Raw genomic sequence first — 57,671 nt, forward strand, 5'->3', positions numbered from 1 at the left:
AGCATCGATACTGAAAGAGATCGCCGGTGATGTAGAGCGTTTTGTCGACAAACCGACCGAATCCAGTAAAAGTGAAATCAGCGACAACATTTCCACCGTTACTCAGTTGCGCGCACAGTTGCTCGCGCTGTCTGTCCCGGATATCCAGGCGGTGCTGGCGACGCAGAAAACGGATTTGGCGCAACTCAGGCAGGCCTTTACTGACTATCTGTCAGCCGTGGCGGTAGAAACAACCGCGTCGAAACAACTGAACATCACCGCCGGAAAACTGAATACGTCCGTTGCGGAGCTTTTTAACTACCAGGCTTCCGAATCCGCAAATGCATTACACAAAGCGGAAACGCAGATTGCGATTGTCGCCGCGATTTGTGTGCTGCTTAGTCTGCTGATCGCCTGGCGAATAACTCTTTCCATTACGGTTCCGTTGAAAGAAACGCTCAGCGTAGCCAAACGCATAGCGGAAGGCGACTTGACCGCCTCGCTGTCCACGGCTCGTCGTGATGAACTGGGGCAATTGATGCAGGCCGTCAGCCTGATGAACGACAGCCTGCAAAACATAATTACCCATGTACGCGACGGCGTGAACAGCGTGGCTCGCGCTTCTTCAGAGATCGCTGCCGGCAATATGGATCTGTCTTCCCGGACCGAGCAACAGTCTGCCGCCGTGGTGCAAACTGCGGCCAGCATGGAAGAGTTAACCTCCACCGTGAAACAGAATGCGGAAAACGCGCATCACGCCAGCCAACTCGCTACAGAGGCTTCTGCCAATGCCGGACGCGGCGGTGAGATCATCCGAAGCGTTGTCACCACCATGCAAGGCATTACGACCAGTTCAGGTAAGATTGGCGAAATTATCAGTGTCATTAACGGTATTTCCTTCCAGACGAATATTCTGGCCCTGAACGCTGCCGTAGAGGCGGCCCGTGCCGGCGAACAAGGGCGTGGTTTTGCCGTTGTCGCTGGCGAAGTCAGAAACCTGGCGCAGCGCAGCGCTGTTGCGGCTAAGGAAATTGAGACGCTGATCCGCGATTCACTGAATCGCGTCAATGAAGGTTCGACCCTGGTGGATCAGGCGGGAACGACAATGGACGAGATCGTGCTGTCGGTGACCCAGGTTAAAGATATTATGAGCGAAATCGCGGCAGCCTCGGATGAGCAGAATCGTGGCATATCGCAGATCGCCCAGGCGATGACAGAGATGGACACCACGACGCAACAAAACGCCGCGCTGGTTGAAGAGTCCTCAGCCGCTGCCAGCTCACTGGAATCGCAGGCAGAAGCGTTGGAAAAAACGGTTGCTGTATTCCGGGTACCCAGTAATAAGAAAAGTGTGGTGGCCAGTCAGGCTATATCGTCCGCGGCACCTAAAGTCGTGGTGTCTGCACGCCAGTCCAGCGTAACTGAAGCCAACTGGGAAACGTTCTGATAACGGAAACAGTGACGCCGGCAAGTTGCCGGCGTCACTGTGGTTGGCTGAAAAGAGCGGTGCAACACGTATCCTGAACTGATTTTGTTGCCCTGCTTATAACGACGCCGGTTCCGGTCTGGTCATTTCAGTCGGTTTTGTGCGGCTTAATACACATACAGAGTAATCCTGCCAGCACCAACATGACGCCGACCATCGCGCCTGTATGAAAAGGCTCAGCGAACAGCGGCAGACTGATTGCCATCAACCAGACCAGTACATAGCTGATACTCAGCAACGGATAGGCCCGGCTGAGCGGCAGATGGCGCAGTGCCAGAAACCAGCTCACCATCGAACAGGCGTAAGCAGTCAGTCCGCCACACAGAATCAGCAGCGGCAGCCAGTTCACGGGATGCTGGATCAACACGGCCTGTAAACTGGGCAACTGAAGCATCGCCCAGCGCAGCATTAACTGAGCGAGTGTCACCAGCAAAACGCTGCATAAGGCCAGCAAATAACCCTTCATGCGTAGCTCCCTATCAGGGCGACGCCTGCGACAATCAGTACCGTGCCAGCCCATTGCAGAGGCGACATTTTTTCACGCCAGATAAACCGTGCGGCCAGGGCAACCAGAATAAAGTTAATACTCAGCATCGGGTAGGCCAGGCTTACCGGCAAACGCTGCAGCACCAGCAACCAGGCCACCATCCCCAGCGCTAACATTATAAGACTGGCCAGCAGCCAGCCGGCCAGGTTAGCCCTGTTTGTTTGCCGTGCCGCCTGTTTCTGACAGAGCTGACCTGCGCAGGTGAGTAAACTGGTCAGCAGCACCAATAATAAACTCACGATCAGTTAGCCGCATTGTATTGCAGTAACAGCATCCGACCGTTGCGATAGACCGCATCCGCTGGCGGTAAATCCGTGGGTGTCGCTTCACCGCGTTCCAGCATCATGATCAACGAGACATTGCCCTGCTTACGGTGCGCCTGAAGCCATTGCGGGAAATCCTCGCTGCTGACATAGGCAGACTGGGCATCGGGATAGCTAAGACCATACTGCAGCTCGCCCTTTTGACTGTAGGCAATGATATCACTGCGTTTCAGCGTCCAGGCGATGGCTGACGACACGCCGGAATTATCACTTAAGATATAGCGGCTGTTCGCCAGGCTGTTTTCAATACTGCGGATGAAGACCTGGGGTTGCTTGGTATTCTCAACGCTTTCCGGAATTGCCGAACCGACACAGAGCGCCAGCGCCAAAGGGCAAAGCGCGGCGGCCAGCCAGTTGCGTTGTGGCGATTTCAGGCTGAAAGCCCCCGCGACAGCCCAGCCCGCAAACGCGATCACGGCCATAATGAGTGCAACCAGCTGATGTGCGCCATAGAGCGGACGATGGCTTAATCCCCAGGGTGCCAGCACGACCAGCAACGTAACCACACAGATCGCGCCAAACAGGATATTGATCCAGGCGTTGACTTTAAAGACGCGCGTGTTCTCACCCACTTTACGCCAGGCATAGTCAGCCATCAGCAGCGCCAGCGGCGCAAAGCAAGGCAGGATATACGTCGGCAGTTTCCCTTTCGCAATGCTGAAAAACACCAAGGGGATCACGACCCAGCTCAACAGATAAACACCACCTGAGGACTGCTGGCGTTGGGTCCAGCCTGAACGCAGTGCGCCCGGTAACAACGCCAGCCAGGGCAGCGCGCCGGCAATCAGCACTGGCAGGTAGTACCAGAAAGGTGCCTTATGCTGTGCGTTGTCTTCGGCAAAACGTTGGATATGCTCAACCCAGAAAAAGTAATGCCAGAAATCAGGTTGTTGCTGCTGAATGGCAATCGCCCAGGGTGCACTGATGGCTGCCGCACTGACAATCGCCAGTGGGCCATAAATAACCAGTTCCCGAAAACGCTGGTTCCAGATCGCCCATGGAAGGATCGCCAGTACAGGAACCGCCAGGGCAAGGAAACCTTTGGTCATAAAGCCCATGCCGCAGGCTAAGCCCAAAATCAGATAACGGAGGATACGTTGCCGCACATTTTGCGCTTCGCTGGCGAACCAGTAGCTGCACATCGCCGCAACCATCCATAACGTCAGCATCGGATCCAGCACGGCATAAGTACCAATACCGTAGACCAGAAGTGAGGTCATAAAGATAACGCTGGCCGTGAGAGCAACGGTACGGCGAGCAAACAGGCGACAACCCAGCCAGTAAATCAGGATGGCGCTCATCAGGGTTGAAAAGACCGAACCAATCCTGACGGCGAAGTTATTGTGACCAAAAATGGCCTGTCCAACAGTATTGAACCAGTAGCCGGCGATGGGTTTTTCGAAATAACGCAGACCGAAGAAGTGCGGCGTAATCCAGTTGCCGTTTTGCAGCATTTCACGGCTGATTTCGGCATAACGCGTTTCATCAGGCTGCCAGAGATTGCGGAACTCCAGAGGAAGTAAATAATAAAGAACGAAAAGTGAAACCAGTAGTACCGTCTTTTTGGTGGCAGTCATGGTGCTTACCTTGTTAAATTCTCACAACCCAACCAGCCTTCCCGGCCAGCAATGTGCCCACGAACAACCTTGCCGGCAGGCAATGTATCGAGGTCGTCAGGCAAGAGGTCGCTCAGCGGGCAAAATTGTATTCCCTGCTCGCGGGCACGCTGTAACAACGTATCGAACGCATTGAGTTGACTGATACCTTCGACTTCAGCATGGATGGTATACACCGGGGTGCCCTGATCGGCGTGGATCTGTTCCAGGATGTAATCGTTGAACCGTTCAGCACTCAGCGTGGGACCGACCACTTCGTCCCAGGTGGGTAACGTCACGGGGATCTGTACCGTACCCGGCTCGCCATTTCTCAACAGTGGGCGAAAAGGCGCGGTACCGCGGCAATCGCTGTTGTACGCAAAACCAAATGTTTGCTTGGCCTGAATAACACGACCATCCGCGCGCCAGCCCGCCACGGCGGAACAGGTGACAGGTTTGCCGATAATGGCCTCCAGCGCATCCCGTCCTTTCGCAATCTGCTGAATAAGCTGTTCTTCATTCCAGACGCCTGCCCACGTTTGCCAGGCGAAGTGATCCCAGGCGTGCAGGCCAACTTCATGGTAATCGGCCGTCATGCGGATAATATCGCGCATCCCTGCCCCAATCTGTTTTCCTGGCCAGGCGGTCCCGGCTAACAGGATATCCCAGCCATAAAGCGATGCTGCGCGTGAGCGCAGCATTTTCCACAGAAAGCGCGGCTTCATCAGACGCCATAAATGGCGTCCCATGTTGTCAGGCCCGACACTGAAGAAAAAGGATGACTGGACATCGTGTTTTTTGAAGACCTCAATCAGCGCGGGCACGCCAAGTTTTGTCCCGCGCCAGGTATCGACATCGACACGTAGACCGACTTTCCTCATGCCTTATCGTCCTGAAGCTCAACGGTGCGCAGGAAGAAGTCGAGAGTGTTATCGATGGTCGTATTCATTTGCACTTCAGGTGTCCAGCCCAGCAGGCGTTTTGCATTACGGATCGAAGGCTTACGGTGCTCAACATCCTGATAGCCCTTGCCATAATAGCTGCTGCTTTCCACTTCACGGAAACCGGCAAACGGCGGGAAGCTGGCACGCAACGGGTGACGCTCAAAGCTCTCCAGCAGACGTTCTGCCAGCTCTTTGATACTCGCTTCGTTGTCTGGATTACCGATGTTAATGATCTGCCCGTCGCAGTTATTGTTTTTGTTTTCAATAATTCTGAACAGGGCTTCAACACCATCACTGATATCTGTAAAGCAGCGCTTCTGACGGCCACCATCAAACAGCTTGATAGGCGAACCTTCCACCAGGTTTAAAATCAACTGGGTAATGGCACGCGAACTTCCGATGCGCGCGGCATTGAGGTTGTCCAGGCGCGGACCCATCCAGTTAAACGGACGGAACAGGGTGAAGCGCAGCCCTTCTTTTTCACCGTAAGCCCAGATAACCCGGTCTAACAGCTGCTTGGAAACCGAGTAGATCCAGCGCTGTTTGTTAATCGGACCGACGACCAGGTTCGAGTGGTCTTCATCAAAGTTGCTGTCGGTACACATCCCATACACTTCGGACGTTGACGGGAAAATGATACGTTTGCCGTACTTCACACAGTCGCGAACAATTTTGAGGTTTTCTTCAAAATCCAGCTCAAAGACACGCAGCGGGTTGCGGGTATACTCAATCGGCGTGGCGATAGCGACCAACGGCAGAATGACGTCACATTTTTTAATGTGGTATTCGATCCACTCTGAGTGGATGCTGATATCGCCTTCAACAAACTGGAAGCGCGGATGACCAACAAAGCGGCTGATCGCGTCGGAACCAATATCCAGGCCAAACACTTCGAAGTTGTCGTCCTGCAGCAGGCGCTCGGTCAGATGGTTACCAATAAAGCCGTTAACACCCAGGATCAACACGCGGGTGCGACGCTTCACGGCGGCCACAGCCTGAGAATACAGCAGTGCGCCATTTACCATGCCCAGATGTTGCGCCAGCTGAACACCGTTCATGTAAACGCTGTTCGGGGTTTGCCCCGTCTGGATTTCCAGCGCGCCTTCACCACAAGCCACGACAAACGGATCGGCTGACAGCACGGTTCCCGGACGAGCGTTGTGCGCGGTCGTTAAAACTTTGGCTTTCCAGACCACAAACTTTGTGGTGCCGGCAAACGCAAACGCGCCCGGCCATGGATCGGTAACGGCACGGACCAGATTATTGATTTGCTTAGCAGGCAGGCTCCAGTTGATGCGACCATCTTCTGGTGTTCTGCGACCCACAACCGTGGCTTCCGCTTCGTTTTGCGGCTTGGCGACGATATTGCCCTGTTTCATCGCGGGCAAGGTGCTTTCCAGCAGCTCACTGGCACAGTCAACCAGTTTGCGGTGCAGGGTTAACGCGTTGTCTTCTTCAGCAATGGCGATGCGCTGTTGCGCGATGATTTCACCCGCATCGGCTTTTTTCACCATGCGGTGTAAGGTCACACCGGTTTCCGTTTCGCCATTCACCAGCGCCCAGTTTAATGGCGCACGACCGCGGTATTTTGGCAGCAGTGAACCGTGCAGGTTAAAAGCGCCCTGCTTCGCGCAGTTCAGAATGTCGTCACACAACAGGTTGCGGTAGTAGAAGGCGAAAATAACATCAGGTTCTGCTGATTTAATGCGATCGATCCACAGCGGATGGTTAACCTCATCCGGAGCATAAACCGGGATTGAATTTTCAGCCGCAATTCGCGCCACTGAGCCAAAAAAGTGATTTTCTGACGCCGTGTCGGCATGGGTGTAGATGGCGCTGATAGTGAAGCCTGCTTTCAACAGCGCATTGATGCCCGCACAACCCATGTCGTGATAAGCGAAGACGATAGTTTTCATTACTCGGTTTCCTGTACAGAACGGTCTTTCTGAGGATTGATAACACGTTGAATAAAATAGCGTGGACGGGCACGTACATCGTTGTAGATACGACCAATGTATTCACCCAGCAGTCCCATGCCGATAAATTGCGCGCCGATAAAGATAAACAGGACGGCAAACAACATAAAAACACCATCGCCAGCCCAGGCTGCGCCCAGAAACAGCCGCAGCAGAATCAGGATCACGGAGAACGCAAAACCTGCAATCGCAATCAGACTGCCCAGTACACTCAGCATGCGTAGTGGTGTGGTTGTGAGACAGGTGACAAGGTCGTACATCAGGTTAATCAGGCGCATAAAGCTGTACTTCGAACTGCCGTGTTCACGTTCTGCGTGAGTAACCGGAAGTTCAATCGTACGACGCGCAAAGGTGTTAGCCAGGATCGGGATAAACGTGCTGCGCTCATGGCAGTTAAGCATGGCATCGATAATGTGACGGCGATAAGCCCGCAGCATACAACCGTAATCCCCCATCGATTTACCGGTCACACGTTGGATCATCTGGTTGATGGTGCGTGATGCCTGACGACGGAACCAGCTGTCCTGACGATTCTGGCGTACCGTGCCGACAACGTCATAGCCTTCCTGAGCGGCGGCCACCAGACGGGGAATTTCTTCGGGTGGGTTTTGCAAATCGGCATCCAGCGTGATGATGAGATCGCCGCTGACATTGCTGAATCCCGCCATAATCGCGGAGTGCTGACCATAGTTACGGTTGAGCAAAACGGCGACAATATGACTGCCGGGCAGTGAGGCTGCATCGGCGATCATCGTCGCGGACGCATCCTGGCTGCCGTCGTCGACCAGCAGAATTTCATAGTCCAGGTTCAGGCTCTTACAGGCATCATCGGTACGCTGAATCAATGCCGGTAAGCTTTCCTGCTCATTGTAAACCGGGATGACTACCGATACTTTTTCAATCTTTTTATCGTCGAACATTTAAACCCCAGCCAGTCCACGTAGTGCGCTGATAACGCGTTCAACGTCATCGTCAGTCATGTCGGGAAACAACGGAATGGAACAAATACGCTCGCTGTTCCACTCAGTGGCAGGCAGCGATAAATGCGGATAATGCTCACGGTAATATTTGTGCGTATGCGCTGCACGGAAATGCAGCCCCGTGCCGATGTCCTGCTCTTTCAGCGCCTGCATCAGTGCATCACGGGTCATACCGCACGCCTGCTCATCAACGCGAATAATGAAGAGATGCCAGGCGTGCTGATGCTGCCAGGCGGGCGGAACAAGAGGCTTAAACGGCGTATCTTTAAGGGCATCGAGGTAACGTTGCGCTATCGCCGCGCGACGCTGATTGATTTCGGGGAGCTTCTCCAGCTGAACCAGCGCAATGGCCGCGCTGATATCCGGCAGATTGTATTTAAAGCCCGGCATAATCACTTCTGCCTGCGGCTGACGACCGTGTGTTTGACGATCAAACGCGTCGACGCCCAGACCATGAAACTTCAGGCTGCGAATGCGATCGGCCAGAGCCGCGTCGTCGGTGACGACCAGGCCACCTTCTGCGCAGGTCATGTTTTTGATGGCATGGAAGGAAAAAATAGCATTTCCCTGGCCACCCACGTGTTTACCTTTGTAGTAGGTACCGGCCGCATGCGCGGCATCTTCAATGACCGGAATGCCATGGCGTTGGCCGATAGCATAGATCGCGTCCATATCCGCAGGCGCACCCGCATAATGGACAGGGATAATCGCCCTGGTTTTCGGCGTAATCGCCGCTTCGATAGCTTCAGGGGTCACCATCAGATTATCGATATCCACATCGATCATCACCGGCATCGCACCAAGTAACGTGATGATATTTAATGTAGAAACCCAGGTCAGGGAAGGTGTGATGACTTCATCACCGGCTTTGATGCCCAACGCCATTAACATGACGTGCATACCGGCAGTAGCAGACGTGACGGCAATAGCGTGTTGATTGCCGGTTAACTGGCAAAATGCGCGCTCAAGTTCAGCACACTTCGGCCCGGTCGTAATCCAGCCAGACGCAAAGACCTCACGCACTGCAGACAATTCAGTCTCGCCTAAAGAAGGACGAGAAAACGGAAGAAACGCCATTAAGTAATGTCCTTAAACTGTTTTGCCTTTTTTCCAGAAGAAAGAGGATAAGTTTGAAATATGAAAACAGCCAAAATGTAATCTTATGCTCATTTTTTTCCGTTAAAATCCGCGAAAAGAGGCAAAGTACACTGACCTCTGATCGTGAAGTCAAATATTAGAAAAATATTCACTTCATAACGATGCCAAATGATACGCTCGTAACCTTAACCAAACATTAAACGCTTCATTCAATTCACAAATTGACACGATCTTTATTAGGTTTACCAGATTAATCACATTAAATAAACAGATATGTTTGACAGTTTCATGAAGAGATTACCGCACATTCTGCAAATGCTGCCAGGCGGTATCTACATTGTTGACAGATAGCATTTTCTAAGGGAAAGTCGGAGTTTTGATACACGCGTTGCACTCATAATGTGACGGTGATCACTTTTCTAACTTTTAGATTTTTTTCTTATGAACAAGGAATTAGGCGTCACTACATCGTCAGTTGAACCTGCTGATTCTGGCTTCTGGAATTCGATGGTGCCGGAACTGACTGTCACTGATTTTGCCAGATCCTTTGCGTTTTATGTCGATGAACTGGGGTTTACTTTGAGAATAAGACGCATTCATTCAGACTTCGCTTATCTCTGTTATGGTGAAGCGCAATTAATGATTTAACAGCAGCATGACGCGGGCTGGCACACCGCAGAGATGCAGTATCCTTTGGGACGCGGTATTAACTTCCAGACAGAAGTCTCCAATATTCAGCAGCTTCACACGCGCCTGGTGAAAACGGGCACGCCCTTGTTCCGACCACTTAGCGAAAACGCCTACTCTACGGGTGAGAAATATGAACGCCAGCAGGAGTTACTGGTTCAGGATCCAGATGGCTACCTGCTGCGTTTTTGTCAGGTCTTAGACTGAAAAAACATTACAGCGCGACCACCTCGCTGACCTGATGGTGAAAGACATAGGGATCGGAGATCAACCCAAACTGTTCGTCATCCGCATAGGTAACTGCCACCGGGTAATCCTCGCCAGCAAACGCTTTCACTGCCGCCAGATCCCGCCAGTATGTGGCCAGAAAGAAATGCTGCCACTCTCCCTGTGCAACCTGATGAATAAAAGCGCCTGTGTTACCGGGTACCGATTCTGCATGCTGCACGCCCGTCTTCTGTAGATGCGTAAAAAATGCCTCTGCGTGCTGCTGAGGGACACAACCATGCCAGGTTCTGACAATCATCGTTTTCTCCTTTTAATGACGTAATGTCATGGTAACACGCTGTTTTTATAAAAAATTAAGACTGGCAGTGAAAAATAATGTTGTCGGCTGGCACAAATCCGAATTTGTTCTACATTTAGTGGCCCGACCAGGGGAACGACATTCATCACAGCAAAAAACAAAAACGGTAAAAATTATGGAATTGAGCAAGTTTGAGGTCAGAACGGGCCTGTGGCCACACATGCATTTCACGGATATTGAATACGATCACCGTGGCGGAAGTTACGAAATTTATGCCACCGATGTGACCAATCAAACCAAGAGTAAACTGTTTATCTGTCGTACCACGGATGAACAACAGGCGAAGCAACTGGCGGAGCAATTTAAAATCTGGCTGCCCAAAGTTAACAGCAGAAAGCGTAAAGCGACGGCGAAATCCGCACTTACCGGTTATGATCGCGTCGCGTGCCATAAAGGGTAAATACGGATTCATGCTGGCCGCCCCGTAGCAGATGAAGGCTGCTGTGGGGCGGCCTTGCACAGAAGCGATAAATCACGCGACCGATCAGGTTTGCGCCAGACATTACGCGGCGGCGTTATTAAACCGGGCGGTTTTTCATCGTATCAGTCGGACAGCCTTGTATGAACGTCACCTGGCCTGCCCGTAACCACTTCCTGCCCGGCACCATGCCAGTCTTGCCTGAGCAAAACGCTCACCATAAAAGTGACAGTGTCATTTTTTCTGCCCAGCGCTAACGCATCGGCATCGCAGACATTCCCCACACTGAGCAACCCCCGTAATGCCTTAAACGTAAACGTCTGACTCCGCCTGGTCAGCCGTTTGATAACAACATGAAAAAGCGTCTGATGTCCGTTCATTATTTCTGATCGAGCCCTTTTTCATCACGTTTTTTTATTAGGCGTATTGTTTTTCTCTCTGGCATCCTGCGCATTCCCTTCTCTTCCTCCAGCCGACATTAAACTGACCATGTCTTGCCGATTTTTTCAGGTTATTATCGTTTTGCTTAATCACATTAAATGCAGACGACACGGCTGACATGCCAATAGAGCGGTGCGGGCACATACGGGAAATGAGGGAGAAAAAGTCAAAGTGGCCCCAATGAAGTCTAAACGTGTACTGATTATCGAAGATGATGCCGATGCAGCCGGCGTACTTGAAGCCTATCTTAAACGTGAAGGCTACACGGTGATGATTGCTGGCGATGGAATGACAGGACTTGACCACGCGCAACGGTGGCAGCCCGATCTCATTCTGCTTGATGTGATGCTGCCCGTCATGAACGGCACGGAAGTTCTGGCGGCCCTTCGACGCAGGGGAAATACACCAGTGATTATGGTGACAGCGATGGGAGATGCCCCCGACAGGATCGGCGCATTACGCTATGGTGCAGATGATTATGTGGTGAAACCCTACCATCCTGGCGAGGTCGTCGCACGTGTTCAGGCCGTTTTACGTCGCACCCAACAAAGTACCGTCCCCGACAGCACATTGTGTTGGGCGGGCCTGGAAGTCGACACTGAATCGCTGACAGCGGTAGTAAAAAATGAACAGGGCATTCAGCGGCTCGATCTGACCCCAACGGAGTTTTCGATTCTGGTGACGTTGATGCGCGCCCCAACCCGCCCGTTTAGTCGCTTATTCTTGCTTGAACACTGCCTGCCTGAAAGTGATGCGCTTGAGCGCGTGGTTGATACCCATGTTTATAACCTGCGACGCAAACTGGAAGCCGCAGGCATGTCAGATATCTTACCTGCGGTTCGCAGCGTGGGTTACAGGTTCAGACAACCATGAAACTAAAAACGCACGACTCAATGTGGCGCTGGATCTGCATCCGTATTTTGATAATCGGTCTGGGAAGCGTCATCCTTATCGCGTTTTGCATGTGGCTGCGTTTCGCGCTGCAAATGCTCTGGGTTTACTCTCGCATGCCTGCGGACGTCTGGGCGGAGTTTTCCCGCATACGGTTACACCCGGAGCAGGCACCGGCTCGCTTTCATCAGATTGTCGATCAGTGGTGGGGCGTCGGCTTTTCCGACCCGTCAATCGCCTCGGCTGACTGGCTGACGGTCGCCGTGCTGGTCGCCGTGGTGATTCCGTTCTTTATTGTAATGGGGCTGCGCTTCGCCCGACCGCTGGCGAAACAGTTTAGTCAGCTGGCGAATGCGGCACGCGATGTGGCACAGGGGAAATTCGGCACATCGGTCGGTCAGGTCGACGGCGCGCCACAGGAATTAGTGCGGTTTACGGAAGACTTTAATCTGATGACCCAGCAGTTAGCCCGTTACGAACGCGAACTTAAAGCTTCGCAGGTTGCCATTGCTCATGAACTACGATCGCCACTCACCGCAGCCATTGGCCGCTTACAAGGCATTGTCGACGGCGTATTTGCGCCGGAACCTCAGCAGTTCTCCATGATCATGAAGCAGCTGACGCAGCTGAGCCGCCTGACGGATGAACTGCACTTATTATCGTTAGCGGAAGCTGGCCAGCTTACGCTCAGCCTGAGCCGGTTTAACCTTACCGAACTGTTACGCGAACGTACGGCGTGGCTAGCGCCTCAGGCTGAAGCCGAACAGATGGTGATTGAGGTGCAGTCACCCGGCCAACTCTCTTTCACTGGCGATGTCTCCCGGCTGGGCCAGGTGGTAACCATCTTAACGGAAAATGCACTGCGCTATGCCGCAGAGGGGAAACGGTTTTATGTGACCGCTCATACCTCGCCCGCCGCTGTCACACTGCAGTTTCGTGACTATGGGCCGGGCGTGGATCCTCAGTTTCTGCCTGTCATTTTCGACCGTTTCACCCGGGCAGAATCGTCACGCGCACGGCATTCCGGCGGAAGCGGTCTCGGCATGTCTATTGCGAAGGCTATCGTGGAGGCGCACGGTGGGGAGATATTTGCACGTTTGCCTGCGGACGGCGGACTGCAGATTACGATCGCTTTGCCTTTATCTGACGACGCGCGCTCAATCTGAGTGCGTGCTGGCCTGTACAGGCTTTTTTGTCTGCCTTGACCATTTCTTGATAATTCATCGAAGGTTTCTGGACATAACCCGCTTTAAATGAGCCTGTCTCATTTCAGGAATACGGTTATGACAGATTTTATTCCCGCTTTTGCCCGCCAGGCGCTGCGTCATCTGAGCTTTCCGGGTTATGTGTTACCGTCACTGTTTGTCGTGGCAGGCATGCTTATCCTGTCAGGCTGCCGGGAGGAAGCGCCGCCTGCGCGTGAAGCGCCTCGTCCCGTGCGGACAGTACTGGTTCCGCCCTTCTCCAGCGGTGGACTGATGACGCAGACGGGTGAAATTCGTGCCCATGAAGAAATTTCGCTGGCTTTCAGGCTGGATGGCCGCGTCATTACCCGCACCACGGACATTGGACAGCATGTGAATGCCGGTCAGGTTCTGGCGACCTTAGACAGTAATGCCGCTCAAAACCAGCTCAGCAGTGCCACTGCCGATCTGGCGAGTGCGCGCGCTTCAGAACATGTTGCCGCACTAACGCTGCGTCGTATGCAGCAGCTGATGCCCGGTGGGGCCATTTCCCGTTCGCAGTTAGACAGTGCAAAAGGTGACTGGCAGGCGGCCGTTTCACGGCGTCAGAGCAGTGAAGCCGCGCTTAAAAATGCCCAGGATAATCTCAACTGGACGCAGCTTACCGCGCCGCGCGCCGGTGTCATTACCGCCGTCAATGTCCAGCCGGGTCAGGTGGTAAGCGCCGCGCAGTCCGTAATGACGCTTGCCGCTGATGGCGATCGCGATGCTGTCTTTGACCTTGCTGAACCCTCGCTGGCGGAGTACGCCTCCTCCACGCCCTTCAGCATTACGCTGTTATCGAACCCTGCGATAAAGACACAAGGGCATTTTCGCGATATCAGTCCGCAGGCCGATCCGCAGACCCGCACCTGGCGGCTGCGTGTCATGCTGCCTCAACCGCCGGTCGCTATGGCGTTGGGGTCGACCGTCGTGGGGGCCTTTCCCGGTAAAGCCGAACAGGTTGTCACCCTGCCCGCCAGCGCTCTCACGCGTGCCGGTGATCGTCCCGCCGTTTTTGTGGTGAACACCCAGTCCCATCAGCTTTCACTCAGGCCGGTCACGCTGGCGCGCTTCGATGCCCAACATATCTATCTCAGTGCTGGCGTGATACCGGGTGAGCGCGTAGTCACCGCAGGCGTGAAAACGCTCTTGCCGGGAGAGCGGGTACAGTCCGGGGAGGATGAAAAATGAGAAGATCGGCTGAAAGAGCCCGCTTTAATCTCTCTGCCTGGGCGTTAGCACATCAGCAACTGGTGGTGTTTTTCATGCTGTTGGTGATGACGACGGGTGTACTGAGTTACATCGATCTGCCCCGTAATGAAGATCCGGCGTTTACCATCAAAACGGCGGTCGTGTCCGCACAATGGCCCGGTGCCACGGTGGAAGACACGATGCAGTTAGTGACGGATACGCTGGAAAAAAAACTGCAGGAAACACCGTTCCTGGATTTTATCGAGAGTGAAACCCGGGCGGGAAAGGCCGTCATCTTTGTTAACCTGCGTGATGATACGCCGCCGGATCAGGTCCCGACTATCTGGTACCAGATTCGGAAAAAAATGCAGGATATCGCCTCATCGCTTCCACAAGGCGTTCAGGGTCCCGCTGTTAATGACGAATTTGGCGACACCTATGGCACGATTTATGGCTTTACGGCCGATGGCTTCAGTCCGCGAGAACTGCGGGATAAAGTCGATGAGATCCGTCGAAGCCTGATGGATGTGCCAGACATGGGTAAAATTACCCTGCCCGGCGAACAGGAAGAACACATTGTTATCGCGTTTTCGCCACGGCAGTTAGCGGGCATGGGCCTTACGCTTCGGGAGGTAAGTGATGCTCTGGCCGCGCAAAATGCCGTTGCGCCCGCAGGTGTAATACGCACTGATAAAGAAAATATTGCACTTCATGTCAGTGGTGCATTGACCTCGGCTGATAACCTTAAGGCCATTACCTTACATATCGGCCAGCGCTTTATCCCGCTGACCAGTATTGCCACGATAACGCTTCAGCCTGCTGAACCGCCGGCGTCAACCTTCCGGGTCAACGGCGAGCCTGGCATTGGCCTGGCCATCTCCATGGCCCCGACGGGTAATATGCTGAAATTTGGTCAGGCCATTCATGCGCGCATGGAGACGATTGCCGCCCAGCTCCCGCACGGCATCACGATGGTGAAGATCGCTGATCAATCCACCGTTGTTAAAACCGCCGTCAGTGGCTTTGTGCGGGTGCTGGCGGAAGCGGTACTGATCGTTCTGGCAATCTCGTTTTTCTCGCTGGGTTTCCGTGCCGGGCTGGTGGTCGCCGCTGCTATTCCCCTCGTTCTGGCCATGACATTCGTCGGCATGACAGTGGCCGGTATTGGCCTGCAACGCATTTCGCTGGGGGCTCTCATTATTGCGCTGGGTTTACTGGTCGATGATGCCATGATCACGGTTGAAACCATGGTTTCCCGCCTTGAGGCGGGAGACAGCAAAGCGCAGGCCGCAACCTTTGCGTTTAAAACCACCGCTTTTCCTATGCTGACGGGAACGCTGGTGATGATCGCCGGTTTTATTCCGGTCGGTTTTGCGGCCTCCAGCGCCGGTGAATATTGTTACTCCCTTTTTGCAGTCGTGCTGATCTCGCTGCTGTGCTCCTGGGTCGTGGCGATTCTGTTTTCCCCGGTTATCGGCACCTGGCTGTTAACTGAGCAGGTGACAGCCCCATCACCACCTCCCGGGCTGATGGCCCGCTGCTATCGTCGTCTGCTTGATCGGGTTTTACACTACCGCTGGACAACCGTGATAAGCGCCTTGTTATTGCTGGGAATGGGGATTGCAGGCACTACATTGATGCAGGGCGAATTCTTCCCCGCGTCCGATCGTCCCGAGCTGTTAGTGAATCTTTCGCTGGCGGCAAATGCCTCTCAAAGTGAAACGACACGGCGTACCGCACAGCTGGAAACCCTGTTGCGCGCCGATCACGATGTCGATCACTTCTCCAGCTATGTCGGCGCAGGTGCCGTGCGGTTTTATTTGCCCATGGAAGTCTTGCTGGACAATGAAAATGTGGCGCAACTGGTTGTGGTGACTAAGAACCTGGAAGCGCGCGATCGCGTTCGACGCCGCCTGGAGGCGACACTGGCGCGGGATTTCAGCGATCTGACTGCCCGTGTGGCCCCTCTCGAACTGGGCCCACCCGTCGGCTGGCCATTGAAATACCGCGTCACCGGCCCTGACTACAGCAAAGTACGGGACATCGCGGAAAAACTGGCTGCTCAACTTTCGCGTTCGCCGAATACGCGTGAGGTAAATATGACGGCTGGCGAGCCCGAGCGGGAAATCAATGTTGAGGTAAACCAGACTGCTGCACGCGCCGTCGGCGTCTCCTCAGAAAGCATTGCTTCCACACTGAATACTGTCATGTCCGGCAGTACCGTGACCACGGTTCGCGATCATAACCGGCTGATAGATGTGGTTCTGCGCGGCAACGATCGGGAACGACAGGACACAGCCATCTTAGACAGCCTGATGCTCAACACAGCTTCCGGGCAAAAAATTCCGCTTGGGCAGGTCGCCACACTGAAATGGCAGCTCGACGATCCGGTGATTTGGCGACGACAGCGTTTGCCCTATATCACCGTGCAAACCGATATTGCACCTGAGCAACGGGCCGAAACGGTGTCTGATCAACTGAGACCTGGCCTGGATACTCTGCGGGCAACCTTGCCCGCAGGTTACGCCATTGAAGAAGGTGGAACCGTCGCCGAGTCGAATAAAGGTAACAGTTCAGTGTTTGCCGTTTTGCCGGTCACCCTGTGCTGCATGCTTGTGTTATTGATGCTGCAGTTGAAGCGGTTCTCCAGAATGCTGCTTGCGCTGCTGATGGCACCTTTCGGCCTGCCGGGGATTGTCCTGGCAATGTTACCGGGTGGCACGCCGATGGGGTTTGTCGCACTGCTGGGCATCATTGCGCTGGCGGGCATGATTATCCGTAACGCCGTAATCATGATCAGCGAGGTAGACAGCCATGCGCAGGCTGGCATGGCACAGGGTGACGCCATCCGCCATGCCGCACTGCACCGGGCGCGCCCCATCCTGCTCACTGCCTGCGCGGCAATCTTCGGCATGTTACCTATTTCACATCAGGTTTTCTGGGGGCCAATGGCATTCGCGATCATCGGTGGGCTGATCACCGGCACATTGGTCACGCTGACCCTGCTGCCTGCCTCACTCAGCCTGATAATGGCATGGGAAAACCGCGGCGCGCCCCGATCGCGCAAATGAGGGCGGCGAATATTGTCACTGGGTTACTGATCGCAGTGCGCAACGGAATGAGGCATACGGTCCGGGTATGGAGGGCATGAATGGCGCACAAGGCCTGCACAGTATCACTAGCGTGCATCGAAAGAGAGAAACGCGTCTTATGCGCCAAAAACAAGGCTTTTCGCCACGCAAAACGCATATCAATAAGAAAGCGCTGCGATATCGCAGCGCTCGTGTTCTGGGCCTGAAGTGATCAGGCCCAGTGACAGCGCATCAGAAACTTTCCCAGTTAACCTTGTCTGCACCGGTGGCATTCAGTTGCGGTCTTTTTAACACAGGCGATGCATAGCTCACGGCTACAGGGGACGATACTGCCACCTGCGTGACGCTCTCGTTAACTTTGAACGTTGACACCAGTCTCGACAACGTTTCCGCCTGCTCCTGTAAAGATTTGGATGCAGATGAAGCTTCCTCAACCAGGGAGGCGTTCTGCTGCGTGACCTCATCCATCTGGCCGATAGCCTGGTGCACCTGCTCAATGCCTTTGCTTTGCTCGGCTGTAGCAGCGGCAATTTCATTAACCAGATCGGCAACCTGCTGAATAGCATGGCCCACGTTATCGGAGTTACTGCCTACGCTTGTTGCCTGCGTCAGCCCCTGTTCAACCTGCGAAACAGACGTGGTGATTAACTCTTTAATTTCACGAGCCGCGGATGACGAACGTTGTGCCAGATTGCGAACTTCTGATGCCACGACCGCAAAACCACGGCCATGCTCACCCGCACGGGCAGCTTCAACGGCGGCGTTAAGGGCCAGAATATTCGTCTGAAATGCAATACCTTCGATCAGCCCTGTGATATCAGATATTTTGGCTGAGCTACCGCGAATTTCATCCATCGTGGTCAGCATCTGACTCACGGCTTCGCCGTTCTGCCTGGACAGTTTATTGGCGTTATTGGCCAGGTTGCTGGCCTGGACTGCGCCCTCGGCATTTTGCCGTACGGTATCGCTGAGCGTAGCCATACTAACCGATGTCTCTTCCAGCGAGGCGGCCTGTTGCTCAGTGCGAGATGACAAATCTTCGTTGCCAGCCGCAATCTGCGTCGATCCTGTGCTGACGGATTGCGCCGCATGATTGACTGACAGCAGCGTAGTCGATACACGCTTAAGCAGATCATTAAACGCCATAGCCGTTTGACCAATCTCATCCTTTCTCAACACCGGCGCTAAGCGTGTCAGATCCAAATTGCTGCTCACTTCAGCCATGGTATCTTTGATGCTGGTAAGGCTACGTTTAATGCCAACAATAATATTTATTGAGAACGCACCGAGCAGCAAAATAACCAACAGTGAGGCACAGGTCATCATCCAGACGGTCTTAGAATAAATCTGATTATTCTGTGCTCTGAGTGCATCACCAATCTGAATGTTCAGCTCAATTTGTTTAGTGAAATCAGACTCCATTTTACGTGCGGCAGCGCCAATGCCATTGTCACTTTGCAGGAGAGAAAGTGACAGTTCATTATTATGGCTACGTGACGCAGCAAGAAAAGCAGGTAACGCGCTGCGGACCGCATCGAGGTTACGATTGGCCCCAACGGTCATTTCTTTATCTTCATCACTGGAAATATCATTCGCCATATAATAATCATTTAATGACTTGATGTTATTAATAATGGTATTAATTTTTTGTTCTGCTTCAGCCTGCTTAGCGCTGTCTGTCGCCGTCTGATGGCGATACAGGGCCAGCCCCAGTTGGTTAGTTGCGCTAATTGACTTATTCAGATCTTTAATGCTGGGAATAGCATTAACCTGAACATATTCAAAGCGCGACTGAAAGCCCGAAATCACAGATAAAGAAACAGCAACAAGCGCACAAAGTGATAAAGCGAGCAAAGAAAATGCCAGCACTAAACGCTGCGTGATTGTCATAGAAAAAACTCCCCCGGACAGGTAAAAACTACAATTATTTTCACAGGCCTTTATCGGCAAATAACTAACCGGCTTTACAACGTAATTTTATTTCCAGAACCTTGAAAAAAAGAAAACAGCGACTATGACGGGATATTTTGTCACTAACAGAAACTATAGGGTTAAATGTGAACAGGTTGTTTCATTAAAATATAAATCCATGATAATAAGCGCATATTGCTACGCACCGCCTGTGCGTTAAAATAGAACGTTCTCCATAATGACAACCGCAGTTCGTGCAGCTAAGGTAGCGGTTTTTACACAGAGATAATGATGGAAAGGTTATTCGTTTATGGCACTTTGCGCCCGGGCCACAGTAATGCCCACATTCTCGACAGGGTCGGAGGCAACTGGCAGGCAGGCTTTGTAAGCGGCATTTTCTATCCTCAGGGGTGCGGGGCAGCCGCAGGCTTTCCTGGTCTGGTGCTGGATAGCCGAGGTCCGCGCGTTGAGGGTTACGTTTTTAGTTCTGATAATCTCTTATCATACTGGCCCATGCTGGACGAATTTGAAGACGGGTACGATCGCCTCAGGACGGAAGTGACTCTTGAAAACGGTGACACTGTCACCGCTTACGTCTATCAACTGCAACCGCAATGCACACCGCCGCGCGCATAAACAGCTAATGCGCGTTTGTCAGCGCTTTACGCCTGAACCACTGCATGGGGCGGGCAAACATTACCAGGTTACCGCTTAAAATCAGTAGCAAGCCGGCCACACTATGACTTTGCCAGGTATAGCCTTCAAAAAGTGTGGAGAACGATAACGCGACCAGAGGGAACATAAGTGTGGTGTAGGCGGCTTTGCCCGCACTTGTGCGTTTGATCAGGGTGAAATAAGCCCAGAAAGCAATGACGGAACCAAACACCGCCAGGTAAAGTAAGGCACCGAGATAAGTGAAGGTCCATTGCGGTGAGAAGCTGGCACCACGAATAATAGCGATAAGGCCCATAACGAGGGCACCATAAAACATGGCCCAGGCGTTGGTGGTCATCGTCTCAAGATGCCGACGCTGATGGCGCAGGCTGATCATATTGCCTAATGAAAAACCAAAGGTACCCAGTGCTGACAGCCCCATTCCCATGAGCGCGGTACTGTTCCAGTCGCTGATATGCAGATCGTGCCAGAACAGGACGACCATGCCGGTTAATCCCAGTGCGGCGGCAAACCAGAAACGGGGGCGTGGGCGCTGGCCAAAGAAAATATAACTGTTTACCGCGTTATAGAGCACGGCCATCGAAAAAATCACCGACTCCAGGCCTGTATTAATGTAAGCCGCAGCCGTGTAAAAACACCAAAAATTAAAGCAAAACACACAGCATCCCTGGATCAGACAAAACAGATGGTCCTGCCATGCCAGGCGGCGCAGGCGTCCCAGCAGCGTTAACAGGATCAGCATAATGACGCTGGCGATGGCAAACCGCCAGAATACCGAAACCGTGACATCTACAGGCCCCTGCTGTAAAAAAATAGCGATCCAGGTTGTTCCCCAAATCACGACCACAATGGCGTAAAGTATTGCGTTCATCGTTATCCCTCTGCCTCAGACTCTCTTCACTGTGACGTAATCGCGAGGGGTCGGCTTTCATCATGTTGCGGTCGGGTTGCAAAATCTTGCGCATTTTAGCGTGATACATCTGGCTACCTGACGTCTGTCATCCTAGACTGGACCTCTGTTTATCAAGCGGAAGCATGCCATGTCTCGCGTTTACGACACCTTTGAAACACTGCGTCAAAAAAAGGCCGTGCTGCGGGAATCGGTGATACTTAATTCGGGCATCCGACTGGCCGCCTGGCACAACAAACAAGACCGCGTTACCGTTAACAGCAATCATCATACGCTCAGCCTGTATATTGCTGATGGTTATGAGAGTTACCACAAAACGGCAAACGGATGGCGCAACGGCGGCGGACCGAATAAATTTTGCCTGATGCCGCAGCACAGTGAATCGACCTGGGATGTACGCAGCGATCTCTCCTTCGTGCATCTCTACTGCACAGATGAGCACCTGCGAGAGGTCGGTGAAAAGATTTGGGATCGCAGCCCGGCCTCGTTATCCCTCGATGAAAAGATTTTTGCCAGTGATGACACGATTACGGCGTTGTATCGCCAGTTTTTACTTAGCTGCGACTGGCAGCAGCCAGCCAATCAGCTGATGCTGAGCACCGCCAGCACGTTGTTGTTAACCCATCTGATTCAACACTATTCGTGTGTCCAGTGGCGGCTTCCCTCTGTCACGGGCGGACTTGCTCCCTATGTGTTGCGCAATACCCTGGCGTTTATTGATGCGCACCTGGCTCTGCCCCTTACTCTGAACGTTCTCGCCAGCCAGGCCAGTCTGAGTGAATATCATTTTGCCCGGATGTTTCGTCAGTCACTCGGCGTTGCACCTCACCAGTACGTGATGAAACGCCGGATGGAAAACGCGCGTCAGATGATCGTATCGACATCATTGTCGTTAACCGAGATTGCACTGGAGAATGGTTTTAACTCACTGAGCCATTTCAGTAACCGGTTTAAGCAGGTGACCGGATCGACGCCGTCGCAGTTACGCATGGCCAGCGGCCCTCAATTGTTGTGAATCGTCTCAGTCATGGACGAAGCACCCCGCGAGTTAACCTAAACCAATCCTCACACATTGGCGGTTCGTGCTTTGACGCATTGTGTAACCTGATTACACTACGTGCAGATTCATTCGGACGCCCTGTGACGGGATAACCTTCTTTTCACCCTCCGGTGAGTAAAACGCTTTCGTGATGGTTTTGCTCGCCCAGGGGCGACAGCAGGCTTCCCGTCGCGATGACTGGCCTTTTGTCCGGTTAATCATGAATCAGACCATAAGGACCACCGTCATGTTTATGTTCAAAAATGCGCTATTCCCGCCTCCCGGATGGACGGCATCCTTGCTGTAAGGCATCCGTAAAGCGTTTTTAAGCGTGGAACGGCAATGCGGCACCCCTGCCTTGCACAACGGAACCACACCACTGACGTACTGGCAGACCTCACGCTGTTCCTGTGACGCGCTAACCCCTTTTTGAGTGAGGCGGCTTTACGCCTTTACCGGAAACCGGTGAGCCCCTGCTCTGTCTGAAGCCATGAAACAGACCTGTCCTGCCCCGATTTGTTGCTTTCTGCACAGTAGGGTCAGGCGCTCATCATTAACCAGGGAGGAATACTATGAATCGTTCATCCGAAACCGCGATAACCCTGATCTTTCTTTTTGTCGGCTTTATCGTGATGTCGGCAGGTATTTGGCAAATACTGACGCAGTGAGGGAAGGCAATGCGCAAGTTCACGCTTAACCAGATTTTTATTCAGGTTGTTGCCATAGCGGCCATCCTCATCCTGCTGACGATCGTGATTCGTTAACCACTCAGGACCAGACATTACCTGCGTCTGGTCCGTCAGATACCGGACCCGGTGGGCGCAGCGTAATGCCCACGACGGTGCCTGAGAACCCATTAAATTTTCTGGTCAAACATCCACTTTCGCGGAACACACGTAACCAACCCCCATAAAACCTTCGCTTTCATAATCTTGCTCAACACCGCGCTATGCCTTATGCGCTACCGTCTGCTGGCAAAGGCTGAACGCCCCTGCAACCTTTTAAAAACCCTTAACAATTCATACTTTCTTTCAACGTCTCAGGGAATAATTATGAATGTATGCCACACTTTTTTTATTGGGGGACTGGCCGTAATCATGACGATGAGTAACGCGATGGCAACGAAAAATACTGAACTGACCGGATACCGTGAAGGCGCAAAGGTGATTGAAGTCCACCCTGTGCGCAACCAGATTGATGCGATCACTGGCGTGGTTTATTCGCAGATTACAACGCTACGATCGGTCAGACCGCTTCACATGTCATTACTGGTGCCCCGCACCGATGCAGTCAAACCCGCAATTGTTTACTTTCCGGGCGGGGGGTTTACCAGTGCCGACCACGAGAAATTTATTCAGATGCGCATGGCGCTGGCAGAGGCGGGCTTTGTTGTGGCCGCAGCTGAATATCGTGTTGTACCGGATACCTTCCCTGCGCCGGTTGTTGACGGGAAAGCGGCCGTACGCTATCTGAGACAGCATGCAGAAACGTACGGTATCGATCCTCATCGTATTGGTGTTTTAGGCGATTCGGCAGGAGGCTGGCTGGCACAAATGCTGGGCATGACAAATGGTCAGACCGCTTTCGAACAGGGTGATTTTACAGAAACATCATCTGACGTCCAGGCCGCCGCCACGATTTACGGTATTTCAGATTTACGCAATATTGGTGAAGGCTTCTCTGAAGAGAATCAACAGGTCCATGCCTCACCGGCCGTCACTGAAGCCCTTTTGATTCATGGACCGGCCTTCCACGATTTTGCAGGCGCGTCTGTCATGGATGATCCCGATAAAGCCCGTCAGGCAAGTCCCATGGGCCATCTTGCGAACCCCAAACCGCCTTTCCTGATTATGCACGGTGACAAAGATTCACTCGTTTCACCGCATCAAAGTGCGCAACTCTTTGATGCGCTGAAAAAGGCAGGTGATAAGGTTGAGTACGTCGTGGTGAAAGGTGCAGAACATGGTGATGAGGTCTGGTATCAACCTGACGTCATCCGCCTGGTTGTGAACTGGTTTTCAGAGGTGCTGCACCCTGATACACGAACAGGCAGCAAGAGCACAGCCAATTTAAACGACAATTTGTAATGCACCAGGCAAACCACTTTATGTGGTTTGCCTGGTCATCAGTCTGCTGACACGTCAGCCATCAGGTCAGCGACAGTCTGTTTTGCCCCTTTGTCCAGTAGATGGAGATAGGACTTAACCACCTGCTGCACAAAACAGGGATTATCGGGCAGCGTGTGGCCGAATATAGCTTCCAGTCCTAACAGCGCTTTTACCCTCGCCTCCCCTTCTACGCTGCCGTCAACGGCGGTTCGTATAGACGCCAATAAAGGATCGCAGATCTCAATCTCTTTTCCCTGGTCATCCTTACCGCTGACATAGCGCATCCATGCGGCAATACCTAATGCAAGCAGATCAAAACGGCTGCCGCGCTTGAGGTGCCAGCAAACGGAATGTAACCAACGTTGCGGTAACTTCTGGCTGCCATCCATCGCAATTTGCCAGGTACGATGCTGTAGCGCGGGATTTTCATAGCGTGCAATCAGCCGATCGGCATAATCGATCAAATCAACGTTCTTAACGGTTAGCGTCGGTGCCTGTTCTGTCAACATTAAGCGTCGTGCCGCAAGGCGAAAGTTCGGGTCCTGCATACAGTCATAAATATGCTCATAACCCGCAAGGTTGCCCAGGTAAGCCAGAAATGAATGGCTGCCGTTCAACATACGCAGTTTCATCTCTTCGTAAGGCAGCACGTCTTTGACTAACTCTGCACCGGCTTTTTCCCATGCCGGCCGCCCTGCGACGAAATTATCCTCAATAACCCACTGGCGAAAGGGCTCACAGGCTACCGCGACGGGATCGGCCACCTGAATAAGCGCCGCGATCGCGTCAAGACTCTGCGGATTCATCGCCGGTACGATACGGTCCACCATGGTTGAAGGGAACGTCACCTGCTGTTCAATCCAGTCTGCCAGGTCGTTGTCACGTTGTCGGGCAAAAGCACGCACGACCTGACCGATCACTTTTCCGTTTTCTGGAATATTGTCGCAGGACAGCACAGTAAACGCAGGCAGACCAGCAGCCTTGCGACGCGCCAGTGCTTCAACGATGATCCCTGGCGCAGAAAGCGGCTGGTGAGGCTGAGCCAGATCAGCGACAATCTGAGGATGGTCGCGCATCAGCTCGCCCGTTGCCGGTGAATGACAATAGCCTTTCTCGGTAATCGTTAAGGAAACGATGGCAATTTCGGGCTGACACAGGGCGTGAAGTACGGCTTCGGTTCCATCGACCTGAGCGTGAAGCGCCTGCTTGACCACACCAATCACGCGCCCTTCCCAGCCATGAGCCGACATTTCTGCCACGCTGTACAATAATCCCTGACGTTTCAGATCGGCAATCTGTTGTTCCCCGCCGATGAGATTAACTTCGACGTAGCCCCAGTCGCTGTTATGTTCTGCTGCAAGAATATCGGCATAGACCGCCTGATGAGCCCGATGAAAAGCACCGAATCCAAGATGGACAATACGCGGGACGAGCTTATTCCTGTTCCATTTTGGAACCGTCGCCTTCGCATTCAGTAGGGTAGTTTGCATTTCTTTCTCACCTTATTTTTTATTAGCTGCGTGGACACTGACGTTAAATAACGGCAGCACCTGGAGATCGCCTTGATGTTTTCCTGTGCGGCGCCGTTTGGATCAAGCGCCTGAGAACACCACGGCAAAAGGAAAGTTTTTAAAACAGAATTGGTGCGGGAAGCCTATCGTCAGCGGCAGAATTGTTCCACTACCATACCAGTTATAATTAAAAAATGTGATGAATGGCAATTATGTCTTTTGGCAAAATTGTATTAATTAACAAAGAAAATAAAAATCATAACTTCTTTATAACTATAAATATTACTGGCACTACAGAAGAATTAACCTTCAAACAGGCTGATGCATATTAGCACGCTGTTTTGCGATGCGGGTGAATAACCAAAATTTAAAAAAATCCGAAAGAATGCTTTTAAAAAGGGCCGACCTCATCAGGCGTCATGTATAAAAAGACTTAATCGCACCAATGGGTTTAAGAGCACTCGGGTTTGAGGATGAGTTATTTCGCTACGGACAAAACGGAAATCAGGCAGAAACTCAACGCCGTATTTGACTGACGGGACATTAACGCTGAACGCTTTTTATTCCCCCATCTGGCGTCATTCGACGTGTACGTGGTAAGGCTGTCAGTTATGCCTCTGTGGAGCCGGAGCATTTAAACCAGTCCGATACGGTGCTGTATTGATATTGCACCCGCATGCGATGACAGACACCCGTTTCCCGACGCGTCGCTGTATTAAGGTTATATCGGTTCAGGTGCCCGTTTTATCGCGAAGGTTTGCACAACCGCCCAGAAGCCGTATGCAGGGCAACGCAATCATGTCACCCTGAGCCTCCCTTCCCGCACAACGCTATGCTTGCGTAATTTGCAGCGCCATATCAATCGAGATAGCCATACTTTCGGGATTCGCTTTACCGGTCCAGGCAATGTTAAAGGCCGTGCCATGATCGGCTGAGGTGCGCAGGAACGGTAAGCCTGCGGTAATATTTACGCCGTCGTAGAAGCCCAACAACTTGAGCGGAATATGGCCTTGATCATGATACATAGCCACAACGATGTCATACATGCCCTCATTGCATTGCATAAATACGGTGTCCGGCGGGCACGGGCCATAGACGTTTATGCCCTGCGCCTTCATCGCGTCAATCGCCGGTGTCAGCACGCGAATTTCCTCATCTCCGAACAACCCATTTTCACCCGCGTGTGGGTTAACGCCCGCAACCGCAATACGCGGCTGGCTATAACCGACCCGGCGCAAAAACGTATCGGCAATTCTGATTACCGTTTCAACGCGCGCCTGGCTGAGCGTATCCAGGAATGTCCGCAGAGAAATATGCGTGCTGACGTGGATCACTTTGAGTTTATCGGTGTAGAGCACCATCGAATAATCTTTGGTGTCAGTTAATTTTGCCAGTAATTCCGTATGGCCTGGATAATGATGGCCGGCCATATGCAGCGCTTCTTTATTCAGCGGAGCCGTCGCAATCGCTTTCACGTCACCGCGCATCGCCATTTCTGTTGCACGTTTGATGCATCGATAAGCCACATCGCCCGCTTCAGGCTGCACAACCCCACACTGTAGTGCCTCAGGATGTACCACTTTCTCATCGATAATATGAATAACGCCCGGCATAAAGGTGGCTTCGGACACGTTATTAATGACGTTTAATTCCGCCTGCGGCGTTATGTTCATTGCCAGTATGCGGCGGAACGTTTGTACACAACCGATAACCACAACGGGCGAACCCGCTAACGCGCCCTCGGTTAAGGCCTTAATAATAATTTCAGGACCGATCCCAGCCGGGTCGCCCATCGTAATCGCCACAACATTCGTCACTTATTTTCTCCTCAACGACGCTCAAAATTTTTAAAGGGGGAGATTCATTACCCAAACACCGGCTTTCGTTAATCCCGCCTGACGTCAGTCACAACCGGATGCATGCCCACCAGGAACATATTCCGCCGCCCTTCTGTGCCGCGTTGCGTCCGGGCCGAGACGGTTGCAGCAGCCCATTTAGCCATCCCTGACGCCTTGTCGCTAAAATCAGCCCAGCGTGCAAACCCGCATTGCCGTCGTTGAGCGTTTTCACTCATCCGGTCAACGGTCAGAGATATGGCCCTCTTGTTTTGTCGCCCCATGTCGTCAAAAGCGCCTGAAGATCAGAGCCACAACGCACCTCATCAGTTTTTACCCCTCACCTGAATGATTATATTCAATCACATTAGATTATATGTGAGCAAGATCAATTTAATAAAGCGCCATTTTATTTATAAATTTAGCCAGTGAGTGAGCGAAGTTAAGCGGAATGAAGAATTTCAGTCATTTATGGGGAGACAGACGTGGCATTAATTAACAGCACAATATTGAGCGGTTCCGACGCGATAAAGGCACTGACGCCGGTCGTCGCGGACAAACAACACCTGCTGGTTTTAACAGACAAGAACATTGTAAATTTGCCCGCGACCACGCAAATCATGACATTGCTCAGTCAGGATGGCCGTCACGTTAAACTGATCGATGATGTTCCGGCAGAACCCACGCATACCGATGTTGAAGCAGTGCTGTCGCGTACAGCAGGTAAAACGTTTGATTTAGTGGTGGGCATTGGCGGTGGAAGCGTACTGGATGTGGCGAAGCTGCTTTCTATGTTATGTCACGTTGCGTCACCCTCCCTTAAGGCGCTGCTTGATGGCGGGAAAATTACAGCCCGTTTACCCTCACTGCTTATTCCCTCGACGGCGGGAACGGGTTCGGAAGCAACGCCCAATGCTATTCTGGCTATCCCTGAAAAAAACACTAAATCAGGCATCATTTCCCCTGTGATGCTGCCGGATTATGTCGCATTAATTCCAGAACTGACCACCAGCATGCCTGCGCATATCGCCTCATCAACGGGCATTGATGCACTGTGCCATTTACTGGAATGTTATACCGCCACCATTTCGAACCCTGTGGGTGACAACGTTGCGCTGATGGGCCTGCATAAGCTGTTCCGGAATCTAGAAACATCCGTCACTGAACCGCATAACCTGAACGCGAAGCTGGAAATGCTATGGGCTTCTTATTATGGCGGCGCGGCAATCGCGCACGCCGGCACCCATCTTGTTCATGCGCTTTCGTATCCTCTGGGAGGCACTTATCACCTGCCTCACGGCGTCGCCAATGCCATTCTGCTGGCACCCTGTATGAAAGTGGTGCGCCCGTTTGCCATCGACAAATTTGCCACTGTCTGGGACCTGATTCCGGGCGCCGATATCACATTGACCCCGGAAGAAAAATCGCACGCGCTGGTCGACTATCTCGCCAAATTAGTTAAACGGCTCAATCTGCCGGATAACCTGGAAACATTAGGCGTGCCGTCAGGTGATATTGATGCGCTGAGCGAGTCTGCACTCAATGTGAAGCGTTTAATGAACAATTCACCCTGCGCTGTAAGTCATCAGGATGTGGCTGATATTTACCGGACCCTGTTCCCTAAAATTTAACCGCCGAAAGGAGTGGATAAAGATGAAAAAAATAGAAGGTGTACTTACAGCGATTGTGACGCCTTTTACTCAGGAAGGTGATCTTTATCTTGATGAACTGAAACGCCAGGTTACCCGACAACTCAATGCCGGTAACGGTATTTTTTGCGGCGGCACAAATGGTGAATTCTTTGTTCTCAACGAAAAAGAAAAGCTTACTGTTACAGAAACCTGTGTTAACGAAGTGTCGGGGCGGGCAAAGGTTGTTGCCCATATTGGTGAGATCTCGACCCGGGACACCCTTCGCCTGGGTAAACAAATTGAAAAGCTGGGCGTGGATGCGGTTTCAGTAATCACGCCCTATTTTGTGCCGTTAAATCAACGCGAACTGATTAACCATTACACGGCAGTTGCGGATGGCCTTTCCGTACCGGTTTTTCTGTACAACATTCCGGCCAGAACAGGCAATACGATTGAACCAGAAACCGCCCGCACCCTTGCTGCCCATCCCAATATCATTGGTGTAAAAGACAGTGCCGGAAGTTATGAAAGCCTGCGCGACTATCTGGACGCGGTAAAAGAATGCGATAACTTTGACGTGCTTAACGGCCCCGATTCACTTATCCATCAAGGCTTTGTTGAAGGGTGCTCTGCCTGTATATCAGGTCTGGCTAACGTTGCACCGCACCAGATAAATGCGATCTGGTCACGCTTTCATGCCGGCGATATTGACGGATCACGTCAGGCGCAGGAACAGGTCACAGGGTTACGCACCGATCTTTATAAGGTCGCCTTTTCACCTGCAGCAGTAAAAAAAGCGCTACAAATTTTAGGCCATAACGTGGGCGAGAGCCGTTATGCCATTCATTTTGACGCTGCGCAGAAAGAGGAAATTCGCAGAATCATTAACCTGTACCTGAAATGATAATAAGAATTTATAAATTTTAAATACCGGGAGCATAAAGCGCTCCCCGAATTTATCTTGCTCTATCTGAGGCTATAATGAAAACATTCAACGCTCAGGACACCCTGATAATTATCGGCATTGTATTGGCATATATTCTTTTTACCACCTGGCTGACATTCCGCTTACGTAGTAAAAACGCGGGCGATTTTATGGAAGGCTCAAGAGCCATGCCAGCCTTTATTGTAGGCATTCTGCTGATGTCAGAATATATCGGTGCAAAATCGACTATCGGCACGGCTCAGGCCGCCTTTGAAGGTGGGATTGCCGCGTCCTGGTCAGTCATTGGCGCCGCTATTGGCTTTCCCCTTTTTGGCATGATTCTGGTAAAACGCATTTATAATACGGGTAAAATTACCATCTCGGGTGCGATTGCTGAAAAGTACGGTAACAGCACCAAAAATATTATTTCACTGATCATGATTTATGCCCTGCTTTTGGTCAATGTGGGAAATTATGTCAGTGGTGCGGCGGCAATCGCCACTGTATTACACGTGACATTGCCGGTTGCCGCTTTTATTACGGCTGTAGTCAGTACGTTCTATTTTGCCTTCGGCGGTTTAAAAGGAATCGCCTGGGTCACCATGCTACACAGCGCGCTGAAATATTTTGGTATCCTGGCTATTCTTTGGTTTGCATTGTCACAAACGGGTGGCCTCAAGCCTATGATCAATGAAATGCCCGCTTATTACTGGACCTGGGACGGTAATATCGGCGCGTCAACCATTGTCGCCTGGCTTATCGGGACGATTGGCTCGATCTTCTGCACCCAGTTTGTCATTCAGGCTATCTCGTCGACCAGAAGTGTGAAGTCGGCGCAGCGCTCGACCTGGATTGCCTTTCTGTTCTGTATGCCGATTGCGTTGGCGATTGCCGTTATCGGTGTGGCAGCCAAATATCTCCACCCCAATATCGACAGCCTGTATGCATTGCCGGTGTTTCTGCAGGATATGAATCCCTGGCTGGCTGGTCTGGTAACGACCTCACTGGTTGCCTCTATATTTGTCAGCGTCAGTACCGTTGCCCTGGCTATCGCGTCGCTGGTGGTGAAGGATTTCTATGTGCCTTATTTCAAACCCACGACAGAGCAGGAATTTAAAACCACGCGCTGGTTGTCGCTGCTGATTGGCTTTCTGCCGCTGATCTTTGTCCTGTTTGTCCCTGAAGTTCTGAAACTGTCCTTTTTTACCCGAGCGATTCGCCTGTCTATTACCGTTGTCGCGGTCATTGCCTTCTATGCCCCGTTCTACAGAAGTACTCGCGGTGCCAATGCCGGCCTGATTGGTGCGTGTATCGTGACCTCAGTCTGGTATCTGGCAGGCGATCCGTTCGGTATTAATAACATGTATATCGCGCTACTGACGCCCGCATTGATCATGGCGATTGACCATATGATCCCCAGCAAAGCCAGAACCGCAGCGGCTGAACACGCCAGAGCTGCCGCAGGAAAAGGAGAATAAAATGATTGTAACCGTAACGCGCGATGGCATCCTGACGCCATGGGAAAAAGATGACCGCGTACTTACCGCAATGCTGCCTTCGTCATGCCCACAGAACCACGCCGCCAATATTTTACCGCTGCACGATGGTTCCCTGCTCTGCGTCTGGTTTGGCGGCACACAGGAAGGCATAGCCGATATCTCTGTCTGGTGCTCGCGCTTACCTGCAGGCAGCCATATCTGGAGTGAGGCGGTAAAACTGTCCGACGATCCAACCCGTTCTGAGCAGAATCCCGTTCTGTTCCTCGCGCCCGATAACGTGCTGTGGCTATTGTGGACCGCACAGCTGTCCGGTAATCAGGATACGGCGATTGTCCGCTACCGCCAGTCTGGCGATCTGGGTAAAACCTGGGGGCCCATTGACACGTTACTGGATAAACCTGGCACCTTTATCCGTCAGCCCATCACCGTGCTGGAAAACGGCAACTGGTTACTCCCGGTGTTTTACTGCCGCACACAGCCGGGTGAAAAGTGGGTGGGTAACGACGATATCAGTGCGGTGAAGATTTCATCCGACCAGGGTAAAAGCTGGCGGGATGTGGTTGTGCCGGAAAGCCTGGGGTGCGTGCATATGAATATCACTGCCCTGCAGGATGGTTCGCTGGTTGCCCTTTACCGCAGCCGTTGGGCAGACAATATCTATCTCAGCCGATCCACCGATGGTGGTGAGAGCTGGACAGCGCCTGAAGCCACGGTGTTACCTAACAACAATTCGTCAATTCAGGTGACGACGCTGCAAAGTGGCGAACTGGCGCTGGTGTTTAATAGCATGAGCGCAGCCGGGGCAACGGAACGTCGCGCGTCACTCTATGATGAGATCGATGACGGTGACGGCAGAAAGGAGCCAGAAGCAACCGGACGAAGCGCTTTCTGGGGGGCGCCACGCGCCCCAATGACTGTCGCAATTTCCGCCGATGGCGGCAAAACCTGGCCGTGGCAGAAAAACCTGGATGAAGGTGACGGTTACTGTATGACAAACAATTCTCAGGAAAAACTGAACCGTGAGTTTTCCTACCCGAGCATTAAACAGGATGCACAGGGTACCTTACATATCGCGTATACCTATTTCCGCCAGGCGATTAAATATGCGCGCGTCACACCCGACTGGGTGAAGGAGTAAGCAGATGATTATCGGCAATCTGAACGCCCTGCCGCTGGCAGGGTTACCCGAATCCTTACTGGCTCTGCTCCGGTTACCCGACTGTTCTCTTGAAGCACTGGCCGCAAGGGATATCGGTAGATGGCAGCCGGAAAATGCAGCGTGGTTTTGCACGATCCAACAGGCCACCACCCAGGACGCCACGCTGCGTCATACGGAATACCACCATCTTTGGACTGACATTCAGGTGATGCTGGAGGGTGAAGAGGTCATTTATGCTGGCGCCCAGTCCATTGCCAGGGCCGGAGATGAAGAGCGCAAACCCGATTTGTATATCGCGCAGCCAGAACCATTACCGGTTAGCATCACTTTGCGTAAGGGAGACTTTGCGGTCTTTTTGCCCGGTGAACCTCATCAGGCCCTGTGTGCCGCAGGCGCGCCAGTAGCCGTTCGTAAAGCCGTCTTTAAGGTACCGAAATCGATGTCAGGAGGTTGAGATGCGTCACGCTATCGTTACAGGCTACAGTTCTGGCATCGGCAAAGCGATTACTCAGGATTTATTGCAAAAGGGCTGGAAAGTTACGGGGCTGAGCCGGACGCAGGGCGAGGCAGCCTTACCCAACCTCAACGGCATCGCCGTTGATCTCACTGATGCCGATCAACTCAGGTCGGCAATCAGCGGGCTTGAAACGCCGGATGCGCTGATTCACGCCGCAGGAATGATCGTCGCCGCCCCGCTGGGCGAACTGGACGGAGCGGCCAGCAAACGCTTGTGGTCGTTGCACGTTCACGCAGCCGAAGTGCTGATCAATCACTTTGCGCCAACGCTTAAGCCAGGCAGCAGGATCGTCGTTATCGGCAGTCGTACCTCGCGCGGTGCCGCCAATCGCTCGCAGTATGCGGCAACCAAAGCGGCGCTGGTTGGCATGGTCCGCTCATGGGGAATGGAACTGGCTCCTCGGCAGATTACGGTGAATGTTGTCGCTCCCGGCGCAACCGAAACGCCGATGCTGACCAAACCTGAACGGGCCTCATCCGCCCCCATCCTGCCGCCAATGGGACGCCTGATTCAGCCAGAAGAAGTGGCTTCACTGGTGAGTTATTTACTCAGTGAACGCGCTGCTCCCATCACAGGTCAGGAGCTGGTGATATGTGGAGGCGCTTCACTTAAAGCCTGATTCGCCGCGTGGTTAAACCCGCGTTTACCGGCTGGTTTAACCACGGCTGTCGCGCTTATTCCGGTGAAATGACGTGAGCCCTTCCCCTTTTTTATTCACATTACGTCACGGGCTTTGCCCGCATAGCGATCTAAAACTCTTCCGGCTCGCCGGGTAGCGGTTCGGTCAGTTCCTGCCCTTTCACACCCGCGTACGTGATAATCAGCTCAGCAGGACTTTCCAGCGTAAAACCACGATGCGCACTGTTGATGGTTTCATTCAACGCTTCACCAGCCTGAAAAGTTTGCTGCTCACCCGTTTCTTTATCCTCCACCACTAACGTCCCTGAAAGGACAAATGCTGCATTGGGCATCGGATGAGTATGCCAGGGCAAGGCGGTTTGCGCCGGAAGGGTTAAGCGTATGACTGTCAGTTCGGGTTGTCCCTGCGGATAAGCGTCAATATGTTGGCCATTCTATGCCTGGCAACTTTTGAGCAGCGTTACCGCCTTAATTTCTGATGCTGATGCGTTATCGCTGTTTTCACCTGACATCGTTTCTCCTGTTAATGACGCCCCGGGCCGGGCTGAGTGACTCGTTTAAAAATAGCTGATAATCCGCCAGCACACTTAATATCAGCAATTGAAAGGCGGCAGAGACAGCGATAACAGCGCTGATGTTTTTTTATCCCAATCAGAGCATGATGGTTATATCTTATAGCGACGCGTAAGTACGCAATACCGTGAATTTGTATTAGGCTTTCGGCATCAAATACTGATGGGAATCCCTACATATGAAAGGTTTATTGACGGCGCTAATCGCCAGTTCCGTATTATTATTGTCCGCCTGCTCGCCTGATAACGATCATAAAGTGAAAGTGGCTATTAATACGGGTCCTGATGAAGCTATCTGGAAAGAAGTACAGAAAGTAGCCAAAGATAAGTATCAGCTGGATGTTGAAGTGCTGAACTTCAATGATTATATTTTGCCCAATGAAGCACTGAATAATAAAGAAGTGGATGCGAACGCCTTTCAAAGCCTGCCTTACCTTGAAGAGCAGTCAAAGGAGCGCGGCTATAAATTTGCCGTTGTGGGCAAAACGTTTGTTTTCCCTATCGCTGCCTATTCGCACAAAATTAAAAATATCAGTGAGCTGAAGGATGGCGATACCATTACGATATCAAATGAAGCCACCACGCTTGGACGCAGCCTGCTGCTATTACAGGCTCAGGGGCTGATTAAGCTAAAAGACGGTGTGGGTTATTTACCAACATCGCTGGATATTACCGATAATCCCAAACATCTGAAGCTGGTCGAAGTGGATACACCACAGCTTACCCGCACGCTGGACGACCCAAACGTCACCCTTTCCATTATTAATACCAACTTCTCTGCGCAGGCGGGGTTATCTGCTCATCGCGATGGTTTGTTTATGGAAAGCGCCTCTTCGCCGTACGTTAACGCCCTGGTTTCACGTCAGGACAATAAAGACAGCGATAAGATTCAAAAGCTGAAAGCTGCATTTCAGTCTCCTGAGGTCGCAGCAAAAGCAGAAGACGTTTATAAAGGCGATGCCATTAAAGGTTGGTAAATCAGATAGCCTGGGGCAAGCCGCGCAGCAGGCGGCCTGTTCCAGGCATAACGTGCCGTCAGGCGGCAGCGCCTTTGGTTTGTGCGGACAGATGCCCGGCCCATAAGCTGGCAATCCACCGGACCCCTTTCGTGGTAAACCGCGCCTGTGAGAAAGTATGCTGATTTTCTGCCGTTCCTGCGTGCAGGGTAAAGTAACCCGCCTGCAGATGGTAATGCTGTGGTGTCAGTGCGCCCTTTTCACGGTACATGATATTGCGGTCGAGCAGAAACTGACGAAAATCCGTTTCTTTCACTTTCAGCATTTTACACAGCTGACGAAAACCGAGCGCGGTGTCCACATTCACGAAATCGTCGAAAAAGGCGGCTTTTGGCGCAGATTCGGCCAGTTGCTTTTCTGCAGCACGGCGCTGTTCAAACTGCTCCGCCCAGGCGCGGGCCGCCTCGGCGGGATTCGTGAAATCAGGGAGATGAACGCGTTCTTCACGCGCCTGCCAGCGATCAAGCGCTTCCGCGGTAAAGCCAGGCGAAAGCCGGGCCACCGCCAGAAGTGAATCGCGCTTATTCAGGTGATATTCCTGGCGCATTTCGCCCTGGTGTTCATAGAGATTGACCAAAAGTGGCTGGGACAGGCGCTGTGCCGTTTCAAGGCTTTTGATTAACCGTTTAACTTCACCATGTGTATTTCCGGTCATTTGAGCAATTTCCCGGCTACTCATTGTGATGGCATGATCCGTTGCGTTGAAAGTTTCTGTCGACATCATCATGGGCTTTACCCCCTAATCATTCCAGACAACACCCAGCGGGCAGTGGAATAATTATACAATTACCTGTTTAAATATCCAGTATTATTTTTAAGCAACATCATAAATGGAATGCGTTACACAATCGAACAGCGATCGCGATACCGGAGGCACGCAAAGCATGGCCCTGTGCTTTTCACCTTGCCAGGGAACCCGGGGCACACGCGGAAGACCGCAAAAGCGAGTGAAAGGTAAGCGCACGGGGTTTACATCGGTTTATACTGTTCGCTATTCATCACTGAATTCAGCCGGATACTGCTGTCCGGCAGCGGGATCGATGTCTTTATGATGTGTGACTGGCAATGGTACGCATCAGAGAATTTATAGTCATTCGGGAAGATGAGCGCGTCTGCCGATCTCTCAGGAACCGGATGTCACGTTGACTGGAGTAAGTTATGCAACCGTTAAGAGTCGCCTTTATCAAGGCAAGCTGGCACAGCGAAATTGTTTCTCAAACCCTGGCTGGATTTCAGCAGGAAATGGACAACAGCAGCACGCCCTGTGAAATCAAAACCTGGGATGTGCCTGGCGCCTTCGAAATGCCGTTACTGGCACAACGCCTGGCACAAACCGGTAAGTTCGATGCAATTGTCTGTGCGGCTCTGGTCGTGGATGGTGGCATTTACCGCCACGATTTTGTCGCTCAGGCCGTCGTGAACGGACTCATGCAGGCACAACTGGCGACCAACGTGCCCGTGTTTTCCGTCTCACTGACACCACATAATTTTCAGCCTGCCGATGAATTCATTCGCTTCTACACCGAGCATTTTGTGAAAAAAGGCAAAGAAGCGGCACGCGCAGTACGTCAAATTCACGCCATTTCACTGTAAACGCACGTGGTTTTGTCTGTTTAACAGTCTGTTTATCACAGCCAGGCGGCGCGCTTATCCAGAGTGCCGCTATTTCAGGAGACAGTATGGAAGCCCCACGCCAGCCTTTACCACCGTTTACCGATGTACAACAGGCCATAACGAAAGTGCGTCTGGCCGAAGATGCCTGGAACAGCCGCGACCCCGAACGCGTTTCACTGGCTTACTCGCCTGACAGCGTCTGGCGAAATCGCGATATCTTCCTGAGCGGACGTAGCGAAATCGTGGCGTTTTTGCGCGAGAAATGGCAGCGAGAGGCCGAGTATCGGCTGATAAAAGAGCTGTGGAGTTTTCACTCAAACCGCATTGCGGTTCGGTTTGCCTATGAATGGCATGACAGCGCGGCAAACTGGTTTCGTTCTTATGGCAATGAAAACTGGGAATTTGACGAGAATGGCTTCATGGTCAGGCGCCACGCCAGCATAAACGATGTGGCGATTGCCGAGAGTCAGCGTTTGTTTCACTGGCCTCAGGGCCGCCGACCGGACGACCATCCTTCACTCAGTGATCTTGGCCTGTAGGCAATTTCCGTGAAACATGTCTGAGATCCACCTGACGCACCTTCTCGCGTCGGGTGAAACAGAAAAGAACAGCACCATATTGTCTGAACCGTTCACCTTCAGGCCGTAAACAGCAGCCCTGACTTTTCCACTACCTGGGCATTTTAGTTCCGGCAAGGCTGTTCACGCCGACAATTCAGGTCAGTCACATCGGACTGACCCTCCCGCCTGATGCCTTAACCTTGTTCCTGCGCGGCGTCGTTTGATTTAGGTTGCTCAACAAAGGTCGCTTTATTGCGCGTCACCGTGTAGGCCACTTTTTTCACGTCGTTAGGTGACGTTGTCACCTCAAGGGGATCAATGGTTACGCGTCCCAGACCAAATAAGGTACGGACGTAACCGCCGACTTCATGTTTACCCGCCGGGACATGCAGGACTTTACTTTCGCCATTCGGCAATTCGCCAGCATCTTTACCATCTACGGTCAGGTAAATATGGGAACCGTCGTCAGCACGCGTAATCACATGAGAGACATCAATCTGCGTTTGTCCTTCGGCAAAGGCGTCAGCAGGATTGGCGGCAGGCTGCTTTTTGGCGCAGCCTGACAAGGCAGTGGCGACCGCGAGTGCGGCAAACAGATAACGATAACGCATTGTGGCTGTGTGACTCCCTGACAAATGAGCACGTTATTTTAGCGATTTCAGAGCATGATGGAAGCCCGCAGGCGCTCGGCATGCTCTGAATTTTGTCAGTAAGCAATGCGAAGGGTAACGAGAAACGGCCTGGCTGAACAGAGGTCGCCTGGCACAAGCGTGCCAGGCCTGATCGCGATCAGCTAAAGACCATTCCGCCATCAACCAGGATAGACTGGCCGGTAATATAATCCGAGTCCGGTCCTGCGAGGAAGGCTACACAGGCGGCCACATCGTCGGGCTCGGATAAACGGCCCAGTGTGATTCTTTTGGCGAAGGCCTCGGTACCATAACCTGCAGGCTGACCTGCGGCTTCGGAAATTTGCCGATCAATTTCTGCCCACATGGGGGTTTTGACAATGCCCGGACAAAAACCGTTTACGGTAATGCCCGCCGGTGCAAGATCCCGGGCTGCCGTTTGGGTCAGACCGCGCACGGCAAACTTACTCGAACTGTATATCGCCAGTTCAGGATTTCCGACGTGGCCAGCCTGGGAGCAGGCATTAATGATCTTTCCGCCGTGCCCCTCCGCTGCAAAGGCTTCAACCGCGGCCTGCATCCCCCAAATCACGCCTTTCACGTTGACGTTGTAGACTTTATCAATGATGTCTTCCGTAATGTCCTGAACAGGCGTGGACGGCGCAATCCCGGCATTATTGACAATGACATTAAAGTCGCCCAGCACTTCACGTGCCTGCTCAACCGCGTGAAAAACTTGATCACGCTTTGATACATCAACCTTGATGGCTAATGCACTGCCCTGCGCTTTTTTAATTTTTTCCGCGACCTGAGAAGCGGTATCAAAATTAAAATCCGCTACCGCAACGGCAAAGCCATCTTTCGCCAGGCGTAACGCAATGGCCTCACCAATGCCCTGGCCCGCACCTGTTACCAGCGCCACTCGATTTTTCATCATCATGTCCTCCGTTCCTTCGTGATTAAAGAAGCTGACTCAGATGGAGTTGTCCCATCAAAAGGGGGTTATCCGCATAATCCACCGGTACAGCTACAACCGCCGGCCCCTGCACATCCATTGCTTTACGCAGTGTCGGCTCAAGTTCAGCTGCGCTGGTCACCGCAAACCCCGCGGCGCCAAACGCCTCGGCATAGGCTTTAAAATCAATGGGCCCAAAATTGACACCGGACACACGTTGATATTTTTTCTCTTCCTGCATCGCCACCATGTTGTAGGCATTGTCAACCCAGATAATGTGCAGGATATTGGCGTTGAGCCTGACCGCCGTTTCCAGCTCCATACTGGACTGGAGAAAACCGCCATCCCCTGATACCGACACCACTTTACGTGATGGATCGACAAGCCAGGCACCGATAGCCCAGGGCAGCGCAACGCCCATGGTTTGTTGTCCGTTAGAAATCATGATTTGACGCGCACGGAAGCTGTAGAGGTAGCGGGCAATCCAGATATGAAAACTGCCCATGTCCACGGTAAGACTGACGTCACTGTTGATGATGTCCTGCATCGCCCGGACAATACGCAGGGGATGAAGTGCAAACTGATTCAGACTGGCCCCCTGAAGCGCCAGTAACTGTCGCTGTTGTTGGCGATCGTCCAGTATGCTGGCAGCCTGCTGGCTAAGTTGTAAGGGTGAGGTTATCCGCGTCGCCAGCTTGCCCACCGTTGCCGCGATATTCCCCACTAACTCAGCATCAGGTAAATAGCGGTTGTCGGTTTCCGCCGGGACGACATCAATATGAATTAACGTCGCATTACCGGTATTCCACATCGCCGGTTCGTACTCAACCGGGCTGTAGCCAATCGTGATAATCAGATCCGCCTGCTGGAGTAGTTTGTCACCGGCCTGGTTATTGAAAAGACCCACGCGGCCAGCAAAACGGGAAAAGTGCTCCTGACGTATCGCGCCTGCTGCCTGATAGGTGCTGGTAACAGGGATATGGCTGCGGTTTAACAGATCGTGAATGGCCTCGCTGTTCTCAGGCTGGCTTGCCATCAGGCCAAGCAGAATCACCGGATTTTTTGCTTTGGCTATTTCACGACTGACCGCATCAATCATGACGTCGGGTGCCGCCCCCAGGGTGATACCGCCTTTGCTGGCCAGGACTTTGCCCGTCACCGGCTGGTCGACAATATCCTGTGGCAGGCTGACAAACGCACCGCCTCCGCGACCATGCTCCGCATGGCGAAAGGCATTTGACACGCATTCAGCCAGGGCGGAGGGATCGGTCACCTCTACCGCATATTTTGTAACCGGGCGGAACATAGAGACGGTATCCAGGCTTTGGTGGACCTGCTTGGCGCTGTCAGAGCGTTTGACGGCGCCCCCCAGCGCCACAACCGGATCGCCTTCGCTGGTCGCGGTCGCCATACCGGTCACCAGATTGGAGCAACCAGGACCGGAGGTGACCAGCGCCACCCCTGCTTTTCCGGTCAGTCTGCCCACCGCAGCGGCCATAAACGCAGCATTGGCTTCATGCCGCACGGGAATGGTATGAACAGACGAATCCAGCAATGAATCAAAGACTTTATCGATTTTTGCACCCGGAATACCAAACACATGGCTGACGCCCTGTGCTTCCAGTTGCGCGACAACCAGATCGGCGCCGCAGGTCCAGAGGGTTGTATCTGAGAGGGTTTTCATATTCAGGCCTCGTTATTAGCTTTCGACAGAACGGATAGCGTCATCCAGGTTTTCGGGCGTCAAATTGGCGTGCAGGAAATCACTGTTTTCCGGCAGGTCGATGACCAGCTTGCTGATGGCGCCAAAGGTCAGCGAGCCCTCTTCAAGCACGTAGTCGAGAATGTGACCGCCTCCGGTTCTGTCGTCGGTGATAAAATGTTCGTGGTACCCGGCGACGTTAATGCCCTGCATGTACTGTGGCGTACGGAACCCGATAAGCTCACCGCTGCGATGAGAAAATTCGAAGATGGGCTGATTGCCGAGCACTTCTGGCATCGAGCGGTATGGGCGGCACTGACACGGGACGGTACGGGTTTGTACCGATGAAAAGTGGCCGCTGACACGTAAGGCACAGAACTGATTGTCCGAGGTGATTTCACTGTCAATTAACTGGTGCAGCTCATGCCGTGGAACAGCACGTTCGAAAGTGTGTTTATGCTGAGGCTGAAAGAAGGTCATAACCGCAAAGGGCGTTTTCTGCTCAGGATGTGCAGGACGGGCGCTGCCATCCGCCCGTAACTGATAAACATTGCTGTCGAATGCAATCAATTCTCCGTCGAGCTGGTTGAACGTGCCCAGGCCAAAGTCGCCTTTACGCAGTAAATCTGCAATTCGGGTTTCACCTTCGTAAACACCGCTCAGAAGTGCACTCATCAAAGAGGTTTGATACATAACACTTTCTGGCATATTTTTTTGCAGTTTGTTCACCGTATCTTTAAGTTGATCCTCGCAGGAACAATCAGTTACAAAATTGCTCATTGGATGCCTCATGGGTTAACTGTTAAGCCGTGTTAACATTATGGTGGTCCCGTTTGCCGACAGAATCCAATAGCAAAACCTGTTAACTTTGAGACGTTTTTAATATGGAACTGCGCCATCTACGTTATTTTGTTGCGGTCGCACAGACTCAACACTTCACCCGAGCGGCTGAACTACTGGGCATTTCGCAGCCGCCGCTGAGTCAACAAATTCAGCGCCTGGAGCATGAAATTGGTACCCCGCTGTTGAAGCGGCTGACACGTGGTGTGGAACTGACTGAGGCTGGAAAGACTTTTCTGACAGACGCGATTGAAATTGTTCAGCTGGCCGATTATGCCCTAGAGAAAGCCAGAGGCGTTGCCCGTGGGATGAGCGGAAAAATGTCATTAGGTTTTGCGAGTTCGGTGGCGTTTAATCCTCGTGTGTTCGAAATCATTCGGCACTTTAAAGCCCGCTATCCTGCACTGGAATTAATGACCCGCGAAGAAAACATGTCTTTACTGATACAGGATCTTCAGGAAGGACTACTGGACGCGGCGTTTATTCGTTTACCCTGTGAAAGCAGTCGGTCATTTAATTTGCGGGTTATTTCGACCGAGCGGATGGTGTTGGCACTGCCTGCCGACCATCATCTGAAACATAAAACGGCCATTGCGCTAAGTGAGTTGGCAGACGAAACGTTGATTATTTTTCCACGTGAAGTTTCGCCCAGTTTGTATGAACTCATTGTCAGTGCCTGTTTACGGGCAGGTTTTTCATCTTCCTCTTTCCAGCAGGCCCCGCAAATCAGCTCTTCGCTGGGGATGGTCGGCGCGGGCTGCGGGATTGCGCTGATCCCTGAATCCATGATTTGCGTACAGAATCCCCACATTTGCTTTCGTGACATTGCAGAGAATACGCTCTTTACGGATGTCGCTTTTGCCTGGCGGCGTAATAATGCCTCCAAGGCCGTGAACCATTTATTAGCACTCATTCCTGCGCGTTAAACACTCAGCGATCACTCCTTTCGGTGGCAGAAACGAAGCGGGAAAAATAAAAGATGCAGTATGAAAAGGGGAAATAAGCGCTGCGAATATATCCCCCTGATGCGTCACCGGGGCTATTTCATGTTGCCTTTGTGTTTTCACATAAATGAAATTTTCATTCGCATTAGCTGAATTAATGCACCACGTTGGTGCAAAAAAGTCAATGCCATTTCTAACATTTAATTAACTTTTTGAACCTTCTCAAAGAACTGATAAATGGCTGATTTTTTAGTTTATGCATCTTTTATGCATTTCTTATGCAACCAGCGCGGGGATTTTACCCGGTTTATCTGCACTATTATTCACTCTTATTCAGCGTTAATCGAAATAGCATAGCGATAATGCGTGCCGGGCCGACATCATATTTTTTCTGGCAGTGATAAATTATACATGCGCTGAAAAGCGTGTTGTTTCCACGGCTCAACACAATAAATAACGTCGATAAGAAAGGTTTTGTATGGATAAGTTATCTTACGCGTCTGACAGTAGTACATCCGCCTGGTCTACCTACCTTCAACAAATCGATCGCGTTGCCCCTTATTTGGGCGATCTCTCTCGCTGGATCGATACGTTACGTCATCCTAAACGTGCCTTAATCGTTGATATTCCTTTGCAAATGGATGACGGTACGATTCGTCATTTCGAGGGTTACCGTGTTCAACATAATCTGTCACGCGGCCCCGGCAAAGGCGGAATCCGCTATCATCCGGATGTTGACCTGAATGAAGTCATGGCACTCTCCGCCTGGATGACCATCAAATGTGCCGCTGTGAACCTGCCTTATGGTGGTGCTAAAGGCGGGATTCGTGTAGATCCCTTCAAATTGTCTGAAGGTGAGCTTGAGCGTTTAACCCGCCGCTATACCAGCGAAATTGGTATCATCATCGGTCCACAAAAAGACATTCCGGCACCCGATGTCGGTACCAACGGTAAAGTTATGGCCTGGATGATGGATACCTACTCCATGAATCTGGGCACCACCGTGACGGGCGTCGTGACAGGTAAACCTATTCACCTGGGTGGATCGCTGGGTCGCGAAAAAGCCACCGGTCGCGGCGTATTTGTTACAGGTCGCGAAGTGGCGCGCCGTGCCGGTATTGAGATTGAAGGTGCGCGCGTCGCCGTTCAGGGCTTCGGTAACGTTGGCAGTGAAGCGGCACGTCTGTTCAGCCAGGCTGGCGCACGCGTCGTGGTGATTCAGGATCATACCGCTACCCTGTTCAATGCCGACGGTATTGATATGGATGCACTGACGCAATGGCAGGCCGAAAACAAACAGATTGCTGGCTTCAAAGGCGCACAAGTCATTGATAAAGAGGCCTTCTGGCACACGGAAATGGATATTCTCATTCCGGCAGCCCTTGAGGGTCAGATTACCCGTGAACGCGCTGAGACCCTGAGCTGTAAACTGGTACTTGAAGGTGCCAACGGTCCTACCTATCCCGATGCTGACGATGTGCTGGCAAACCGTGGCGTGATTGTGGTCCCAGACGTTATCTGTAACGCCGGCGGTGTGACGGTCAGTTACTTCGAATGGGTGCAGGATATGGCCAGTTTCTTCTGGAGTGAAGACGAGATTAATAAACGGTCTGATAAAATCATGACTGAAGCCATGATTCACGTTTGGGAAAAAGCCAAAGAGAAAGACTGCTCTCTGCGTACCGCAGCCTATATCGTTGCCTGTGAGCGTATTCTGATGGCCCGTAAAGATCGCGGTATCTATCCGGGCTAAGCCAGTAAAAAAACAACCCGCGATGTGCGCGGGTTGTTTTTATTCAGCGGCTTTCGCTTAACGGAATTGCTGCACCGTCTGGGCCAGCTGTTGCGCCTGATCTTCAAGCGAACTGGCTGCCGCCGACATTTGTTGCACCAAAGCCGCGTTTTGCTGCGTTGTTCCGTCCATTTCATTTACCGCAATCGTCACCTGACTAATTCCTCGCGCCTGTTCATCTGACGCGGCAACGATTTCGTTGATGATACTTTGTACAGAGGAGACAGCCTGGGTCATTTCATGCATCGTTTTGCCTGCCTCATTGACCAGCGTGACGCCGCTTTGTACCCGGGCACTGGACTCCTCAATAAGCGCGGCAATGTCTTTGACCGCACCGGCACTGCGTTGCGCCAGGTTTCTGACCTCAGAGGCCACTACCGCAAATCCGCGCCCTTGCTCGCCCGCCCTGGCCGCCTCAACGGCTGCGTTGAGCGCCAGGATATTGGTCTGGAAGGCAATGCTGTTGATCATGGTCGTGATATCGCCAATTTTCTTTGAGCTGTCATCAATTTGCGACATGGTCTGTACCACCTGGCCCACCAGGTTTTCGCCCCGGCTGGCAATGGTTGTCGCATTTCCGGTCAGGTGCGTAGCCTGCTGGGCGTTATCCGCGTTCAGGCGAACCGTGGCGCTGATTTGTTCCATGCTGGCTGCTGTCTCTTCCAGTGCTGCCGCTTGTTGTTCGGTGCGCGAGGCTAAATCCAGGTTGCCGCTGGCTATCTCACTGGCCCCCTCTCTGACAGACGCGCTGGCATCTTTAATCTGGCCCACAATGGATTGCAACTGGCTTTGCATGGTGTGCAGGGCGTAAAACAGGCTGGCGTTGTCACCGTGCGCGACCTTAATGTCATTGCTGAGTTTGCCTTCCGCAACGGCCAGCGCAATGCGGGCTGCTTCTGCGGGTTCGCCACCAAGCGGGCGCATTACTTTGCGATTAAACAATAACCCCAGTACGGCACCTACCAGCAGGATGCTCACAAGCATTAAACCGATAGCCCAATAGAGCTGGCGGTTCGCGGCGGCCATGACCTGGCTGACAGGGGCGACAATTCCCACATACCAGGGCTTATCGCTGTTGCCTATCACCACCGGATACCAGGTGTACATGGCTCTTTCACCCAACACCGGATCATCATGTTCGACGATCTGACGGGTAAAATTGTCTTTGTCGCCTTTCCATTCCTTACCGGCGTCATTTTTGACAGGTGACGATACCACTTTACCACTGTTCGAAAGCAACAGCGCATAACCCGTATCCTGCCAGGGTTTTATCTGGTTCACTTTTTGCTGTAATGACGCAAGCGAAATATCCGATGTGACCACCGCCATGAGCTTGCCTTGATCGATAATGGGTGAGGCAACAGAGGTCAGTAAGGTTGGCACGCCGTTGTAAGGGTAGCTGTAGGGCTCTATCAGGGTATCTTTACGCGACTGTTGAGGGACCAGATAATAATCCCCCTGGCCAGGCGTCAAATAGGAGAGCAGCGGATGCATGGCATAGTTGCCGGACTGATCGCGGTCAACAAACCAGGCATAGCGGCCCTGAGGTGGCTGTCCTTTCTGACCAACAAACTCCGCATCGCGACCGTCAAACGCGTCAGGTTCAAAAATCACGGACATAGAGAGATAGTCAGGGTTGGCCCTGAGAGAATACTCCATAATTTTGTCGGCAATTTTCCGGTCATTAACGCCCGCTTTTGGTAAGGCAATCAGGCTTTGGCCAAGGCTGTGTGCCATATCGCGCGCGTAACTCAGCTCTTGCTGAATCTGCAGGCCGCGACTTTGTGCAATCTGTTGAAGATAATTTTCCGCTAAGTTTTTTTGCTCTTTTGCCGATTGCCAGCTCAGGACGCCAATAGTGACGGTAAAACCAAGCGTAATAGTCAGGCCACCGGCAAGCAGCATCTGGGTGCGGGTGGTCAGTGTTTTTTTTGCGGGTTGAGAAGTCATGCGGATTCCCCTGAAATCGATCGGCTTAATTGACTTCCCTGCCAGACAGACGCTTTTATGTTCCTTAAGGATCTATCGGCGCTCAATAAACGAACTTTAATTCTCATGACTCAAGTCAGACCTTAATCACAACGTTCATCATCAGGGGGAAAGCGCATGATTTCGAAAGAGAACGCAGAACATTATTTCTGGGGTGAGCAGTGTGAGGGTTGGCATCTGCTTAAAAGACACGATCTGAGCATTATTTATGAGCAGATGCCGCCTGCAACACATGAAATACGGCATTATCATGTGCGATCGCGGCAGTTCTTTTTTGTGCTGGAAGGCCAGCTCAGCCTTGAGGTGGAAGGTGTGGTGCATCATCTGCAGACGCAACAGGGAATTGAAATTCCCCCCGGCGCAAAACATCAGGCTCGCAATATCAGCGATAACAGCGTCACTTTTTTAGTCATTTCTCATCCCACAACGCGTGGCGATCGTCACGATGTCGTCTGAACACCGGGCGGGAAAGTGAAATTTTGGTAACTTATCGCGATGATTTTGACCTGAAACAATAAACGGGCGGAAAAAATATGTCAGTTTGTGCCCTCTTTTTTGGCGGGATGAAAAACCGGACTTATTCATGTGGAATCATACTGGCTGGCTTCACAGTTCTGCGCTTTGTTTTGGCTGGCTTGCCAGATATCTCCATCACTACGCTTTTGCCATCACACATTTGACTGGCTGATCGTAATGCAGGCAAGCACGGCGCAAACCAGTCAATGCGCGCGAAGCGTTATGGAGAGAGCGTTGTGCGGGATAACAGGCGGGCAGTTCACAGGTAATGAACTGCCAGGAATGAACCATCAGGCCGCTTTAACGGCGCGGACTTTTTTCTCACTTTGCGCAGTCGCGTCAGCTGTTTCTGACACATTTTGCGCCGTGCCAGGTAATTTGCTGGTGCGAAGAATATGCTGTACCGCGTCTTTTTGCTCTGCCAGCAACAACCCTAAGGTTTCAGCCTGCGATTCATCCATATCGGCCTGGTGTGCCAGTAACCAGTCGGTGAACGCCTCTGCCATATCCAGCATTTTATCGTAGGCATCGGCCTCTTTCTTATTGGCAAATGTCATCTTCTCTTCACCCTTTCTGACTACTACAAATTTGGTTTCGACAGCCATTTTATTGCCCTCATATACTGTTTATTTATACAGTATAACACAGTCGGCGACGTTTTCCAGTGAAGAAAAGACACAACGGTTAAACCTGCCCTGCTTACGCCATTCGGTGTGCATCAGGCCAGTAATTCTTCCATAAACTCAGCCAGCGCTTTACGGGGATCGTCCTCTTCCGACACGATCATTTCGATTCCCCATTGCCCCAATACTTCTTTTGCCACCGGGTTATTGCGATTGGTAAAAAGGTAAGATTTGGGTCGGGCGGTTGCCAGGCCTGTGCGCCCCCACATTTTTGTCAGCCGATAGAAGAGCAGACGAATATTAAAATCACTGATGCTGTAGCCAACAAACAAAACCGAATTGCCCATGACATCATGGGTCAGCTTGATATCTAACGGCGAATCAAAATAGAGGCGTTCAAAGTAGCTGCTTTCATCCAGTACGATAGAAGTATCGTCATCAAAGTCGCCATGAAGTTTGATGATATGACGTTTATCTTCGGTGAGTGAAACCAGATCGGCTGCATTCGCCACTTTTGAATAAGGCACGCCATGGGCCTCATGCGCGGCTTCCAGCCACCGATCGTAATTCGTGGTATAGATGCGTGAAAAGTTGCCCTGAGTGATCATGGTATGAATTTCAGAGCTGCGGACATCAATATCAGGCCGGTGCCATTCGCGATCCATCCAGCTTCGTAACGGTCCTAACGAACCTTTTTTCTGCTTGTAGTACTCAGCCAGAGAGAGGTGCGTACCGTAAGTATTAAAAATTTTCGGATCGTACCCCAGTTCATTAGCCAGATGAGCGATAAGCTCATGCCATTCAGGCAGGCCGAGATTACGGGAAAGACCGGCTCCGGCAAACAGAATGAGCTTGCCGGAATCGTATGCGCGTTTGAGCTCAGGTTTCATGCCACGCCTCGTGCAGTTTTTAAAAAGGCAGCAAAACGATCCAGCGCAATGCGACGGTTGGAAATTTCGTTTTTCTTCTCGCCCATCTCAGCGAAGGTTTGATCGTATCCTTCGGGAATAAAGATACAGTCCCACTGGAATCCATGGGGACCGGCAGGTTCAGGTGCAATAGTGCCGCGCAATTCGCCGAAAAACTGGTACATTTTGCGTCCGTCGCAATAACCCAGTACGGTTTTGGCGGTTACACCCTGACTGTCGAGGCCCTGTACCAGCGATGCAAAGCGATCGGCACCGAGGCGATTCCAGAAAATACGCGTCAGCCCCGCAGGCAAACCATTCAGGCCATCCAGATACAGCCCGGTGTGCTCAACAAAAAGCGGACGTCCGATAATAGAGAAGGCCTTCGTCAGTTTATCTCGCACTAAATCCAGTTCATTTTCCGTTTGAATTTCTTCAATGCGACGCGCGATGGGTACGACGTCCACGCCCACAGGTTCCAGTATTCCGCGGACCTCCGCCAGTTTTTGCTCATTGGCCGAAAGGAATCTGATTTTCATGCTTCTTCCACGTTGATTACGCTGCCTCAGTCAAATTTATCATTAAGACAGAACAAGAGGTTATCGCTGGTGAGTGTAGCGCAAATTCGCGCCTTTCTGGCGTGAACATTTGCGCAAAACGCGGGGTTACAGAGTAGAGCGGATAAAACAGAACAACGCAGGACGTGAATAAGTCCGAATAAGGCATGATGTAAAACACCGCTCCGTTTAATAAGCCCCCGCTGCATTGGCTATTTAAAGACACACAATCTTTTGCGCATCGTCTGCGTTTTTGCACCTTTCCAAAGCGCGGAAATACCGTAAGCCACAGAGAAACCGGCCGCGAAGTTCTTTCAGGGGCTCTGTTCGCCAGCCAGACTGATGCAGGCGTCATCATAGTACTGACAGTATCAAGTCACTAACGTTTTATTTTCCATCCAGTGCCTGACAGATGAATCGAAAATATTACGCATAGCATAAGCCGTTTATCCTGCGCTCTCTGTTCCGTTCGTCAAAGCCGCATCACTCGTCAGGGGCTGAACCTGTCTTTCACTGGCAGAGAGTGCTCTGGCGAGGCTGTATAAAAGAATCGGGAAGAAAGTCGGACGTGACGACCTGACAAGGACCTGTGTATTTATCGGTGGCAAAGCTGTTTTGCAAACGGCAGCGATGAACGTTTATATCTTTTATTGCTAATGTACGGCATGTGCAGACCCGTGCCGCCCTTCACACCGACTGTTCACCCTTCCGGCATTTCAAAATTCATCCTGAGGAAAATGATAAAGACGCCGCACTACGCATGTTTTTGTGAAAAGCGGTTTTGAATGGTTCCAGAAACCCCCTGCACGTTATTCTGTCAGACAGAGCGACTCACTTTTCAGACGTGGAATGAAAAGCATCCCATAGCGGAAAAGATGACAATATCCGCCTTAGCGAAAAGTGCAAGAATCTAATGGCAGCAATACGTTGTGTTTTCATAAGCAAACGGCATCACGTCCGCAGCCATATAAATGTTGTTGATCTGATAAATTCTTATAGCGACGATAACCTCCCGACTGGCTTTAAGTATAGTGACGGAGAGAGGCCATCAGGATGATATTAGCTACCCGTTTTTATTCTTGCCGTCACTTGTCAACGCTCCGCTTATAGCTCTGCTTTACAGCACGAAATGTGTGATTAAACCTTAAGACAGACAGGCGCGCGTACCCACAATGTTATCCATCATAGCGATCTATATTGCGCTGACTAACCGTGTTAAAAGAAGGATTTGTCCTGTAAGAAAAGTTGCAGACTTCAGTAATCGTCTGGCTTCACAAAAACTAATCCCGTGAACAGGAATGAACAAGACGGTTAACGCATTATCCGGCGATTAAGACACAACCATTTTGGAGCAGAATGAAGATTAGGACAATTTATCATGGGGAATTATTAACCTGACGTTATCATTTACCTGCGCTGGAATGAAGCGACTTTATTATGCCGTAATATCCCTGTAACTGGTAAGGAGGTAATGCATTACACACTGATTTTTATTGCTTTTTTAAGTAAATAAATGGGCGTTATTTTCAATACGTCACCGTAATATGCTACCGTTTATCACCTGGACCTCAACGAAAAAGGCGCTGACAATGCGTCTGGCATTTAAATTTTATGTATGTTTAATGCGTTTAAAATGCCGTAATAATCCTAAGCGGTAACAAATTTGTACATTTCAGACAGAAGAGATATTTCTTTCCTTGATTATTTTTCGTAGAATGACCCTGTTTAAATATTCGCTGTAATTTAAGGATTAACCAATGGATGCGCTCAAAGCATTAAATAACCTTCGTATTCTACGCGCACAAGCCCGGGAAATTGAGCTTGATGTGTTAAATGAAATGCTCGAAAAGCTTTCTGTCGTTGTCGCTGAACGCCGTGAAGAAGAAGAAGCTGAGCAAGCTATGCTGCGCGAGAAAGCAGATAAGTTAGCTAAGTATAAAGAAATGCTGATGAATGACGGCATTGATATTTCTGAACTGGTTGATTTGCCCACAGAGACAAAAACAAAAGCTAAGCGCGCACCTCGCCCTGCTAAATATCGCTATACCGATGAAAACGGTGAAACTAAATCGTGGACAGGCCAGGGCCGTACACCATCGCCAATTAAAAAGGCGCTGGACGCTGGCGGTTCGCTTGACGATTTCCTGATCTGACAAAATGCGCGGTATTGATTTCGATACCGCGCATTTTATTGGAAACATTGTTTTAAGAGATTATCTGCTCATCATCATTATTGATGAACTGGCTAATTGTAGCGTCTCATTCTCATACCGATGAGGGAGATGATGGTAGCTGTCGCTTTCAGTAATACGCTCAACCGTTTCTGAATACCGCTCCAGCGCAGTCCGCATTTGCACAACATAATCATGCGTATCGTAAACCCGATCGATTCCCTCTAATGCATGATTCATAATTTTTCTTGCCACATCGTTTGGCGTGTCCAGCGCGGCGAGTTTCGAACGTGCCGTTCGACGTAAATCACGCGGCGTGAAAGGTTCCAGCCCTAATCCCCGAGGCGCACGCAACATCCGGCGTAGTGCCTGATTCAGCGCACCTTTCGAAAGCGGCTGCATGACATCACGCGGCGCAGGTACGAGCCAGGGAGAAGCCGGATCGCTGGCGGCAATTAAGGCCTCAATACAACGGCGCATTAACGCTGAAATGGGTAAAGTATGTTCGCGCTGGGACTTGTTACGTGTTCCCTGCTTCCATAATCCGGATTGCAGATTAAATTCTGATTTCCGCGCCTGAACCACTTCGTCAGGCCGACGGGCACTGACCAGACACAGGCGTAAGGCCCAGCGTACCTGTTCTGACAACGACCAGTTATCCAGACCATGCCAGAAAACCCAAATCTCCGCGTCTGACAGTTGCCGGCTTCGTGGAGGTGACGCACGGCCCGCAATATCACGTTTCCTCAGTGAAGCCACGGGCGAATGCGCCAGGTAACCCTGCATTTCGGCCCAGGACAAAAACTGTTTAGTCAGAGCAAAAACGCGCCGGGCTTCCTCTTTTTTACCTTCAGAAATCAGGACGTTATAGAGCCTGTTTAATCGTAAACGCGTCAGGTTTTTTAGCGGTAAAGTGCCAATATTCGGCAACACATGCCTGAGTAATGATGATATGGCAATTTCGGGACGACGTCGGGTGACAAGCAACGACAGTTTTACCCACACGCGGATAACCTGCTCCACTGTTCCTTCGTCGCCAAAATTATCCAGATCAGACAAGGAAGCATGTCTGATCTGATTGAGCCAACACATAACGTGACGGCCCACATGCGGCGATGTCATTTCTGTCAAAATTTCTGCCACTGCCTCTCCTGATCGTAAAACTGTCGGCCAGATTCTACCTTCCAACAGCCTGTGACTCCAGACCTGTTAAGTCTGGAGTCGCAATGGTAGCGCTGTACGCTTTTTAAGAAATTCATTAAGGAAAAGACTCTTATTCTTTTTGAATGGATTGGTTATTAAACCCGCAGAGAACAACGCGATAAATGATGGATTATTTCCACAATAGCGCTATTTCAGAAGATAAAGACGATGAATGGGATACGTCAGCTAACTGCAAAGTATGCGGTCAAAAATTCCACGATGCGTTTTGTGTCTTCGACAGCTATTCGCTGTACGGAGATCCGGGCAGGAAACCTCTACGCACGTTCAGATGAACAGGCGCTGTAATAGCAAGTGAGACAGTTTCACTAATATCAGGAGGCGCAGATAAATTACGGGGTTCTGATCGTCGTGCTACCGCTTCATGAGTGCGCCCCCTGCCATAAATTATGAGGCGCACCGCCAGCAAGATCTCTGCAATACCTGCCTCGGGATACAGGAGAGATTAACGATAACAAGGCACTCTCGGGTTGACCATGTGGTCAGAATGCATTTGATACAGCGGCACTGCACTCTTACATTGAAAATGAAACAATTGCGCGTAACACCAGCCGCTTCAGCTCTTGCTAAACGTATAGTTAAAAACTCGTCCGTTTTGAGTTTGCACAGTAAGCGTCTTTCCCGCCGATGTATCCAGGGCTCTGGCCTGACTGTATTTCCACATCATGACCTGCTGCCCGTTGGGATAAGGTGATTCTGTATCAGGCGGTCCAAACATACGAATGAGCTCCGCGCGTGTCGTCTGACCGGGTTTAATCTTCTGAATAGTCGCCGTATCGAAATTGTGTCCCACAGAGTTAGAACATGCAGCAAGAACCCACACCAGGCCCATGATAATTAGTGATCGCATTACGTTGTTCCCGGAGATGAGTTTGACATGCGTTGCATCGCGCTGTGTTACAAGGGTTGTACTATCTTCTTATGATATCGGCAAAATAAGCATTCACTGCAATAAATGTCCGAATGCGTATTATGGCCTACAGACCGCCCGATGGCGTACTAAAATTCCGTACTGGCATGTCGACATTATTAAAAACGTTGCGTGATGAATTACCGCTGCTCTCTGTCAATACGATTTCCGGTTTCGCCACCGCGAGACAAAGGCTGAAGGTGACGGCTATGGCCGTGCTGCATGTGGACGACTCGCCTGTTTACCCTGACGACATTCGTTAATTCTGCTGCCTGAATGACATCGATAAAGCCCTATTTTTCAGTCTGTTAGCCAGACATCACTCTTTAAAACACCCATTCAATTTCGTATGCCACCCAGGATTGATCGCCACGTCATGCTGAACGTCAGCTTACCGGCAAAAAAATGCAGGCCGTTAACTGGCCTGCTCGCGTTATCCTGAAAATGGTTGAAACGATTTTTATGCCTGTACAAAGGGACAGTTGCCCCTTTGTACAGAATAAAAAAATCACCTGTTAGTTACACTGTAAATTTTTTGGTCTGGCAGACAGTCGCTTCATTTTTTCAGCGAAGGCCTTAGTACACAGGCGTTCTTATAGACTCTCCAGACTCAGTGGGAGCCAGTTACCCTGTGCATAGCGTGCCAGACCGGCCTCCTCAAAGCGCCAGAGATGGAGCCAGCCGTTATCGAGCAGTTTCCGGATAACCTCATGCTTACCAATCACTGCGTCAATGGCATTTTGCGGCGCGTCGATAACAACGGTCAGGCGCAACGGCTCGTGCATCCAGTGCTCGCCGTCATGGAGCGACTGACGTGATAAACCGATCCGCAGATCGCCGCCATTGCCCTCAAAGACACCGATGCGGCCCCCCACTACGTTGTGCAGCACCTTATTGCCGCTCCCCAACCTTTGCGGATCGCATGTTGACGCGTGGTACTGCCAGTTGATCCAGTGCGTGACCAGCATGGGTGCGGTCATCAGGCCTTCCAGTAGACTGCCATCACTATCCTGACTCGCATCGTAGTCATGCAGAAAGCTGCGCCCGCCCAGGACTACGCCACGACTTCTGTGACGAGGGGCAATAAGAAAGGCTGCGTTGCCCGAAAGACCCCATTCGGGACGGGTTTGTGCCCCGTCATTAGCGCGACGGCGTAGTTGTCCGAGCAACACATCTTCGGGCGCACGCGGGTCCAGCTTAAGGGCGGGTGCCCGCTCGCGGCGGACCTGATCACTGGCTTGATTAAAAATCGGTTGCAATCGCTCACAGCGGGCGCGCGCACTTTGCGGCAACAAATCGAGATCAAACCACTCGATTTCATCGGTAGTCGTGTTATGCAGGGCGGCCACAAACGTCGTAGAGTCCGGAATCACTGTTCCTTGCGCTTGCAGCCCCTGGCGAACCTGTGGTTCGTTAAGCAATTGCGCCAGACTGCGTGCATTCACTTCACCGGTCTGGCCACAACAGGCACCACAGTCCAGTGCCGCTGCGTGGGCATTGTTAGCTGACTGGCTGCCATGTCCAACGAGGAGCACTATAGGTGCCAGATGCTGTTCCAGGCCCATGGCATGAAGAACCCCGGCAGCGAGCTTAACTTTAGCCTCAGTATCCAGCCCAACCAGTTGTGGGCGGCACGTCTCCCGAAACCGCGCAGGTAAGCCAGCAAGATCATCTCTGGCACGTGCTTTATTGCCCGGGCGTAACCAGTTTACCAGCTTGACCGAGTAGCCCAGTCCAACCGCTTCCACAAACGAGAAGGCAGCCCCCGGCCAGCGGCTAATCGCATTCCATTGATCGGCCATGGCAAATCGGGCGTGACGCGAACGACTGGCCTGGCTTTGCAGTGCCGCATCGGCTTTATATTGCGAACCCGCCTCCACGATACGGTCAGCGACCTCCAGGGAAGGCGCAAGTAAGCCGGGTAACTGGGGACGGCGGGCTTGCGTGCCCAGCGGTGTGTAGGCAACGGGAAGGCCAAAGAATCCTGCAAAACCGATGGTCTGTATACCAGCACTCACGGTCTCAAGCGCACGGCGCAACGGTTCACTGCGCACATCAATGCAGAAAGCAGCCTGTGCTTCGATTGCCTGATGTTCCGTACCATGACCGTTTGCCGAGGCCAGCCGATGTGCCAACTCACGCTGATAGCCAATCTCCAGCGCCAGTTGCCATACTTCCTCAACCAGCATCGCCTGTTCCGCCGCCTCCAGCACCTGGTGAGCCTGTTTCCAGGCGTGCTGAAGCGAAGCAAGCGCGTGCCGGGTTGCTGCATCATCTTTGCATTCCAACAGGATTACGCCCCAGGCTAAGCGAATCGTCAGCAACTCGCGCAGGTGTGGGTCCTTATCCCCCGCCAGTCCCGCCTGCCAGCTCAGAAAGGCACACCAGGAAGCCCACCCATTCACGGTAAGCAGTACCGATTCCAGATAATCCGCCCATACAGCTTCAGGCAGGCCCAGACGTGCGATAAGCCAACGCTCCGCATCGGTAGCATTATCGGGTAAGGCATTGATAGCATTTGTGATATGGGGCAACCCCATTAACAAACCGATACCCTGATCGTGTCCCAGCGTATCCCGCCAGAAGGCATATAAGCCCTGTCGCTGAGGTTGCCAGTTCGCCTGATCTTCATCGAAGTAGGCGGCGCAGGTTTGACCAACCTGGTGCGTGATAGCCTGCCGCCAGGATAATCTCTGGTGCCGATCAGGATCGTTGTCGAGCACGTCGATTAGCAGCGGCAATTGCACTGGTGAGGTTCTTGCCTGTAACGCATCCAGGCACTGTTCAGCCGTCAGACCGGTCGCTTGTGCTTCGGGCAGTTGATGTAGCGCCAGATTGAGATCGGCAAGGCTGATACGGCCCTCGCGCCAGGCCAGGAACTGCTGATCGCGCGATGGGAATACCTGGATACCGCCGAGTACCGCCATCCGGGCGGCGACCCTGCGTACCGGCATGCCAATACGCGACCAGTGAGGGTTGACAGCAATGGCGCGATCCAGCGGCCATGTAGGTGCAATCGCCTGGCAGGCCTGGCTGCAAGCCTGCTCAATTGCAGCATGCCGGGAACAGGCGTTTTGTGTCGATTGCGTCAGGCTCGCCGAACCGGTTTTTTCGTTATTGACTAAGGTATCCATCAGTAGGCTCTCCAGTTTATTCGTATGGTTCAGCTCAGCCTGTCAGCAACAGGCGCGGTTGGCACTTCAGGTTCAACGTGTATGGAAACCCGGGATGTGAGGTTAGCTGGCCATAAGCGCAGCGCCAGACGTGTGAAGGCTTCGTCAAGGTAAAAACCCGCATAGCTCCATTGACGCAAGCGCGACAGGTGTTGTGGCTGCTTTTGCAATAACACCTGACAGAGATACAGGGCCGCCATGCCTGCCAGCGCGATCAGACCCAGACTGTCATCCGGCATATCCTGCAGGCCAAGCGGCAGCGCATGTGCTGACAGCGCAACTGTCGTCAGACCGATCACCGTGACGCACCCGAAAAGAAGCTGCGCCGACTTTCCAGACCCGCCCTCTGAAGCCTCGGGTAACCACAGTAACGGTGCCCAGGCCATACCAAGCACCACACACCACCACCAGGGCCAGGCGGCAAGACCTGAGAGCATCAGCACCAGAAACACGGCGGTAATTGTCAGCACGGGGGCAAAAAACACGCTAAGGGTGGTGGGCAAAGCGGCCCGGTGCAAAGCCTGCAGGCGAGTGTCTCTTACACCTTCCGAGGCCGACAGGAAAGCATGGGCTTTATAGAGTGAATGGCCAATCAGATGCAGTGCCGCCAGCGTATAAAGGCCAAGCGCGCATTCGAGCAGCATGAAGCCCATCTGCGCAACGGTTGACCAGGCCAACCGCACTTTAATACTGATGCGAGTCAACATGACAATGCCTGCCAGCACAGCGGTCGCCAGCGCGAAAATCAGCAACAGGATGCGCGCAGCGTTTGCCTGATCTAACATGGGTGCGAAGCGAATAAGCACAAAGCCACCCAGATTGACGACGCCAGCATGCAAGAGCGCCGATACCGGTGTTGGCGCCTCCATCACCTGTATCAGCCAGCCATGCACGGGTAGCAAGGCCGTACGAAGAATGACCGCCATTACGAGCAGAACGGCACTCGCCTGTAAGGACAGGGACATGCCATGCTGAGCGATATGCATCCCCAGAGCTGACAGCGAGAAACTACCTACATCCCACCAGGCGAGCGCGGCAGCGCCAAGCAACATCACGTCAGCCATGCGATCCGCAATGTGCTTTTTGTGTGCCGCAAGCCGCGCAAAAGGCCGATCGGGATAAAAGCAAAGCAAGTGCTGAAGTGCCACACCGACTGCGGC

General features: G+C 52.0%; 49 protein-coding genes and 2 pseudogenes (2 of these 51 cut by a window edge). 26 read left to right on the forward strand and 25 right to left on the reverse strand.

Going from position 1 to position 57,671, the window contains the following annotated elements; genetic code table 11:
• Positions 1-1,426, forward strand: partial view of a methyl-accepting chemotaxis protein gene (locus RAC60_RS19090; protein WP_282499049.1) — the 3' portion only. 503 nt of this gene lie to the left of the window's left edge; only the last 1,426 of its 1,929 coding nucleotides appear in the window; its start codon lies beyond the left edge, outside the window; its stop codon occupies positions 1,424-1,426.
• A gap of 127 nt (positions 1,427-1,553) precedes the next feature.
• Here RAC60_RS19090 and arnF read toward each other — a convergent pair whose 3' ends face one another.
• The 7 genes from arnF to arnB are packed head-to-tail and all read right to left on the reverse strand — an operon-like array spanning position 1,554 to position 8,907.
• On the reverse strand, positions 1,554-1,931 hold the full coding sequence (arnF, locus tag RAC60_RS19095; protein ID WP_039339445.1) for a 4-amino-4-deoxy-L-arabinose-phosphoundecaprenol flippase subunit ArnF: 378 nt from the start codon (positions 1,929-1,931) through the stop codon (positions 1,554-1,556).
• Positions 1,928-2,251: a 4-amino-4-deoxy-L-arabinose-phosphoundecaprenol flippase subunit ArnE gene (gene arnE / locus RAC60_RS19100; RefSeq protein WP_039339447.1), complete on the reverse strand. Its 324-nt coding sequence runs from the start codon at positions 2,249-2,251 to the stop codon at positions 1,928-1,930. Before arnE ends, arnF begins: the two co-directional genes overlap by 4 nt.
• Positions 2,252-2,253: 2 nt before the next feature.
• Positions 2,254-3,912, reverse strand: coding sequence for a lipid IV(A) 4-amino-4-deoxy-L-arabinosyltransferase (arnT, locus tag RAC60_RS19105; RefSeq protein ID WP_058708901.1), 1,659 nt, complete (start codon positions 3,910-3,912; stop codon positions 2,254-2,256).
• Positions 3,913-3,917: 5 nt separating this feature from the next.
• Complete coding sequence (gene arnD, locus RAC60_RS19110) at positions 3,918-4,811, reverse strand: 4-deoxy-4-formamido-L-arabinose-phosphoundecaprenol deformylase (RefSeq protein ID WP_375094159.1); 894 nt, start codon at positions 4,809-4,811, stop codon at positions 3,918-3,920.
• Positions 4,808-6,790 carry a bifunctional UDP-4-amino-4-deoxy-L-arabinose formyltransferase/UDP-glucuronic acid oxidase ArnA gene (gene arnA, locus RAC60_RS19115; protein ID WP_375094160.1) on the reverse strand — a complete coding sequence of 661 codons (1,983 nt, stop codon included), beginning with the start codon at positions 6,788-6,790 and terminating at the stop codon, positions 4,808-4,810. Before arnA ends, arnD begins: the two co-directional genes overlap by 4 nt.
• Positions 6,790-7,770, reverse strand: a complete 981-nt coding sequence (gene arnC, locus RAC60_RS19120; RefSeq protein WP_033742463.1) for an undecaprenyl-phosphate 4-deoxy-4-formamido-L-arabinose transferase — start codon at positions 7,768-7,770, stop codon at positions 6,790-6,792. The genes arnA and arnC overlap by 1 nt, the downstream gene beginning before the upstream one ends.
• Complete coding sequence (arnB, locus tag RAC60_RS19125; protein WP_058702544.1) at positions 7,771-8,907, reverse strand: UDP-4-amino-4-deoxy-L-arabinose aminotransferase; 1,137 nt, start codon at positions 8,905-8,907, stop codon at positions 7,771-7,773.
• Between the two features lie 528 nt (positions 8,908-9,435).
• Between arnB and RAC60_RS19130 the strand changes: the two are divergent.
• Positions 9,436-9,822, forward strand: a pseudogene (locus tag RAC60_RS19130) (bleomycin resistance protein).
• A 7-nt stretch (positions 9,823-9,829) separates the two neighbouring features.
• Here the strand turns inward: RAC60_RS19130 and RAC60_RS19135 are convergent.
• Positions 9,830-10,141, reverse strand: coding sequence for a hypothetical protein (locus tag RAC60_RS19135; RefSeq protein WP_006121950.1), 312 nt, complete (start codon positions 10,139-10,141; stop codon positions 9,830-9,832).
• A 175-nt stretch (positions 10,142-10,316) separates the two neighbouring features.
• Here RAC60_RS19135 and RAC60_RS19140 point away from each other — a divergent pair, with 175 nt between their 5' ends.
• From RAC60_RS19140 to RAC60_RS19160, 5 genes are all read left to right on the forward strand, one after another.
• Entirely contained in the window at positions 10,317-10,601 is a 285-nt protein-coding gene (locus tag RAC60_RS19140; RefSeq protein ID WP_006121951.1) for a hypothetical protein, read from the forward strand.
• Positions 10,602-11,240: 639 nt separating this feature from the next.
• A complete protein-coding gene (locus RAC60_RS19145; protein ID WP_006121952.1) occupies positions 11,241-11,933 on the forward strand; it encodes a response regulator in 693 nt (230 codons plus the stop codon).
• Complete coding sequence (locus RAC60_RS19150; protein ID WP_058708900.1) at positions 11,930-13,117, forward strand: cell wall metabolism sensor histidine kinase WalK; 1,188 nt, start codon at positions 11,930-11,932, stop codon at positions 13,115-13,117. The genes RAC60_RS19145 and RAC60_RS19150 overlap by 4 nt, the downstream gene beginning before the upstream one ends.
• A 117-nt stretch (positions 13,118-13,234) precedes the next feature.
• Entirely contained in the window at positions 13,235-14,368 is a 1,134-nt protein-coding gene (locus tag RAC60_RS19155; RefSeq protein ID WP_058708899.1) for an efflux RND transporter periplasmic adaptor subunit, read from the forward strand.
• A complete protein-coding gene (locus tag RAC60_RS19160) occupies positions 14,365-17,439 on the forward strand; it encodes an efflux RND transporter permease subunit (RefSeq protein ID WP_172913183.1) in 3,075 nt (1,024 codons plus the stop codon). Before RAC60_RS19155 ends, RAC60_RS19160 begins: the two co-directional genes overlap by 4 nt.
• Before the next feature lie 252 nt (positions 17,440-17,691).
• Here RAC60_RS19160 and RAC60_RS19165 read toward each other — a convergent pair whose 3' ends face one another.
• Complete coding sequence (locus tag RAC60_RS19165; RefSeq protein WP_033742450.1) at positions 17,692-19,350, reverse strand: methyl-accepting chemotaxis protein; 1,659 nt, start codon at positions 19,348-19,350, stop codon at positions 17,692-17,694.
• 312 nt (positions 19,351-19,662) lie between these two features.
• Here RAC60_RS19165 and RAC60_RS19170 point away from each other — a divergent pair, with 312 nt between their 5' ends.
• Positions 19,663-20,007, forward strand: coding sequence for a gamma-glutamylcyclotransferase family protein (locus RAC60_RS19170; protein WP_033742448.1), 345 nt, complete (start codon positions 19,663-19,665; stop codon positions 20,005-20,007).
• A 4-nt stretch (positions 20,008-20,011) separates the two neighbouring features.
• Here RAC60_RS19170 and RAC60_RS19175 read toward each other — a convergent pair whose 3' ends face one another.
• Complete coding sequence (locus RAC60_RS19175) at positions 20,012-20,917, reverse strand: DMT family transporter (protein ID WP_058702537.1); 906 nt, start codon at positions 20,915-20,917, stop codon at positions 20,012-20,014.
• 169 nt (positions 20,918-21,086) lie between these two features.
• Here RAC60_RS19175 and RAC60_RS19180 point away from each other — a divergent pair, with 169 nt between their 5' ends.
• The 4 genes from RAC60_RS19180 (at position 21,087) to RAC60_RS19195 (ending at position 24,082) form a co-directional block, all read left to right on the forward strand.
• Positions 21,087-21,971: a helix-turn-helix transcriptional regulator gene (locus tag RAC60_RS19180; RefSeq protein WP_058708894.1), complete on the forward strand. Its 885-nt coding sequence runs from the start codon at positions 21,087-21,089 to the stop codon at positions 21,969-21,971.
• Between the two features lie 596 nt (positions 21,972-22,567).
• Positions 22,568-22,663: a protein MgtR gene (gene mgtR, locus RAC60_RS19185; protein ID WP_110268492.1), complete on the forward strand. Its 96-nt coding sequence runs from the start codon at positions 22,568-22,570 to the stop codon at positions 22,661-22,663.
• 9 nt (positions 22,664-22,672) lie between these two features.
• Positions 22,673-22,759, forward strand: coding sequence for a magnesium transporter protection protein MgtU (gene mgtU / locus RAC60_RS19190; RefSeq protein ID WP_353247409.1), 87 nt, complete (start codon positions 22,673-22,675; stop codon positions 22,757-22,759).
• A gap of 288 nt (positions 22,760-23,047) precedes the next feature.
• On the forward strand, positions 23,048-24,082 hold the full coding sequence (locus RAC60_RS19195; RefSeq protein WP_058702535.1) for an alpha/beta hydrolase: 1,035 nt from the start codon (positions 23,048-23,050) through the stop codon (positions 24,080-24,082).
• A gap of 38 nt (positions 24,083-24,120) precedes the next feature.
• Here the strand turns inward: RAC60_RS19195 and RAC60_RS19200 are convergent, their stop codons facing one another.
• Positions 24,121-25,593 carry a mannitol dehydrogenase family protein gene (locus RAC60_RS19200; protein WP_262960128.1) on the reverse strand — a complete coding sequence of 491 codons (1,473 nt, stop codon included), beginning with the start codon at positions 25,591-25,593 and terminating at the stop codon, positions 24,121-24,123.
• Between the two features lie 851 nt (positions 25,594-26,444).
• Positions 26,445-27,431, reverse strand: coding sequence for a D-threonate 4-phosphate dehydrogenase (locus tag RAC60_RS19205; protein WP_058702533.1), 987 nt, complete (start codon positions 27,429-27,431; stop codon positions 26,445-26,447).
• Between the two features lie 503 nt (positions 27,432-27,934).
• Here RAC60_RS19205 and RAC60_RS19210 point away from each other — a divergent pair.
• The 6 genes from RAC60_RS19210 to RAC60_RS19235 all read left to right on the forward strand — a co-directional run bounded on the left by RAC60_RS19210 (position 27,935) and on the right by RAC60_RS19235 (position 33,799).
• Positions 27,935-29,080: an iron-containing alcohol dehydrogenase gene (locus RAC60_RS19210; RefSeq protein ID WP_375094161.1), complete on the forward strand. Its 1,146-nt coding sequence runs from the start codon at positions 27,935-27,937 to the stop codon at positions 29,078-29,080.
• Positions 29,081-29,102: 22 nt separating this feature from the next.
• Positions 29,103-29,984, forward strand: coding sequence for a dihydrodipicolinate synthase family protein (locus RAC60_RS19215; protein WP_033742431.1), 882 nt, complete (start codon positions 29,103-29,105; stop codon positions 29,982-29,984).
• 77 nt (positions 29,985-30,061) lie between these two features.
• A complete protein-coding gene (locus RAC60_RS19220) occupies positions 30,062-31,483 on the forward strand; it encodes a sodium:solute symporter family protein (RefSeq protein WP_375094162.1) in 1,422 nt (473 codons plus the stop codon).
• A gap of 1 nt (position 31,484) precedes the next feature.
• Positions 31,485-32,642: an exo-alpha-sialidase gene (locus tag RAC60_RS19225; RefSeq protein WP_058702530.1), complete on the forward strand. Its 1,158-nt coding sequence runs from the start codon at positions 31,485-31,487 to the stop codon at positions 32,640-32,642.
• 4 nt (positions 32,643-32,646) lie between these two features.
• Positions 32,647-33,117 (forward strand): YhcH/YjgK/YiaL family protein, encoded by a 471-nt coding sequence (locus tag RAC60_RS19230; RefSeq protein WP_058702529.1) that lies wholly within the window; start codon positions 32,647-32,649, stop codon positions 33,115-33,117.
• 1 nt (position 33,118) lies between these two features.
• Positions 33,119-33,799: an SDR family NAD(P)-dependent oxidoreductase gene (locus RAC60_RS19235; protein ID WP_006121971.1), complete on the forward strand. Its 681-nt coding sequence runs from the start codon at positions 33,119-33,121 to the stop codon at positions 33,797-33,799.
• Positions 33,800-33,929: 130 nt separating this feature from the next.
• Here RAC60_RS19235 and RAC60_RS19240 read toward each other — a convergent pair.
• A pseudogene (locus tag RAC60_RS19240) lies at positions 33,930-34,331 on the reverse strand (cupin domain-containing protein).
• A 239-nt stretch (positions 34,332-34,570) separates the two neighbouring features.
• Between RAC60_RS19240 and RAC60_RS19245 the strand changes: the two are divergent.
• Positions 34,571-35,368, forward strand: coding sequence for a MetQ/NlpA family ABC transporter substrate-binding protein (locus RAC60_RS19245; protein ID WP_058702528.1), 798 nt, complete (start codon positions 34,571-34,573; stop codon positions 35,366-35,368).
• Positions 35,369-35,426: 58 nt separating this feature from the next.
• Here the strand turns inward: RAC60_RS19245 and RAC60_RS19250 are convergent, their stop codons facing one another.
• Positions 35,427-36,134 (reverse strand): phage antirepressor KilAC domain-containing protein, encoded by a 708-nt coding sequence (locus tag RAC60_RS19250; protein WP_006121973.1) that lies wholly within the window; start codon positions 36,132-36,134, stop codon positions 35,427-35,429.
• 431 nt (positions 36,135-36,565) lie between these two features.
• Here RAC60_RS19250 and RAC60_RS19255 point away from each other — a divergent pair, with 431 nt between their 5' ends.
• On the forward strand, positions 36,566-37,000 hold the full coding sequence (locus tag RAC60_RS19255) for a 6,7-dimethyl-8-ribityllumazine synthase (protein ID WP_058702527.1): 435 nt from the start codon (positions 36,566-36,568) through the stop codon (positions 36,998-37,000).
• A gap of 86 nt (positions 37,001-37,086) precedes the next feature.
• Entirely contained in the window at positions 37,087-37,560 is a 474-nt protein-coding gene (locus tag RAC60_RS19260; RefSeq protein WP_033742417.1) for a nuclear transport factor 2 family protein, read from the forward strand.
• A 215-nt stretch (positions 37,561-37,775) separates the two neighbouring features.
• On the opposite strand, the gene RAC60_RS19265 is transcribed toward RAC60_RS19260, so the two are convergent.
• The 4 genes from RAC60_RS19265 to budA all read right to left on the reverse strand — a co-directional run bounded on the left by RAC60_RS19265 (position 37,776) and on the right by budA (position 41,647).
• On the reverse strand, positions 37,776-38,192 hold the full coding sequence (locus RAC60_RS19265) for a hypothetical protein (RefSeq protein WP_006121976.1): 417 nt from the start codon (positions 38,190-38,192) through the stop codon (positions 37,776-37,778).
• A gap of 178 nt (positions 38,193-38,370) precedes the next feature.
• The gene (locus RAC60_RS19270) at positions 38,371-39,144 is read right to left on the reverse strand and encodes a (S)-acetoin forming diacetyl reductase (protein ID WP_033742618.1); all 774 of its coding nucleotides are present in this window, start codon (positions 39,142-39,144) and stop codon (positions 38,371-38,373) included.
• Positions 39,145-39,169: 25 nt separating this feature from the next.
• Entirely contained in the window at positions 39,170-40,849 is a 1,680-nt protein-coding gene (gene alsS, locus RAC60_RS19275) for an acetolactate synthase AlsS (protein WP_054687844.1), read from the reverse strand.
• A 15-nt stretch (positions 40,850-40,864) separates the two neighbouring features.
• Positions 40,865-41,647: an acetolactate decarboxylase gene (budA, locus tag RAC60_RS19280; RefSeq protein ID WP_058708889.1), complete on the reverse strand. Its 783-nt coding sequence runs from the start codon at positions 41,645-41,647 to the stop codon at positions 40,865-40,867.
• 104 nt (positions 41,648-41,751) lie between these two features.
• Here budA and RAC60_RS19285 point away from each other — a divergent pair, with 104 nt between their 5' ends.
• Positions 41,752-42,633, forward strand: coding sequence for a LysR family transcriptional regulator (locus RAC60_RS19285; RefSeq protein WP_033742412.1), 882 nt, complete (start codon positions 41,752-41,754; stop codon positions 42,631-42,633).
• A gap of 496 nt (positions 42,634-43,129) precedes the next feature.
• The gene (locus RAC60_RS19290) at positions 43,130-44,404 is read left to right on the forward strand and encodes a Glu/Leu/Phe/Val dehydrogenase (protein ID WP_033742410.1); all 1,275 of its coding nucleotides are present in this window, start codon (positions 43,130-43,132) and stop codon (positions 44,402-44,404) included.
• 57 nt (positions 44,405-44,461) lie between these two features.
• Here the strand turns inward: RAC60_RS19290 and RAC60_RS19295 are convergent, their stop codons facing one another.
• Positions 44,462-46,393 (reverse strand): methyl-accepting chemotaxis protein, encoded by a 1,932-nt coding sequence (locus RAC60_RS19295; RefSeq protein WP_205952943.1) that lies wholly within the window; start codon positions 46,391-46,393, stop codon positions 44,462-44,464.
• A gap of 156 nt (positions 46,394-46,549) precedes the next feature.
• Here RAC60_RS19295 and RAC60_RS19300 point away from each other — a divergent pair, with 156 nt between their 5' ends.
• Positions 46,550-46,888 (forward strand): cupin domain-containing protein, encoded by a 339-nt coding sequence (locus RAC60_RS19300; RefSeq protein ID WP_058702524.1) that lies wholly within the window; start codon positions 46,550-46,552, stop codon positions 46,886-46,888.
• Positions 46,889-47,238: 350 nt separating this feature from the next.
• Here RAC60_RS19300 and RAC60_RS19305 read toward each other — a convergent pair whose 3' ends face one another.
• The 3 genes from RAC60_RS19305 to RAC60_RS19315 form a co-directional block, all read right to left on the reverse strand.
• Positions 47,239-47,553, reverse strand: coding sequence for a YebG family protein (locus tag RAC60_RS19305; RefSeq protein WP_006121982.1), 315 nt, complete (start codon positions 47,551-47,553; stop codon positions 47,239-47,241).
• 113 nt (positions 47,554-47,666) lie between these two features.
• Positions 47,667-48,461: an SIR2 family protein gene (locus RAC60_RS19310; protein WP_033742404.1), complete on the reverse strand. Its 795-nt coding sequence runs from the start codon at positions 48,459-48,461 to the stop codon at positions 47,667-47,669.
• On the reverse strand, positions 48,458-49,018 hold the full coding sequence (locus RAC60_RS19315) for a non-canonical purine NTP pyrophosphatase (protein ID WP_033742402.1): 561 nt from the start codon (positions 49,016-49,018) through the stop codon (positions 48,458-48,460). The genes RAC60_RS19310 and RAC60_RS19315 overlap by 4 nt, the downstream gene beginning before the upstream one ends.
• 1,775 nt (positions 49,019-50,793) lie before the next feature.
• Here RAC60_RS19315 and RAC60_RS19320 point away from each other — a divergent pair.
• Positions 50,794-51,189: an H-NS family nucleoid-associated regulatory protein gene (locus tag RAC60_RS19320; protein WP_006121986.1), complete on the forward strand. Its 396-nt coding sequence runs from the start codon at positions 50,794-50,796 to the stop codon at positions 51,187-51,189.
• A gap of 60 nt (positions 51,190-51,249) precedes the next feature.
• Here the strand turns inward: RAC60_RS19320 and RAC60_RS19325 are convergent, their stop codons facing one another.
• Positions 51,250-52,329, reverse strand: a complete 1,080-nt coding sequence (locus tag RAC60_RS19325) for a site-specific integrase (protein WP_039339626.1) — start codon at positions 52,327-52,329, stop codon at positions 51,250-51,252.
• A 1,071-nt stretch (positions 52,330-53,400) separates the two neighbouring features.
• On the opposite strand from RAC60_RS19325, the gene RAC60_RS19330 reads away from it, so the two are divergent.
• Positions 53,401-53,601: a hypothetical protein gene (locus tag RAC60_RS19330; protein WP_141119408.1), complete on the forward strand. Its 201-nt coding sequence runs from the start codon at positions 53,401-53,403 to the stop codon at positions 53,599-53,601.
• 330 nt (positions 53,602-53,931) lie between these two features.
• Here the strand turns inward: RAC60_RS19330 and RAC60_RS19335 are convergent, their stop codons facing one another.
• Together RAC60_RS19335 and RAC60_RS19340 are read right to left on the reverse strand one after the other, a co-directional pair.
• On the reverse strand, positions 53,932-56,472 hold the full coding sequence (locus RAC60_RS19335; protein ID WP_375094165.1) for a YbcC family protein: 2,541 nt from the start codon (positions 56,470-56,472) through the stop codon (positions 53,932-53,934).
• Positions 56,473-56,501: 29 nt separating this feature from the next.
• A protein-coding gene (locus tag RAC60_RS19340; protein ID WP_058702520.1) for an NADH-quinone oxidoreductase subunit L crosses the window boundary here: on the reverse strand, positions 56,502-57,671 show its 3' portion. The gene runs 396 nt beyond the window's last position; 1,170 of the gene's 1,566 nt are visible here — the last part of the coding sequence; the start codon falls outside the window, past its right edge — the gene reads right to left on this strand; its stop codon occupies positions 56,502-56,504.

Source organism: Pantoea sp. BR_17 (assembly GCF_041955125.1).
Taxonomy (GTDB): Bacteria; Pseudomonadota; Gammaproteobacteria; order Enterobacterales; family Enterobacteriaceae; genus Pantoea; species Pantoea stewartii.

Excerpts from the sequence above, each read along its gene's own strand:
- arnF (WP_039339445.1), bottom strand. The coding sequence starts at position 1,931 with ATGAAGGGTTATTTGCTGGCCTTATGCAGCGTTTTGCTGGTGACACTC.
- arnT (WP_058708901.1), bottom strand. The coding sequence starts at position 3,912 with ATGACTGCCACCAAAAAGACGGTACTACTGGTTTCACTTTTCGTTCTT.
- arnD (WP_375094159.1), bottom strand. The coding sequence starts at position 4,811 with ATGAGGAAAGTCGGTCTACGTGTCGATGTCGATACCTGGCGCGGGACA.
- arnA (WP_375094160.1), bottom strand. The coding sequence starts at position 6,790 with ATGAAAACTATCGTCTTCGCTTATCACGACATGGGTTGTGCGGGCATC.
- arnC (WP_033742463.1), bottom strand. The coding sequence starts at position 7,770 with ATGTTCGACGATAAAAAGATTGAAAAAGTATCGGTAGTCATCCCGGTT.
- arnB (WP_058702544.1), bottom strand. The coding sequence starts at position 8,907 with ATGGCGTTTCTTCCGTTTTCTCGTCCTTCTTTAGGCGAGACTGAATTG.
- RAC60_RS19135 (WP_006121950.1), bottom strand. The coding sequence starts at position 10,141 with ATGATTGTCAGAACCTGGCATGGTTGTGTCCCTCAGCAGCACGCAGAG.
- RAC60_RS19140 (WP_006121951.1), top strand. The coding sequence starts at position 10,317 with ATGGAATTGAGCAAGTTTGAGGTCAGAACGGGCCTGTGGCCACACATG.
- RAC60_RS19145 (WP_006121952.1), top strand. The coding sequence starts at position 11,241 with ATGAAGTCTAAACGTGTACTGATTATCGAAGATGATGCCGATGCAGCC.
- RAC60_RS19150 (WP_058708900.1), top strand. The coding sequence starts at position 11,930 with ATGAAACTAAAAACGCACGACTCAATGTGGCGCTGGATCTGCATCCGT.
- RAC60_RS19155 (WP_058708899.1), top strand. The coding sequence starts at position 13,235 with ATGACAGATTTTATTCCCGCTTTTGCCCGCCAGGCGCTGCGTCATCTG.
- RAC60_RS19160 (WP_172913183.1), top strand. The coding sequence starts at position 14,365 with ATGAGAAGATCGGCTGAAAGAGCCCGCTTTAATCTCTCTGCCTGGGCG.
- RAC60_RS19165 (WP_033742450.1), bottom strand. The coding sequence starts at position 19,350 with ATGACAATCACGCAGCGTTTAGTGCTGGCATTTTCTTTGCTCGCTTTA.
- RAC60_RS19170 (WP_033742448.1), top strand. The coding sequence starts at position 19,663 with ATGGAAAGGTTATTCGTTTATGGCACTTTGCGCCCGGGCCACAGTAAT.
- RAC60_RS19175 (WP_058702537.1), bottom strand. The coding sequence starts at position 20,917 with ATGAACGCAATACTTTACGCCATTGTGGTCGTGATTTGGGGAACAACC.
- RAC60_RS19180 (WP_058708894.1), top strand. The coding sequence starts at position 21,087 with ATGTCTCGCGTTTACGACACCTTTGAAACACTGCGTCAAAAAAAGGCC.
- mgtR (WP_110268492.1), top strand. The coding sequence starts at position 22,568 with ATGAATCGTTCATCCGAAACCGCGATAACCCTGATCTTTCTTTTTGTC.
- mgtU (WP_353247409.1), top strand. The coding sequence starts at position 22,673 with ATGCGCAAGTTCACGCTTAACCAGATTTTTATTCAGGTTGTTGCCATA.
- RAC60_RS19195 (WP_058702535.1), top strand. The coding sequence starts at position 23,048 with ATGAATGTATGCCACACTTTTTTTATTGGGGGACTGGCCGTAATCATG.
- RAC60_RS19200 (WP_262960128.1), bottom strand. The coding sequence starts at position 25,593 with ATGCAAACTACCCTACTGAATGCGAAGGCGACGGTTCCAAAATGGAAC.
- RAC60_RS19215 (WP_033742431.1), top strand. The coding sequence starts at position 29,103 with ATGAAAAAAATAGAAGGTGTACTTACAGCGATTGTGACGCCTTTTACT.
- RAC60_RS19220 (WP_375094162.1), top strand. The coding sequence starts at position 30,062 with ATGAAAACATTCAACGCTCAGGACACCCTGATAATTATCGGCATTGTA.
- RAC60_RS19225 (WP_058702530.1), top strand. The coding sequence starts at position 31,485 with ATGATTGTAACCGTAACGCGCGATGGCATCCTGACGCCATGGGAAAAA.
- RAC60_RS19230 (WP_058702529.1), top strand. The coding sequence starts at position 32,647 with ATGATTATCGGCAATCTGAACGCCCTGCCGCTGGCAGGGTTACCCGAA.
- RAC60_RS19235 (WP_006121971.1), top strand. The coding sequence starts at position 33,119 with ATGCGTCACGCTATCGTTACAGGCTACAGTTCTGGCATCGGCAAAGCG.
- RAC60_RS19245 (WP_058702528.1), top strand. The coding sequence starts at position 34,571 with ATGAAAGGTTTATTGACGGCGCTAATCGCCAGTTCCGTATTATTATTG.
- RAC60_RS19250 (WP_006121973.1), bottom strand. The coding sequence starts at position 36,134 with ATGATGATGTCGACAGAAACTTTCAACGCAACGGATCATGCCATCACA.
- RAC60_RS19255 (WP_058702527.1), top strand. The coding sequence starts at position 36,566 with ATGCAACCGTTAAGAGTCGCCTTTATCAAGGCAAGCTGGCACAGCGAA.
- RAC60_RS19260 (WP_033742417.1), top strand. The coding sequence starts at position 37,087 with ATGGAAGCCCCACGCCAGCCTTTACCACCGTTTACCGATGTACAACAG.
- RAC60_RS19265 (WP_006121976.1), bottom strand. The coding sequence starts at position 38,192 with ATGCGTTATCGTTATCTGTTTGCCGCACTCGCGGTCGCCACTGCCTTG.
- RAC60_RS19270 (WP_033742618.1), bottom strand. The coding sequence starts at position 39,144 with ATGAAAAATCGAGTGGCGCTGGTAACAGGTGCGGGCCAGGGCATTGGT.
- alsS (WP_054687844.1), bottom strand. The coding sequence starts at position 40,849 with ATGAAAACCCTCTCAGATACAACCCTCTGGACCTGCGGCGCCGATCTG.
- budA (WP_058708889.1), bottom strand. The coding sequence starts at position 41,647 with ATGAGCAATTTTGTAACTGATTGTTCCTGCGAGGATCAACTTAAAGAT.
- RAC60_RS19285 (WP_033742412.1), top strand. The coding sequence starts at position 41,752 with ATGGAACTGCGCCATCTACGTTATTTTGTTGCGGTCGCACAGACTCAA.
- RAC60_RS19290 (WP_033742410.1), top strand. The coding sequence starts at position 43,130 with ATGGATAAGTTATCTTACGCGTCTGACAGTAGTACATCCGCCTGGTCT.
- RAC60_RS19295 (WP_205952943.1), bottom strand. The coding sequence starts at position 46,393 with ATGACTTCTCAACCCGCAAAAAAAACACTGACCACCCGCACCCAGATG.
- RAC60_RS19300 (WP_058702524.1), top strand. The coding sequence starts at position 46,550 with ATGATTTCGAAAGAGAACGCAGAACATTATTTCTGGGGTGAGCAGTGT.
- RAC60_RS19305 (WP_006121982.1), bottom strand. The coding sequence starts at position 47,553 with ATGGCTGTCGAAACCAAATTTGTAGTAGTCAGAAAGGGTGAAGAGAAG.
- RAC60_RS19310 (WP_033742404.1), bottom strand. The coding sequence starts at position 48,461 with ATGAAACCTGAGCTCAAACGCGCATACGATTCCGGCAAGCTCATTCTG.
- RAC60_RS19315 (WP_033742402.1), bottom strand. The coding sequence starts at position 49,018 with ATGAAAATCAGATTCCTTTCGGCCAATGAGCAAAAACTGGCGGAGGTC.
- RAC60_RS19320 (WP_006121986.1), top strand. The coding sequence starts at position 50,794 with ATGGATGCGCTCAAAGCATTAAATAACCTTCGTATTCTACGCGCACAA.
- RAC60_RS19325 (WP_039339626.1), bottom strand. The coding sequence starts at position 52,329 with ATGACATCGCCGCATGTGGGCCGTCACGTTATGTGTTGGCTCAATCAG.
- RAC60_RS19330 (WP_141119408.1), top strand. The coding sequence starts at position 53,401 with ATGGCCTACAGACCGCCCGATGGCGTACTAAAATTCCGTACTGGCATG.
- RAC60_RS19335 (WP_375094165.1), bottom strand. The coding sequence starts at position 56,472 with ATGGATACCTTAGTCAATAACGAAAAAACCGGTTCGGCGAGCCTGACG.